Source organism: Trichocoleus sp. FACHB-6, assembly GCF_014695815.1.
GTDB lineage: Bacteria > Cyanobacteriota > Cyanobacteriia > Cyanobacteriales > FACHB-T130 > Funiculus > Funiculus sociatus.
The window spans coordinates 1-57,671 of sequence record NZ_JACJOY010000010.1 but is presented as its reverse complement, the minus strand read 5'-3'; the positions used below and the strand labels follow the sequence as shown (position 1 = coordinate 57,671).

The 57,671-nt window shown below is 44.8% G+C and carries 41 protein-coding genes (1 of these 41 running past the window's edge); 18 read left to right on the top strand and 23 right to left on the bottom strand.

Annotated features, from left to right (window positions below):
* The 4 genes from H6F66_RS01095 to H6F66_RS27460 form a co-directional block, all read right to left on the bottom strand.
* A protein-coding gene (locus H6F66_RS01095; protein ID WP_190417403.1) for a hypothetical protein crosses the window boundary here: on the bottom strand, window positions 1-203 show its start. The gene continues 406 nt to the left of window position 1, outside the view; 203 of the gene's 609 nt are visible here — the first part of the coding sequence; it begins with the start codon at window positions 201-203; the stop codon falls past the left edge of the window.
* Between the two features lie 84 nt (window positions 204-287).
* Window positions 288-1,760, bottom strand: coding sequence for a glycolate oxidase subunit GlcD (gene glcD / locus H6F66_RS01090; RefSeq protein WP_190417401.1), 1,473 nt, complete (start codon window positions 1,758-1,760; stop codon window positions 288-290).
* Between the two features lie 8 nt (window positions 1,761-1,768).
* On the bottom strand, window positions 1,769-4,804 hold the full coding sequence (locus H6F66_RS01085) for a tetratricopeptide repeat protein (protein WP_190417399.1): 3,036 nt from the start codon (window positions 4,802-4,804) through the stop codon (window positions 1,769-1,771).
* A 305-nt stretch (window positions 4,805-5,109) separates the two neighbouring features.
* Window positions 5,110-8,688, bottom strand: a complete 3,579-nt coding sequence (locus H6F66_RS27460; RefSeq protein ID WP_199295214.1) for a PAS domain S-box protein — start codon at window positions 8,686-8,688, stop codon at window positions 5,110-5,112.
* 706 nt (window positions 8,689-9,394) lie between these two features.
* Between H6F66_RS27460 and topA the strand changes: the two genes are divergently transcribed.
* Window positions 9,395-11,728, top strand: a complete 2,334-nt coding sequence (topA, locus tag H6F66_RS01065; protein ID WP_190417397.1) for a type I DNA topoisomerase — start codon at window positions 9,395-9,397, stop codon at window positions 11,726-11,728.
* Between the two features lie 136 nt (window positions 11,729-11,864).
* Here topA and trpD read toward each other — a convergent pair whose 3' ends face one another.
* From trpD to scyA, 16 genes are all read right to left on the bottom strand, one after another.
* Window positions 11,865-12,893, bottom strand: a complete 1,029-nt coding sequence (gene trpD, locus H6F66_RS01060) for an anthranilate phosphoribosyltransferase (protein ID WP_190417395.1) — start codon at window positions 12,891-12,893, stop codon at window positions 11,865-11,867.
* 29 nt (window positions 12,894-12,922) lie between these two features.
* Complete coding sequence (locus H6F66_RS01055) at window positions 12,923-13,075, bottom strand: hypothetical protein (RefSeq protein WP_206755763.1); 153 nt, start codon at window positions 13,073-13,075, stop codon at window positions 12,923-12,925.
* 7 nt (window positions 13,076-13,082) lie between these two features.
* Complete coding sequence (gene aroF, locus H6F66_RS01050; protein ID WP_190417391.1) at window positions 13,083-14,144, bottom strand: 3-deoxy-7-phosphoheptulonate synthase; 1,062 nt, start codon at window positions 14,142-14,144, stop codon at window positions 13,083-13,085.
* 98 nt (window positions 14,145-14,242) lie between these two features.
* On the bottom strand, window positions 14,243-15,469 hold the full coding sequence (gene trpB / locus H6F66_RS01045) for a tryptophan synthase subunit beta (RefSeq protein WP_190417499.1): 1,227 nt from the start codon (window positions 15,467-15,469) through the stop codon (window positions 14,243-14,245).
* Between the two features lie 261 nt (window positions 15,470-15,730).
* Window positions 15,731-16,990: a tyrosinase family protein gene (locus tag H6F66_RS01040; protein WP_190417389.1), complete on the bottom strand. Its 1,260-nt coding sequence runs from the start codon at window positions 16,988-16,990 to the stop codon at window positions 15,731-15,733.
* 90 nt (window positions 16,991-17,080) lie between these two features.
* Window positions 17,081-17,893 (bottom strand): tryptophan synthase subunit alpha, encoded by an 813-nt coding sequence (gene trpA, locus H6F66_RS01035; RefSeq protein WP_190417387.1) that lies wholly within the window; start codon window positions 17,891-17,893, stop codon window positions 17,081-17,083.
* A gap of 62 nt (window positions 17,894-17,955) precedes the next feature.
* Window positions 17,956-18,909, bottom strand: coding sequence for a zinc-dependent alcohol dehydrogenase family protein (locus tag H6F66_RS01030; RefSeq protein WP_190417385.1), 954 nt, complete (start codon window positions 18,907-18,909; stop codon window positions 17,956-17,958).
* Window positions 18,910-19,003: 94 nt separating this feature from the next.
* Entirely contained in the window at window positions 19,004-19,909 is a 906-nt protein-coding gene (trpC, locus tag H6F66_RS01025) for an indole-3-glycerol phosphate synthase TrpC (protein WP_190417383.1), read from the bottom strand.
* A 35-nt stretch (window positions 19,910-19,944) separates the two neighbouring features.
* Complete coding sequence (locus H6F66_RS01020) at window positions 19,945-22,206, bottom strand: anthranilate synthase (RefSeq protein ID WP_190417381.1); 2,262 nt, start codon at window positions 22,204-22,206, stop codon at window positions 19,945-19,947.
* Between the two features lie 220 nt (window positions 22,207-22,426).
* A complete protein-coding gene (locus H6F66_RS01015) occupies window positions 22,427-24,475 on the bottom strand; it encodes a hypothetical protein (protein ID WP_190417378.1) in 2,049 nt (682 codons plus the stop codon).
* A gap of 133 nt (window positions 24,476-24,608) precedes the next feature.
* A complete protein-coding gene (gene scyF / locus H6F66_RS01010; RefSeq protein WP_190417376.1) occupies window positions 24,609-25,769 on the bottom strand; it encodes a scytonemin biosynthesis PEP-CTERM protein ScyF in 1,161 nt (386 codons plus the stop codon).
* Window positions 25,770-25,872: 103 nt separating this feature from the next.
* A complete protein-coding gene (locus tag H6F66_RS01005; RefSeq protein ID WP_190417374.1) occupies window positions 25,873-27,252 on the bottom strand; it encodes a ScyD/ScyE family protein in 1,380 nt (459 codons plus the stop codon).
* A gap of 36 nt (window positions 27,253-27,288) precedes the next feature.
* A complete protein-coding gene (locus tag H6F66_RS01000; RefSeq protein WP_190417372.1) occupies window positions 27,289-28,560 on the bottom strand; it encodes a ScyD/ScyE family protein in 1,272 nt (423 codons plus the stop codon).
* Between the two features lie 207 nt (window positions 28,561-28,767).
* Window positions 28,768-29,718 carry a scytonemin biosynthesis cyclase/decarboxylase ScyC gene (gene scyC, locus H6F66_RS00995; protein WP_190417369.1) on the bottom strand — a complete coding sequence of 317 codons (951 nt, stop codon included), beginning with the start codon at window positions 29,716-29,718 and terminating at the stop codon, window positions 28,768-28,770.
* 11 nt (window positions 29,719-29,729) lie between these two features.
* Complete coding sequence (gene scyB / locus H6F66_RS00990; RefSeq protein WP_190417367.1) at window positions 29,730-30,791, bottom strand: tryptophan dehydrogenase ScyB; 1,062 nt, start codon at window positions 30,789-30,791, stop codon at window positions 29,730-29,732.
* A gap of 247 nt (window positions 30,792-31,038) precedes the next feature.
* Complete coding sequence (gene scyA / locus H6F66_RS00985; protein WP_347269315.1) at window positions 31,039-32,892, bottom strand: scytonemin biosynthesis protein ScyA; 1,854 nt, start codon at window positions 32,890-32,892, stop codon at window positions 31,039-31,041.
* 848 nt (window positions 32,893-33,740) lie between these two features.
* Between scyA and H6F66_RS00980 the strand changes: the two genes are divergently transcribed.
* The 9 genes from H6F66_RS00980 to H6F66_RS00940 all read left to right on the top strand — a co-directional run bounded on the left by H6F66_RS00980 (window position 33,741) and on the right by H6F66_RS00940 (window position 44,176).
* Entirely contained in the window at window positions 33,741-34,559 is an 819-nt protein-coding gene (locus H6F66_RS00980; RefSeq protein WP_190417363.1) for a response regulator, read from the top strand.
* A gap of 166 nt (window positions 34,560-34,725) precedes the next feature.
* Window positions 34,726-35,646 carry an EboA family metabolite traffic protein gene (locus tag H6F66_RS00975; RefSeq protein ID WP_190417361.1) on the top strand — a complete coding sequence of 307 codons (921 nt, stop codon included), beginning with the start codon at window positions 34,726-34,728 and terminating at the stop codon, window positions 35,644-35,646.
* A 324-nt stretch (window positions 35,647-35,970) separates the two neighbouring features.
* Complete coding sequence (locus H6F66_RS00970) at window positions 35,971-36,876, top strand: TatD family hydrolase (protein WP_190417497.1); 906 nt, start codon at window positions 35,971-35,973, stop codon at window positions 36,874-36,876.
* A 101-nt stretch (window positions 36,877-36,977) separates the two neighbouring features.
* On the top strand, window positions 36,978-37,892 hold the full coding sequence (gene eboC, locus H6F66_RS00965) for a UbiA-like protein EboC (protein ID WP_347269314.1): 915 nt from the start codon (window positions 36,978-36,980) through the stop codon (window positions 37,890-37,892).
* Between the two features lie 83 nt (window positions 37,893-37,975).
* Entirely contained in the window at window positions 37,976-39,016 is a 1,041-nt protein-coding gene (gene tyrA / locus H6F66_RS00960) for a bifunctional chorismate mutase/prephenate dehydrogenase (RefSeq protein WP_190417359.1), read from the top strand.
* A 196-nt stretch (window positions 39,017-39,212) separates the two neighbouring features.
* Window positions 39,213-39,866, top strand: a complete 654-nt coding sequence (locus tag H6F66_RS00955; protein WP_190417357.1) for a DsbA family oxidoreductase — start codon at window positions 39,213-39,215, stop codon at window positions 39,864-39,866.
* A 34-nt stretch (window positions 39,867-39,900) separates the two neighbouring features.
* The gene (locus H6F66_RS00950; protein ID WP_190417355.1) at window positions 39,901-41,127 is read left to right on the top strand and encodes a 3-dehydroquinate synthase; all 1,227 of its coding nucleotides are present in this window, start codon (window positions 39,901-39,903) and stop codon (window positions 41,125-41,127) included.
* A gap of 201 nt (window positions 41,128-41,328) precedes the next feature.
* The gene (gene eboE / locus H6F66_RS00945; protein ID WP_190417353.1) at window positions 41,329-42,549 is read left to right on the top strand and encodes a metabolite traffic protein EboE; all 1,221 of its coding nucleotides are present in this window, start codon (window positions 41,329-41,331) and stop codon (window positions 42,547-42,549) included.
* Window positions 42,550-42,784: 235 nt separating this feature from the next.
* Window positions 42,785-44,176: a nucleotide pyrophosphatase/phosphodiesterase family protein gene (locus H6F66_RS00940; RefSeq protein ID WP_190417351.1), complete on the top strand. Its 1,392-nt coding sequence runs from the start codon at window positions 42,785-42,787 to the stop codon at window positions 44,174-44,176.
* A gap of 49 nt (window positions 44,177-44,225) precedes the next feature.
* Here the strand turns inward: H6F66_RS00940 and miaA are convergent, their stop codons facing one another.
* Window positions 44,226-45,134, bottom strand: coding sequence for a tRNA (adenosine(37)-N6)-dimethylallyltransferase MiaA (miaA, locus tag H6F66_RS00935; RefSeq protein WP_190417349.1), 909 nt, complete (start codon window positions 45,132-45,134; stop codon window positions 44,226-44,228).
* A 173-nt stretch (window positions 45,135-45,307) separates the two neighbouring features.
* Between miaA and gyrB the strand changes: the two genes are divergently transcribed.
* The 3 genes from gyrB (at window position 45,308) to H6F66_RS28135 (ending at window position 50,710) form a co-directional block, all read left to right on the top strand.
* Window positions 45,308-47,251: a DNA topoisomerase (ATP-hydrolyzing) subunit B gene (gene gyrB / locus H6F66_RS00930; protein WP_190417347.1), complete on the top strand. Its 1,944-nt coding sequence runs from the start codon at window positions 45,308-45,310 to the stop codon at window positions 47,249-47,251.
* Window positions 47,252-47,565: 314 nt separating this feature from the next.
* Complete coding sequence (locus H6F66_RS00925; RefSeq protein ID WP_190417345.1) at window positions 47,566-48,516, top strand: type IV pilin-like G/H family protein; 951 nt, start codon at window positions 47,566-47,568, stop codon at window positions 48,514-48,516.
* 154 nt (window positions 48,517-48,670) lie between these two features.
* Window positions 48,671-50,710 carry an ABC transporter ATP-binding protein gene (locus H6F66_RS28135; protein WP_190417343.1) on the top strand — a complete coding sequence of 680 codons (2,040 nt, stop codon included), beginning with the start codon at window positions 48,671-48,673 and terminating at the stop codon, window positions 50,708-50,710.
* 213 nt (window positions 50,711-50,923) lie between these two features.
* Here H6F66_RS28135 and H6F66_RS00915 read toward each other — a convergent pair whose 3' ends face one another.
* Together H6F66_RS00915 and H6F66_RS00910 are read right to left on the bottom strand one after the other, a co-directional pair.
* Window positions 50,924-52,720: a serine/threonine-protein kinase gene (locus H6F66_RS00915; RefSeq protein ID WP_190417340.1), complete on the bottom strand. Its 1,797-nt coding sequence runs from the start codon at window positions 52,718-52,720 to the stop codon at window positions 50,924-50,926.
* A gap of 289 nt (window positions 52,721-53,009) precedes the next feature.
* Entirely contained in the window at window positions 53,010-54,311 is a 1,302-nt protein-coding gene (locus tag H6F66_RS00910) for a protein kinase (protein WP_190417338.1), read from the bottom strand.
* Between the two features lie 28 nt (window positions 54,312-54,339).
* Between H6F66_RS00910 and H6F66_RS00905 the strand changes: the two genes are divergently transcribed.
* The 5 genes from H6F66_RS00905 to H6F66_RS00885 all read left to right on the top strand — a co-directional run bounded on the left by H6F66_RS00905 (window position 54,340) and on the right by H6F66_RS00885 (window position 57,348).
* Complete coding sequence (locus H6F66_RS00905) at window positions 54,340-54,486, top strand: hypothetical protein (protein WP_190417336.1); 147 nt, start codon at window positions 54,340-54,342, stop codon at window positions 54,484-54,486.
* Between the two features lie 54 nt (window positions 54,487-54,540).
* Window positions 54,541-55,224: an S-layer homology domain-containing protein gene (locus tag H6F66_RS00900; protein ID WP_190417334.1), complete on the top strand. Its 684-nt coding sequence runs from the start codon at window positions 54,541-54,543 to the stop codon at window positions 55,222-55,224.
* A 144-nt stretch (window positions 55,225-55,368) separates the two neighbouring features.
* On the top strand, window positions 55,369-56,211 hold the full coding sequence (locus H6F66_RS00895) for an FAD-binding domain-containing protein (RefSeq protein ID WP_190417493.1): 843 nt from the start codon (window positions 55,369-55,371) through the stop codon (window positions 56,209-56,211).
* A gap of 21 nt (window positions 56,212-56,232) precedes the next feature.
* Window positions 56,233-56,649 (top strand): hypothetical protein, encoded by a 417-nt coding sequence (locus H6F66_RS00890; protein WP_190417332.1) that lies wholly within the window; start codon window positions 56,233-56,235, stop codon window positions 56,647-56,649.
* A gap of 15 nt (window positions 56,650-56,664) precedes the next feature.
* The gene (locus H6F66_RS00885) at window positions 56,665-57,348 is read left to right on the top strand and encodes a chromophore lyase CpcT/CpeT (RefSeq protein ID WP_199295212.1); all 684 of its coding nucleotides are present in this window, start codon (window positions 56,665-56,667) and stop codon (window positions 57,346-57,348) included.
* The last annotated feature ends 323 nt before the right edge of the window (window positions 57,349-57,671 follow it).

The window sequence follows — 57,671 nt, the reverse complement described above, 5'->3', positions numbered from 1 at the left end:
CAAACTGCAAATTCAATAGCTGCATAGTTTTGGGATAGCGATCGCAGATTGTTAATTGTTACTAAAACTTGTTCTATATGCTCCAGGGTATGATAATATCTACCAGCACTAGAGTAAGCCTGGAATAAGTCAAGCAACACTTTCTGGCCAACCTCTTGTTCAACCTGAAACGGTTGTAGTAAAGACTCCCATCTAGATTGCATAAAGCATCTAGATGGATCTAGATTGTAGCGCGATCGCATATTTCCCCAAATTCTTTAGCTAATCATTTGCTCTTTGCCAATGAATTAAAATAGCTCAACTGACTCAAACTGTTTTTGAGACTGAGCGTGTGCAGCTTCGCCACAAGTACGCGGGGTAGGGAATATTTTACCTGGATTTGCTAAACCTTTGGGATTAAAAACTTGACGCACAAATTGCATCGTTTCTAAATCTGTTTCGGTAAACATTTGCGGCATATAGCACTTTTTATCGGCACCGATGCCGTGTTCTCCAGAAAGGCTCCCCCCCACTTGTACGCAGAGTTTGAGAATTTCTCCGCCTAATTCTTCCACTTTTTCCAACGCTCCTGGCAGGGAATTATCGTAAAGAATCAGCGGATGAAGATTGCCGTCTCCAGCATGAAACACATTAGCGATACGATAGCCGTATTTTTGACTCAAGGCTTCAATTTCTTGCAGCACAAATCGCATCTGAGTGCGGGGAATTACACCATCTTGCACATAATAATCGGGACTGAGCTTGCCTGCTGCTGCGAAGGCTGCTTTACGTCCTTTCCATAGTTTAAAACGCATTTCTGGTTCATTAGCTGTGGTAATGTTACGCGCCCCATTTTTGGTACAAATTTCAGCAATGCGGTGTTTATTGGCTGCAACTTCAACTTCTAAACCGTCTATTTCTACTAACAATATCGCCGCTGCATCTCTAGGATAACAACCTGTTGCCACAACGTCTTCTACAGCGTTGATGCTGAGGTTATCCATGATTTCCATACCACCAGGAATAATGCCAGCGCTGATAATATCAGACACTGCTGCACCAGCGTCTTCAACACTGGTGAAATCTGCTAAGAGTACGCAAATTGATTCGGGTGTTTTTAGAATTCTCAGAGTAATTTCTGTGGCAATTCCTAGCGTTCCCTCAGAACCAACAAATAACCCGGTAATGTCATAACCAGGCATTTCCGGAATTTGTCCCCCTACATCTACAATGGAGCCATCGGGTAGCACTAGTTTTAAGCCCAAGACGTGGTTGGTGGTAACGCCGTACTTGAGGCAATGGACACCCCCGGAGTTTTCCGCCACGTTGCCGCCAATGGAGCAGACAATCTGGCTGGAGGGGTCAGGCGCGTAGTAAAATCCGGCACCGCTAACGGCTTGTGTCACCCAGTTGTTAATGACTCCAGGCTGCACGACAACTCGCTGATTGTCCAAATCAATGCTTAGTATTTTCCGCATAAGGGCGGTTACAATTAGCACGCAATCCTCTACGGGTAAGGCTCCACCGGAAAGTCCTGTTCCTGCGCCGCGTGCTACCCAAGGGAGAGAAAAGCGATCGCATATTTTCACCACCGCCGCCACTTCTTCTGTAGTTCGCGGTAGCACGACGAGGGCGGGTTTTTGTTTATAGCTGGCTAAACCATCGCACTCGTAGGTAATCAACTCTTCGCGGCGTTGAATAACACCGTTTTTGCCGACGGCTGCTTCAAATTGTTTAATGATTTGTTGCCAGCTTTTCTGTTGTTTATCTTGGGTTATCATGGGTGTCTCTACGTTTGCGAAAGTCCTTTTTGAACAACCTGTTTGTAAAAATCTTCAAGACCTGCTACACAAGTTTTGTCGTCATAAAGATAGTCATGGCGAGCCTTAATTTTTTCTGCAACGTCGCGCCGCCAAACTGGGTCTAAACCCAACTTTACAGCAATATCAATATATTCTGCTTCAGTTTGAGCAATTGTCTCTGTTACCCCTAACATTCTGAGAATGCCATAAGAATGACGACCTCGCATAAATTCTCCAGGACAGGTGACGACAGGTAAATTGCAAGTGATCGCATCTAATGTAGTATTACCTCCCGACCAGTCTAAAGTATCAAGATAAACATCTGAAGCTGAAAGCAGCATAAAATACTCATTTCGAGGTAAAACAGGTGAGAAAATGCAATAATCTTCACTATTTAAACCTACTGCTGCAAAAGCTCGTTGCAGTCGTTGCTGCGGAATACCTGCACGAAGAAACATAAACTGAGCTTGAGGAACCCGACGGGCAATTTCTGCAAAAATATAATCATGTTGCGGCAAATATTTATAAGGTGCTTGGCTAGATAAATAAACGACAGCATTATCCCGTAGGTAAAAATCTGCTCGTCTTTTTGTCAGTCCAGAAATATCTGATTTTGGATAAGATACTCCGATATTTGGTAAACGAATCAGAGTTTCTGAATAATGTTCTTGCCCATTATCCGGTTCCATTAAATCGCTGGATAAAAAGTAATCTATAGTAGGTAAGCCAGTAGTTACTGGATGTCCCCAAACTACACATTGAACAGGAGCAAGACGCAAACCAGCTAGTGGCATCGTTGGAGCATCCATCCCAATTTCTGGGAAAACAAGTATATGTATTTTATCTGCAATAATTTGTTCGCAGACGGCTTCGAGATTATGGGGAATATGGTGAAATACATCACTGTATTTCTGGAAAATTTTCGTAATAGCGTCTGGCTCATTCCCTGTGTAGTAACAGTAAACTTCAAAATTTTCCTTATCGCAGTGACGTAGATAGCCAGTTGACAAAAATGTTCCACTCCAACTATGCAAAAAACCTGAAACATAGCCAACACGAATTTTTTTGTTATCCTTCAGGGGTGGCATAGATAGCGGCTCTACCCACCGTGGATAGTTTGCTGCCATAATTTGATGGACTAAATTACCATACTGGCGTTGCAACTCCAGATCGTTGTGAGCCTGATAAGCTAAGTGAAAATTTGTGACGCTACCAATACCTGCAAGAACATTTTTTTTGTCTTCAGGAGTTTCTAGAGATGTCTGTTGAATTAAATTTTGTAAGCCTTGTGTAAATCGCTGACGATAAAAGCTGATTTCCTCTGGAGTATTATAAACAGTTGGTAATATTAAATTATTGAATATTTTAAAAACATATTCATTAGGCAGTAATCGCGATGCCATCTCAGCGCTTGATATGGCTTCTTTGATTCCGGCATTTTCTTGCAATATTTTTATGAGGTAAAAGTGAAGCTTGCCAGCCGTCGGGTGAATGAAGAGACCTTCTTGAAGCGTATTGATAGCTTCTTCTACTCGATTCAAATGTCTAAAACATTCGCTCAAATTAAAATAAAGTTCTGGCTCTCCCGCTTGAAGTTCTACAAGTCTTCGATATTGCTCAATCGCCTCCTCATATTTCCCTGACTCATAAAATTTATTTCCCAAGTTTAGAAGAAACTCAGCTGGATTAGCTTGAGCTGTCAATGCGATTTGCAAGTTGTTCAATATATCGGTATCATTTGGCTTGAGTGACAGAGCTGTTTGATAAGCCTCAATTGCTTGAGTCAGTAGGTTTTGTTGCATCAAGAGGTTTCCCAAGTTGAGGTAGCTACCGAAGTGGCTGGGGTTAGCTGCGATCGCTTGAACATAAACTGCTTGGGCCTGCTCAATTTCGCCCGCTTGAGTGAGAAGATTACCTAAATTGTTGTAAGCCTCAATCAGGTGTGGTTCCAGGGCGATCGCGTCTTTATAAGCCGAAATTGCCTGAGTATTTTGATTGATTTTTTCTAAGCATAAACCAAGAATATAGTAAGCTTGAGCTTTGGAACTATCAATGTCTAAAGATTTTAAAAGGAATCCAACCGCTTGCTGATAACGTTCAGTTTCGTAATAAATTATCCCTAAATTTAGCCACGCTTGGGCATCACTGTCACGCCATAGTAGAAATTCTCCATACTTTTTCTCCGCTGCTGCAAATTGTCGTTGGCTATGTAGTGTAATTGCGTCTCGATAAACTGCATCTAATGCTTCTTCGTTTTGCTCAAGGGTCTGTAAATTGTAAATGGCTTTGACAACGTGTCGTTGACGCATCTCCAGCAAAGTAGAAGATGGATAGTTATAGCTTTTATCTACATCCCAGCTAAGAATCTGAAGCCCATTCCAAAACGTAGGCGAAAATGTTGGATAATGAGCGCCTGTAGTCCGCAAATCTAGCAATAATTGGCATTCTGGATTAGCAGCCATAAAGTCCCAATTAGCTTGACGCACTGTTCCCCAGTTACTATCATCCACAATAATCAGGGCTTTTTCAGCTAGAAAAGGTTTAATTAGAAGTAATCCTAATAATTGCGATCTATAGTCGTGAGCGCCGTCATACAAATAAACGCCGATTTTCTCTTCTGGCTTGATTTCTCGAAGCTCTAATAAAAATTCTTCAAAGTCTTGATTGCAGAAATAAACTTGATCTTGAAGATTAAATTTAAATAAATTATCAATTAATTTTTCCAGATTTTCACCCGCTGGATCAAATTCAGCAAAATTGTCTACAGCGTATGCCATTTGCTCTGAATGATTAAGGAGTGCGCCAATTAAAGTCGAACCTTGATAGCTGCCAACCTCGCAGTATATTTCATTTGGTTCCATGCACTCTACAGCAAAATTCAGCAACTGCATCACGTTTGCTGTCGTCATCCCTTGAACTTGATCTAGTGCCTGTTGAAATCGTTCTGATTTGGGGCGAACAGAGTCTTCCCCCCAATTTTCATATAAGTTAGGCAGTTGGTCGATAAATCTCTGATAATCCATGTTCAAATTCCTCTTGCTTACTTAAAATTTATTTAAATAAATTAAAATAAACCATACATATTATACTTTTTTAGATACTAAATTATAAAAAAAAACACAATAAGAAAGTTATTGTATATTAAGACAGATTTTACAAAAATAAAGTGGGTTATGGTGGTTAGCATTCTTGTATAGTTACGATAGCTAATTATAAATATATTAGGCACAATTTTAATAAATTTTACCATAAAGTTCTATAGCAGCTGCGGCACCGCAGCTGCTGCTAGGAAGGGGAAAGAGAGCGATCGCTACCGCTACTCTTGCGGCTAATTGAGAATTTCGTGCAAGGCTTTTAATAACTCTTCTGCTGTGAAGGGTTTCGACAAAAATGTTTTGATGTTGCTACCTATACTTGCAGCAAGTTTATGGTTTGACACCAGTCCGCTGACAGCAATAATCTTGAGAAGCGGGTTAATTTTTTGCAAGGCGCGGATAGTTGTCGGGCCGTCCATAGATGGCATCATCATGTCAATCAACACAGCGCTAATTTCCAATCTGTGTTGTGCGTACAGCGCGATCGCTTCAATACCATCACTAGCAGTTAGCACCCGATAGCCGTAACTCTCTAGGGATGTTTTTGTGACTTCACAAATAGACTCTTCATCATCAACAACTAGAATCAATTCTCCGTTTCCTGTAGGTAGTTCCTGACGCTCTTCGTTTTCTTGATCTGTTTCAGTTGTCTCTATTGCTGGTAAATACACCTTAAATTGCGTTCCTTTTCCTACTTCGCTATACACATTAATAAAGCCGCCATGTCCTTTAATGATACCAACAACTGTTGAAAGACCCAGGCCAGTACCTTTGCCAAGTTCCTTGGTTGTAAAAAATGGTTCAAAGATTCTATCTAATATTTCACCAGGAATGCCCATACCACTATCCACGACAGTTATCACAATATAGGCACCAACTTGGGCATCTATATTCATCCGGGCATAGTTTTCATCAATGAATAGATTTTCAGCAGTAATACTCAAACTACCGCCATTTGGCATCGCATCGCGAGCATTAACACAGAGATTCATTAAAACTTGATGTAGTTGTGTGGCATCTCCAGAAACAGGCCACAGGTCTATCATCGATACATCAGTGGAGATTTCGATTGATTTAGGAAAAGTTTGCTTGGCAATTTTTTCTATTTCATAAATCAGGTGTCCTACTTGCAACATCATCCGCTCACCTTCAACTCCTCGCGCAAAAGACAGAACTTGCTTAATCAGCTCGGCACCGCGCTTAGCATTTGTTTCTAATAGGGTCAATATCCGCTGACTACGCTCATCGGGAAGCACCATTTCTAGGATTTGAATTGATGCCAGAATTGGCGTTAGTACGTTGTTCAAATCATGAGCAATACCGCCAGCAAGAGTGCCGATACTCTCCATTCGCTGAGCGCGAAGAAACTGGGTTTCAAGTTTTTTCTTTTGAGTAATGTCAGTGTCAACAGTGAGGATTGATTTGGTTTTGTCTTCTTCATCGCGGACAAGTGTCCAGCGGCTGGCGACAATAACTTCCTTACCGTTTTTGGTGACTTTATGCAATTCCCCTTGCCACTCACCTTTCTCTAGCGCAATATTTTGGGCTTCTAGGAGTTGATTTGAAGGATATTTATACAATAGGTACTCGGCATTTTTTCCGATGGCTTCTTCTGCCTTCCAGCCATACACTGCCTCAGCTCCTTTGTTCCAGAATAAGATTTTGTTGTTCAAATCTCTAACCAGAATCGCGTCTGTTGCTACATCGAGTAAAGCAGCTTGTTGGCGGATTTTCTGTTCTGACTGCTTGCGTTCAGTGATGTCTGTATGGGAGCCGGCCATTCGCGCAGGATTCCCCTCTTCATCCCAAAGAGCTTGTCCCCGATCTAGAACCCATTTGTAGGTTCCATCTTTGCACAGTAATCGATGTTCGCTGATATAAAACGGTGTTTTTTTCGCAAAGTGATCTTCGATTAATTGTGTCATCAAAGCAATATCATCTGGATGGACCCTTTTCCGCCATTCATCTATATGGTTAGCAATTTCACTTTCTTCATAACCCAGCATTTCCTTCCATCGTGCTGAGAGAAAAACTTCATTAGTTTTTACATTCCAGTCCCAAATGCCATCATTGTTGCCGCGCAAAGCTAATTGCCAACGTTCTTCACTTTCTTTGAGTGCTTTTTCAACCCGCTTCCGCTCGGTGATGTCATTAAAATAAACCGATAAACCCTCTTTAGAGGGATAGGCGTGGACTTCAAGCCAGGTATTTAATGGTTGGTAAAATTCCTCAAATTCAACAGCTACTTGTTCGGTTATTACTTTGTGATATTGATGGAAGAAAACTGAGCCAACAGATTCGGGAAATTTATCCCATATATTGCAACCGAGGACTTCGGCTGCTGCTTTATGTAAAATTTGTTCTGCTTGCCGATTAAAATAAGTAAATCGCCATTCTTTGTCTAAGGTATAGAAGGCATCAGTGATACTTTCAAGAATGTTTTTCGTGCGGTTGCGTTCTGCTTCAGCTTCGGCGCGTGCCTCTTGTTGTCTGTTTAAAAGTTGGATGCGTTCTTGTTCAGCAGCAATGCGATCAGTAATATCTGTCTGAATACCGACAAAGTAAAGTAAATCATCTTTATCTGAGAATACGGGAGAGATCTTTACTTCGTTCCAGAATGGCTTACCATCTTTGCAATAGTTAAGGATGGTAGTTTTAACTTCTCGGCGTTGAGCGATCGCGTTTCTAATCAGCGCGATCGCATCTTTATCTGTCCCCTCTCCTTGCAAAAACCGACAGTTATGCCCTAACGCCTCTTCTGGCTGATACCCAGTCATCCGCGTAAAAGCAGGATTAGTATAAATAATCGGGTTGTCCGCCTGGTTCGGATCTGTAATCACAATTCCATCTGAGACAAAAGCCACAGCACGCGCTAGTCGCAGATTTTCGTCAGCAGCTGCCTTAAGCGCTTCCTCAGTAACTTTGCGTTCGGTGATGTCGCGAGTAAAGCACCTTGTGTGGATAAATTTATCATTTTCCCACAACACGTTTGAATCAATTAGTACATACTTAATCGAGCCATCTTTGCACAGCAGACGCGCCTCATAGTCATGCAGCGTTTTTTTTGCTTTTAACCGTTGGAGGAGATCTTCTATTACCTCTTTGTCTGCATAGAAATTGGCGATATTCTGACCAACATACTCTTCCCAAGAGTAGCCAAGAAGATCCAATTCCGCCTGGTTTACCCAGAGAATTTCTCCATCTGCTCCCACCCAATGCAACCCGACAACTCCATTTTCTAAGAAGTCAAAAAGATCCTTTTCTCTAGTGCTTAGCTTCGCCTCAAGCGTCTTGGCGCGAGCGATATGGTGTTTTTCTTCAGCTAAATTACGCCTTAATTCTAGTTGGCTAACTACCTGACGGCTTAGCGCTTTAAGCGCCTCTACTTGTTGCGAACTCAACTGCCTTGGTACAGTATCAACGACACATAGTACCCCGATCGTCTGCCCCTCTGGTGTAATTAAAGGTGCGCCAGCGTAAAACCGGATATGGGGAGAGGAATTCACCACGGGGTGTGTGGCAAACTGTTCATCAGCCAAAGTATCAGGAATAATCAGAACGTCGCCCTTGTTGATACAAGCGGGAGATAAATCGATATCTCGCAGCACTTGGGAGATATCTAAACCCACTTTCGACTTGAACCACTGACGGTTCTCATCGAAAAGATTTATCAACGCTATTGGGGTTCCACAAATCTGCGCGGTTATTTGAGTAAGATCGTCAAAAGCTGCTTCCGGATCGGTGTCGAGAATCTGATATTGGCGAATCGCTTCCAGCCTCGCCGCTTCATTTTTTGGTAGTATATTGTTCATTTTATTATTCCTACTTTGACAAGAGCAAAGGGAGCAACCACCTTTAGAGCGATCGCTTGCTAAGTCATCGCTGATTTCTGTGACGCAGTGAAAAAGCATGAGAAATATTAAGCTATTAGCTACTCGATAAGTCTTATTAAAGTGTTCCCTTTTGTTTCAATGGACTAACGCTTCTGTTGAAGTCCTCATAGAAATTACACAATTCCTACAGATTCAACCACTAAGTAGAAGCGATCGCCTATGGGTACTCCCTAGTCGCTGGCGCTAAGAGTGATTTGCGTAGCTTGAAGATATAAATGGTGGTTTTGCTTCTTCCATTTTTGATTAAAATAGTTTATTTCTATATATTATTAATTTTATGCCATCCATCTTGAGGCGGATTATCGGATATATATACGAAATATTTTATTTTATAAAGATTATTATAGATTTATTTGAATGCCGTTTCGTTCATAAATAACAAATCGCAACATATCCTCCAACTCCCCACCTCTGGCGAATTCTCTCCTAACAAGGAAAGCGACTGATGATTGAATTAAAGGGAACGCGATCGCACAGCTCAAAACAAACCGCCGCAGACCCTACTTGCCAGGTGAAATCTGGGAAAATAAGCTGAATAATGCTTATTTAACAAACAATTATTTTTCTTAAATCTCTTTTTAAGCCGCATATAGCTTTCTTTAGCAGAAAAGAACTTGGAGCGACAATGAAGCTTGTTTTAATCGAATCGCCGGGTAAAAAAGAAAAATGGCAAAAATATCTTGGTAGTGGCTTTAAAGTCATGGCAAGTATAGGTCATGTCGTCGAACTAGCCAAAGATGGTGAAGATGCACTAGGGTTTGACATGACCGACAACCGGGTAATTTGCCGGTTCGTTCCTCGCAGCGATCGCGCTAAAAAAGTGTTAGGGGAACTAAAAAAAGCTTCTTCAGCAGCAACAGAAGTAATATTTGCAACAGACCCAGATAGAGAAGGCGAATGTATAGCTTACCACCTAGCGCGAGAATTAAAAGTCAAAAACCCCAAGCGGGTTAGAACCAGCGAAATAACCGAAACAGCCATCAAAAAAGCAATTAAATCCCCCAGTTCCCTTGACCAAAATCTGATCAATGCAGCCTTGGGAAGAGCAGTATTAGACAAACTGGTAGGATTTCGCGGCTCAAAGCTGATTTGGTCGCTCAACAATGGAGCCAAATCTGTAGGTCGAGTTCAAAGTGCTGCATTACACCTGGTTTGCGATCGCGAAAGAGCGATAAAAGCCTTCGTTCCAGAAGACTATTGGAGCGTATGGGTAGATTACGCCGAAGGATTTCGAGCTTTTTACGCCGGACAAGTTAATACTCAAGACACGCAAGAATCAGAGCGGTTAGATACAACAGATGATTCGGAATTACCAAGCAATGAAAAAGAAACGGGAGCGAGAGTGCGATCGCAATCTCAAGCCGATACTCTAGTGCAAGCAGCTAAAACTCATCCTCACAGCGTACTGAGTGTAATTAGTAAGCAAGCAGTTAAAAACCCACCCGCAGCATTTACAACTAGCTCGCTCCAGCAAGCAGCATCAACGCGGCTAAAGTTAAACCCGCAGAAAACAATGCAGCTGGCACAGAAATTATACGAAGGCGGGTTTATTACCTATATGCGTACAGATAGCACATCTTTGTCAACAGAATTTTGTGCTTCAGTGCGGAAGTATTTAGCCGAAAACGACCCAGAAAACCTTTCAGACAAGAGTGTAAAACATAAGAGTTCCAGTAGCTCTCAAGAGGCTCATGAAGCAATCCGACCAACAGAGATTACCCGCACGCCAGAAGTAATTAAAAATCAAGTGGGAGCCGAAGAAGCGGCATTATACGACTTAATTTGGCGGCGTGCCTTAGCTTCTTTGTGTCAAGCGGCTAAACTTTTAAAAACCCGCATACTTACTCAATCAGGAAATATCACCTGGGTTGCATCCGGACAAGTTTTGCAGAGTGAAGGATATCTGCGTTACTGGAAAGATATTGCAGGAGACGTGGTATTACCTACCCTCAAACAAGGTCAGTCATTAACCTTGAAAAAGGCTGGTGCTGATAAAAAAGAAACTCAACCGCCACCGAGATATTCAGAAGCAAAATTAATTTCATTAATGGAAAAGTTGGGAATTGGCAGACCTTCCACCTATGCTCCGACTGTAGCAACTCTGAAAGAGCGGGAATATGTAATTGTCCAAAAGGGAAATTTGGTACCTACACCTTTGGGGCTGGAAGTTGATGAGTTCATGGGACGGGCGTTACCGGATTTAATTAAGTCAGATTTTACCGCAAAAATGGAGCGAGAATTGGATGCGATCGCATCCGGCAAACTTGACTGGGAAAAGTACGTAATTAACTGGAACCAGGACTATTTTGCACCAGCAATATCTAAAGCAAAGCAGTTGGTAACACCTGCTGCAACGGGAGCTATTAAACAAATCTCAGGCAAGAATTCTTATCCAGCTCAAGTTGAAAATAATAATTACCCTGTTTCTCGTTCTTCCAGCAGCACAAAACGCGCTCCACAAAAATCTCGCTCTTTACCAAAAAGCGATTTTCCTCAAGTCACGGAAATCGTTTGTCCCAAGTGCAGTAGATTTTTGACCAAAGTTACTTCTAAATCTGAGAAAGTGAAAGCAGGTCACTTCCTAAAATGTGATGACCGTGCTGGTGGATGTGGTGCAGTGATGTTTATGAATGAACGCACTAAAAAGTACGAATTACCTTACTCAGAACGTTCGGCAAAAAGCTCTGATTCAGAAAAATTGACAAGTTATTCTTGCCCGGTTTGTAGTTCTTGTTTGGAAAACTTTGGTTATTCCGACAAGCAAACCGGAGAAGCTAAAACAATGCTGAGGTGTTCTAATGCTGATAATAGGAAAGGTAGCTGTAAAGAAGTCGCTTTTTGGTGGACTAAAGAGGGTAACTGGTGGTCAAAAGTGTATGGGGAAATTGGAGAAAAGACTGTAAAATCCCGAAAAACCGTAGCAAAAACCCGGTCGTCTTCGTCTGCAAAACGAACGTAGTGGGAATGCGATCGCGCAGAAATCGTTTCCTCTATCAGCTAGTAACTATAGCAATCCTATTTAAGTTTTGAGATGCCAGGGGTTCAGATACCCGACTTCTTTACAGAAGTCGGGTATCTCGTCTTCACTTGCCTGATTAACGCCCATCTTGCATAGGTATGCACTCGTTAAGCGTACTCTTCTGTTCGGTCATCAGAAACTTGCGGAAGTGTTTAAAAAATGCTTCTATAGTTCCATCTGCTAATGCACTCTGAACTGTAATAATAGCCTTTTCCACAGTGTAATTTGGCTCGACTAGAGACAATGCAAATGCTGCATTTAAAGTTACCAAATCGACAATATGTTTCCGCCCCTGCCCGCTGATTATAGCTAAGAATTCAGCGGCATTAGCTGTAGCATCGCCTCCGGCAATATCGGATACTTGCACAGTCGTCATCCCGAAATCTTCAGGTACGATTTCTCTTGTAGTAATGTTATCTTGTACCTCGATTATTTGGGAATTACCAGCTAAAGTAATCTCATCAAGTCCATCCGAACCAGTCACAACTAACGCTTTCACTCCGAGTTCAGATAAAGCTTCCGCAATAACGAGAGCTACTGATGGATTGCCACAGCCTACCATTTGGTGAACTGGTTTACTGGGATTGAGTAATGGCCCTAATAGATTAAAGACAGTAGGTTGTCCTACCTCAGATCGTGCAGCTGCGATCGCGCTAAAAGCAGGATGCCAATCACGAGCAAAAAGAAATGTTAACCCGGTGTTCTGGAGACTCTCAACGGCGCGTACTGTGAGCGCAGATAGGGAAATCCCTAATATTTCCAGTAGATCGAAAGATCCATTAGGCTTTACCGAACCGCGATTGCCGTGTTTAGCAACTCGAACGCCAAGGGCAGCAACGATAAACGCTGCCGTTGTCGAAACGTTGTAGCGTGGCTGACGAACGCCTCCAGTACCAACTATATCGAGATCGACGCGACCAAAGTCTGCCTTTCGTCTTTTCTCCCAGAGGGAATCGCGATACCCCAGTAGTTCTTGGGGTCGTGCGTCCAGAATCGGTCGGGACTGAAGGAAGCTGACGATCTGATCGTGTTCAGCGTATCCTGACAACAGAAAGTCCATAACCTCGCAAGCCTGAGAACGTGTCGGGGGTATCGATAGTTTCATATATGGTTAGTTTTTCTAGAGACTTGCCTTCAAAGAGTGTAGTAGCGTGTCCAGGCTAAAGTGGTAGCGATTGTCTTGCTCAAGGCGATCGCTACTATAGCAATCCGAGCCAGAGTTATGAGATACCAGCCCTTCAGATACCCGACTTCTCTTACGAAGTCGGGTATCTCGTCACGAATCATGTACAAATTAGACAAGAACTGGGACAGGTTGAGGCCAGCGGTTCATGGCTTTACCAATGATGGACAATTCCTGCATTAGGCAATCGAATCGCTCTGGAGTCAGGGATTGGGGGCCATCAGACAGAGCTTTAGCGGGATTGGGGTGAACCTCAATCATCAGAGAATCTGTGCCAGCTGCGATTGCTGCCATCGCCATAGAAGGCACATACTCCGCTTTGCCTGTACCGTGACTGGGGTCAATCATAATCGGTAGGTGCGTCAGACTTCGCAACACAGGTATCACTGACAAATCCAGGGTATTCCGAGAGTATTGTTGATCGAACGTGCGGATACCGCGTTCGCAGAGAATTACATTCGGGTTCCCAGCTGCTAACAGATACTCAGCTGCCATCAACCATTCTTCAATCGTGGCTGCCATTCCCCGCTTTAGCAAGATTGGTTTATTCTGCGCCCCCACTTTTTTGAGCAGCGAGAAATTCTGCATATTGCGAGCGCCTATTTGGATAATATCCGCTACTTCGGCTAATTTTTCCAAATCAGCAGCATCCATGAGTTCGGTGATGATACCTAAACCTGTCGCTTCCCGCGCTGCTGCTAGCAAACCTAGAGCGCTCTCACCATGACCTTGAAAAGCATAAGGTGAAGTGCGAGGCTTGTATGCACCTCCCCGCAAGAATTTTGCGCCAGCTGCCTTAACTCGTCGTGCCGTCTCGACGATCATTTCTTCATTTTCAACTGAGCAAGGCCCTGCCACAACTACCAGTGGATGGTTTTCTCCAAAATGAACAGGCCCGTTAGGAGTGGGTACAACTACCTCACTCGCCTCACCATGATGAAAGGCACGGCTAACTTGTTTAAAGGGTTTCTCAACTCGCAATACCTGTTCAATCCAAGGGCTAAGTTCTTGCAGCTGCAATGGATCTAATGTAGCGGTATTACCCACTAGACCTATTACAACCTTATGTTTACCGACGATTTTTTGTGATGTCAGCCCCCAAGAAGAGCTGAACTCTTGGCTAAGGCGAGCAATCTCCGCTTCTGGAGAGCCGCTTTTCATAATCACGATCATGTTTTAAGTCCCTGTTAATATCTTTGCGTACAAAATGTTCGGAAATTCGCAATTAGGCTTCACCCAAAAGCAGTAGGGTGAAGTCTAATCAGTAGGATTTAAGCAATGTGCAAAAACTTGGCAACTGTTTGCACATCCTTGTCACCACGCCCAGAGCAGTTAATGACAATGCGTTGATTGTCAGCTAGTTGCGGACAGAGAGTTTCTAAGTATGCGATCGCATGAGCAGTTTCCAGTGCTGGGATAATCCCCTCCAACTGCGACATTCGCTTAAATGCGTCTAAAGCTTGTTGATCCGTCACGCTGTAATATTCGGCGCGCCCAAGTTCCTTGAGATAACTATGCTCAGGGCCCACACCGGGATAGTCTAGTCCAGCACTAATAGAATGCGCCTCAATAACTTGACCATCATCATCTTGCAATAAGTAGCTCATCGCACCGTGCAGAACACCAATTCGCCCTTGCGTCAGAGTCGCTGCGTGCTTCTCAGTGTCTACACCTTCACCCGCAGCTTCAACGCCAATCATCCGCACTGTTGATTCATCCACAAACTCGTGGAACAGTCCGATTGCGTTAGAACCACCACCCACACAAGCAAGCAGAATATCCGGTAGCCCTCCCCATTTTTCCAGACACTGGGCGCGAGTTTCTAAGCCAATTACCGCGTGGAAATCGCGCACCATCATTGGGTAGGGATGGGGCCCGGCAACGGAACCGAGAATATAATGGGTAGTCTCCACATTTGTCACCCAGTCTCGAATCGCCTCCGAAGTGGCATCCTTGAGCGTTCCTGTTCCTGCTTCCACTGGACGAACTTCTGCCCCCATCAGTCGCATCCGGAACACGTTGAGAGCTTGTCGCTCCATATCGTGAACGCCCATGTAGATTACGCACTCCAGACCAAAACGCGCGCAAACTGTTGCGGTGGCGACACCATGCTGACCTGCGCCCGTCTCAGCAATAATTCGCTGCTTGCCCATGCGCTTTGCTAATAGCACCTGAGCCAGCGCATTGTTAATTTTGTGAGCGCCTGTATGGTTTAAATCTTCGCGTTTGAGGTAAATTTGCGGCCCTGTGCCATCAGGCCGAGCATAGCGGGCAGTTAAACGCTCCGCGAAGTACAGGGGGCTGGGTCGTCCCACGTAGTCTCGCATTAGGTTTTGCAGTTCCTCTTGAAAACTAGGATCGCTGCGATATTGCTCAAACGCTGTTTCTAGCTCACTGAGCGCAGGCATCAAAGTTTCCGGTACGTACTTACCGCCGAAGCGACCAAACCGACCGAGAATATCGGGTCGCTGGGTAATGGGTGAAGCTAGAGTATAAATGTCTTTTGTGCTTGTCACTGTTAATTTCCTCTATCTGTTGAGTATTTTGCTGATGATTAAGCAGGTAGGCGCAATTGAATTTCACTTGCTAAGGGTTGGTAATGGGTAATAAGAAAGACTTCCTCCCAATTAAAATGGCATTGACTTAACGAGAATTGAGTTTTAGCGTAGGTTGGGTTTCATGACTTCAATTGAACAAAAACAAAGGAGGCGTTGGGTAACGCTATCACTCAACCCAACTTACAAGCTTGTAATTAGCTATTAGCCATTACTAATAGTCAATGTTTTCTGTTTCTTTCTGTGCTTGGAAAGAGAACTTATACCCAAAACACCTAGACCTAATAAACCTAATGTAGAAGTCGGTTCCGGAACCGAAGCTGAAGTAGTGTCATAGGTGTAGCCCATTTTCCGGTAATCTAAAACGTCTGCGGGCGTGACAATATCATCAGAGTCAAAAACTGGTAATAGGGATAGTAAATCTCCTAGCCCTTTACTCGCTGGAGTGGACATACCTCCATCCCAAGGCCACATTGGATCGTTGAGATTGTGTCCATAAGGCTGACCTTCCGAAGGATAAAAATCGCTTCCTTCATGTCCATTATCCTGCCACTCAGCCCAGAGACGATCCACATTAGAATGATTTAGCCAAAATACTGGATCGTTTACAGAACTAGGAATGTTGCTCATCGTTCCTATAGGCTGGAACGTGGGTCGGTTCGTAGTTAAATCAATACGAACCCCACCGACTAAGCCATGAATATAGTTATGAGCAAAGCCTCCATTAATTACATTACCCTCTTTATCAAAAGAAATAAATCCTTCTAAAGCAGGACGAAAAACTTGGTAATCATCGAGGGCAAGAATTCGATCTATCTCTGCTTTAGGTATTGGGTAATCAGTAGCAGGAGGTACTTGCAGAAAGCGTAAGAGTGACGTACCCAACGATTGGTTTGTAGATGGATCGATATGTAAGTCTTTGTTGAGAACCCATCCACTAGCTTCTGAGAAATTACCGGATACAACCGTGCCTCCTTCAAAAGCTCCCGCGCCTGGGATATTGATAGTTACGCCTTGACCATTTGACCCCATAAAATCGGGTTGGAAGATAACGTCAATGGCTGTAGGATCTGTCCAATCCCAGTAGGGAACCGTTACGCTTGGGTCTACTGATTGTAAGGCTTGTTCAAATCTGCGTACATATTCGCGATGCCACGGCAGAAATCCTGAATTTTCATGAGCAGTATCAATATTATGATGATGCTGATGTTCTTCATGCCAATGGATTACGCTCATGGCTCCCAGATGTACGGCAACAAACTGGTCGTAAATACTCAGAGCGCTGCCTTCTGGAATTGTGGTTTTTAAAGTTTTGATAGCGTTAACGAAGTTGTTTTTTTCCTCAGAAGTAAGGTCAACCACGTTTTTTCTAACAACTAGGTCAGCTGCGATCGCTTCCATCCCGAACAAGCTGACAGCTATACCAAAGCTTAATACTTTAACAGATTTATGCAAAAATCCCATGTTTTTTTTCGCTTTCGGTTAACTTCCTCACCGCCAAAATCAGAACTTAAAAATGAAAGCGAAAAACGTTTCATTTTTAAGTTTTGATTCTTAATGCTTGATTAATTGGGGGGTAATCGCTTCTTTCAACTCTCGACAAAGTTCTTCAACAGCTTGCAGTCCTTGAGTTGGAGTACCAGATGCCAAACGTTTCACAAAGGCACTTCCCACAATTACGGCATCTGCACCCCAATCTTTTACCTGACGAGCTTGTTCTATTCCAGAGATGCCAAAACCAACGCCGATGGGTTTGTCAGTTATACCTCGCATCTCTAGTAACAAATCCTTAACACGTCCTTGGACTTGCGATCGCATCCCGGTAACGCCAGTGACACTCACCAGGTAAATAAATCCCTGAGACTGTTGCGCGATCGCTTCAATGCGTTCCTTGGAACTGGTGGGAGCCGTCAGCAAGATTACTTCAATGTCCAAAGCAGCAGCTTGCTGTAGCAGGTTTGAAGCCTCCTCCAATGGTAAATCGGGAACCACCAACCCTCTTACCCCTGCACTCGCAATGTCCTCTAGAAACTGCTGAATGCCTCGGTTCAAAATTGGATTGTAATAAGTAAATAGGATCAGAGGCGCTTTTAAGCCGGGACTGACAGCTTGAAGCATCTCTAAAACCTGTTCTAATTTGGTTCCCTGTTGCAAAGCGCGAGTCGCTGCGGCTTGAATCACAGGGCCATCTGCCAGCGGATCTGAGTAGGGAACGCCCAACTCAATCATGTCAGCACCATTGCGATCTAAGATTCGTAAAGCTTCTGCTGTTGTATCCAGGTCAGGATCTCCAGCGGTGATAAAGGGAATCAAAGCGCACTGGTTGCGATCGCGTAAAGACTCAAAACAATCAGAGATAGAATTCATTCTGATATTCCTTTAAAAATGGCTAATTGCTAATGGCTAATTGCTTTGGAGTAATTAGCAACTTATGCAACTTGTAAAACGATTTTGCCGCGCACGCCCGCGCCGCCCTGTTGAAGCCTTTCATGGGCTTGGTCAACTTGATTAAGCGCAAAGGTCATCCCGACAACAGGCTTAATTTGACTTCGTTCAATTAAGGTTCTTAGCGCTTCGAGTTTAGGGCGGGGACGCTCTAAATGGACAAAGTGAACAGTAATATTTTTCCCAATAGCAAAATTGAGGTCGCCTTGTACGCCAGTCACAGTAACAGCACGACCATCAACTTTGGTTGCTATCAGGCTTTGGGCTAAAACTTCGCCGCCAACCGTACTCAAGCAAACGTCAACCCCTTGTCCGCCTGTTTCGCGCTGAATGATCTCAACAAAGTTTTCGTTTCGGTAGTCAATTGCTCTGTCTGCACCGATGGACTTCACGAAATCAGCGTCGTAGCCGCCGCAAGTTGTATAAACGTATGCACCCGCCGCCTTAGCGATTTGGATAGCAAACGAGCCTACACCTCCTGCACCACCGTGAATTAGTACAGTTTCGCCGATTTTGACATTTGCCCGGTCGATGAGTGCAGCCCACGCTGTACCGCCTGCTACGGGTATGCTAGCTGCTTCTTGATGGGATAAATTTGCAGGCTTTTTGGCGACAATCGATTCATTCGCTACATGATACTCAGCGTTGGCACCGTCGCCATCCATAAGTCCGATGGCATAATATACCTCATCGCCTACTTGAAAATCCCTCACATTTTCCGCGATCGCTTCGACGACACCGGAAACGTCATAGCCGAGGATTGCGGGTAGTTTGATTCTTGGGCCAAATACCCCTTGACGCACCCCACAGTCAGCAGGGTTAACGGAGGTTGCATAAACTTTCACCAAAAGTTCGTTTTTACCTGGTGTTGGTTTATCTACCTCGCGGAGTTCAAAGACTTCTGAACCACCGAAGTCTTTTATAACCATTGCTTTCATGGGATCACCTCAATACATCTCGGTTAGTCGTGTTCATCTGGCAAAAATCCCCCCAACCCCTTTTTTTAGGGGGGCTATTGTTGAGTTAAACCCGTTAAAAAGCAGAGCTATTTATACCAGGGGTATGCTCCTCAACCCCTTTTTTAAGGGGGTCGCCGTAGGCGGGGAGATCAAGCCTTAGCAGACTGTGTACAGCTTGCTCTATATCGGGTTGCTTAACTAAAGACTCTCCTACCAGAACTGCACGGACACCAGCCTCAGCCACAAGGTCTAAATCAGCTCTTGTGTACAGACCAGATTCACTAACAACCGTTATCCCTAAACTGTGCAACTTTTCCCGCCGCTGTGCCATTATTTGCTGTGTAGTTCCTAGCGAGACCGTAAAATTCTCCAGATTACGGTTGTTAATCCCCACTAATCGCACGTTTGAGAGCTTTAGCACCCGGTCGAGTTCTGCTAAGGTATGCACCTCTACTAGCGCGTTCATACCTAGCTCACAGGCAATATTCAGAAAGTTTTGCAGCTCTCGATCCGATAAGATGGCTGCAATTAGCAGCACCGCATCCGCTCCAACCGTCCGCGCTAGATAAATTTGGTAGGGGTCAATGATAAACTCTTTGCAGAGTAGCGGTAGCGTGACGCGCTGACGAATAAGATGCAGATTTTCAAAGCTACCCTGGAAGAATTTGCGATCGGTTAGCACAGACAGACAGGTTGCTCCACCCCCCTGATAGCTTTGCGCGATCGCAACTGGATCAAAATCCGCTCGAATTACTCCTTTACTAGGTGACGCTTTCTTGACTTCTGCAATCAAACTAGGGCAATTTGAATGCTGTAAAGCCATCAGAAAATCCTTTGGACAAGGAGCATTATTTAGCTGCTCTTGAAGAGTTGCTAAAGGTAGCTGTTCTTTGCTTTGAGCAACTTCTTGCTCCTTGTACTTTACAATCTTTTGCAGAATATTGGCTTCGAGATTTGGCGGATGGCGATGGATTTGCATTGGGGTAACTTGAGTTAAGAACAAACGCGATCGCTTTAATGTCGGACAGTGGAAAAGTCGGAATTAACTTGCAAATTTCCATCCAGATTTTCCTGAACAGTCATTTCCACCATATTTGAGGAATCACTACCTTTTGCATAGGTACGGATCGCGTTGATAATAATCGCCAGACCAACTTCTCCACCAAGCGTCATGATAGATTCTGGGTGGAACTGGACTGCGGCGATCGGGAGTATCTTATGCTCAATTCCCATAATCACATCATCATGGGAAATAGCTGTAACTTTCAGTTCTTCAGGCAATGAATCTTGCAGAGCAAACAATGAGTGATATCTACCGACTTCAAAAGATTGCGGTAAGTTTTGGAAAAGTCCCGATTCTGAATCTGTGACAAAAACACGCGATGGCTTACCATGTTGTGGATAGTTGAGAACTCCCAGTTCACCGCCGAAAGCTTCAACAATTCCTTGCAACCCTAAACAAACTCCGAAGATGGGAATTTGTCGCTGTACGCAAGCTTTTACCATTTCTGGTACATGAAATTCACTGGGTCTGCCAGGGCCAGGAGATAAAACAACCAAGTCTGGATTACTATCAAGAATTTCTTCTGAGAACCCATGACGTAGCGTTGTGACTGTAGCACCAGTCTGGCGAATGTAGTTAGCAAGTGTATGCACAAACGAGTCTTCATAATCAATTAGTAAGACACGCTTGTTTTCTCCAAAACGAACTTTTCCCTCGCCAACTACCGAACTATTTGGCACTTCAACACTCGTTTGTTTAGCTTGGCGAATTGTTTGAAAAAGAGCTTCTGCCTTAGTGAGAGTTTCCCGTTCTTCCGCTTCTGGAACCGAGTCATAAAGAACAGTAGCACCAACTCGAACTTCTGCGATCGCATCTTTCAAACGCATAGTCCGCAGAATTAAACCAGTGTTCAAATTGCCATTAAAAGTTAAGCATCCAACGGCTCCACCATACCAACGTCGGGCGCTACGTTCGTGCTGTTCAATAAACTGCATTGCTGCCCGTTTTGGAGCGCCCGTCACCGTCACTGCCCAAGTATGACTTAAAAAGGCATCCAAAGCATCAAACTCAGGCCGTAATATTCCCTCAACATGATCTACTGTATGGATTAAGTGACTGTATAACTCAATTTGGCGACGACCAATTACTCTTACTGATCCAGGTTCGCAAATGCGAGATTTGTCATTACGATCGACATCAGTACACATTGTTAACTCAGATTCATCCTTGCGGGAATTGAGCAACTGACGAATACGATCCGCGTCATCAATAGCATCTTGTCCGCGCACGATCGTACCGCTGATCGGACACGTTTCAATACGCCTTCCTTCAACACGGACAAACATCTCTGGAGATGCACCAATCAGATATTCCCCACCTAAATTAAAGATAAACCCATAGGGGCTAGGATTTATTTGCTTTAATGTTTGGAACAGTTTAGCTGGGGAGGTTTCGCATACTTCAAAAAAGCTTTGGCTGGGAACAACCTCAAATAAATCGCCTCTTTTGAAGTAATCAAGTGCTTTGTTAACTTGGTTGGCGTATTCTCCCGGTGCATGATCAGATATTTGATTTCGGGTAAGACACTTGCCTTTGTAATCAATTACCTCACCTGTACGAGGTAAACCATTGGTATTACCATGCACAGTATCAAATTCATATTGGATACGATATGCGCTCTGAAGGTAGTAGTCAACTATCGTCAATTCATCAGGCAGATATAGCACCAAATCCCGCTGATCGGCTGGACGTTCTTGAAGCTGGGAAACTGACTCAAACTGATATACCAAGTCGTAGCCAAACGCACCATATAACCCCAGATGTTCATCTTCAATGCTGTAAAAAGAATGTAGAATATCACGAACAATAGTGAAAACAGAAGGTTGCTTGCTACGTTCTTCTTCTGGGAAAGATTCTTCTGTTGGTTTTATAGAACCAGTGATAAAATACTTTTCCAGAGTGATTTCCTGAAGTTGCGATCGCGACTTTAAACGCTCTGCCAAATAAGCCAAAAGCACGACCCCGCGCTCGTTAAGTGCAGTCAGAGTGAAAGAGCGATCGCGTGTAGCGAGTTCCAGGGGTGGATTAACAAAACCTATAGCCCATCTCTTGTATCTTCCTGGGTATTCGTAGCTGCTTGCAAGCAAACCTCCTCGCTGAGAATTAATGCGTCCCAAAATCTCTTCAATGGCAGTTTCCATTGAAATCTCGATTATGGAACGAGTTATGTTAACGCCGCCTCTGGTTATATAGCTGTGGGAATCAAAAAACATAATAAAGTCAATCCAAATTCTAGTTAAAAGTCGGTATTAACAGCCCTATTTGAGAAAGTTACCCAACTTAGACTCAAATTTTGCTTTTGCCAATATTTTCCCTATGTGGCAATCTCATACCAATTCGCTTTTTTGGCGGTTACACTTAAGCTTCTTCTCAACCCCCTTTAAAAGGGGGTTGAGGGAATCTTAAATGTGGCATTAAAACAGTTAATTAGTATCAGACGCTAAGCTTCTGTCTACTCCGCTTTTTGAGCCTTGAATACAGTAAAAATGAGACCCCCAGCACTACCAGCGGTGTTGAAAATCCAGGCTCAGGTACAGACTGAACATTACCGTCATTAGTACCAGTATCTTTGGCAAGGATGAGTCGGTTAAACGTCTGACTTTCCGATTCCCCTAAATTGCCTGTTAACCCAATAAAGTCTTCACCAATCCTGCCCATGAGGGAGTTAATCAAGTCGTCAACAGTAGTCTTTATCTCTGGCAATAATGTTTCCGGGCTGGTGATGTTGTCACCATCAACTAACCAGTTGCCATTACCAACGACTGTGTTATTACTGGTGAACAGCCAATTGCCATTCCCAATGACCGTGTTGTTACTTCCGAAGTCCCAGTTACCGTTACCGATAGTTGAGTTATTGCTTCCGAAGTGCCAATTACCATTACCCAAGGTTGCGTTATCGCTAACGTAGTCTAAATACCAATTGCCATTGCCAATGGTTGCATTGTCGCTGCTGAAGTCCCAATGCCAGTTACCATTACCGATGGTTGCGTTATCGCTTCCAAATTGCCAATTACCATTACCAATGGTTGCGTTGTCGCTACTGAAGTCCGAGTTACCATTGCCGATGGTTGCGTTATCGCTTCCGATGTCCGAGTTACCATTCCCAATGGGTGCGTTGCTACTATTGAACGATACGTCACCACCACCAGCAAACGGATTACTTCCACCGCCACTACCGCCAGCAAAAGGATTGCTTCCACCGCCAGTACCGCCAGCGAACGGATTACTTCCACCGCCACTACCGCCAGCAAAAGGATTGCTTCCGCCACCACTACCGCCAGCAAAGGGATTGCTTCCACCGCCGCTACCGCCAGCAAAAGGATTACTTCCACCGCCGCTACCACCAGCGAATGGATTGCTTCCGCCGCCACTACCGCCAGCAAAAGGATTACTTCCACCGCCACCAGCAAAAGGATTACTTCCACCGCCGCTACCACCAGCGAATGGATTGCTTCCGCCGCCACTACCGCCAGCAAAAGGATTACTTCCACCGCCACCAGCGAACGGGTTACTTCCACCGCCACTACTGCCGCCAGCGAACGGATTGCTTCCACCGCCAGTACCGCCACCAGCAAACGGGTTACTTCCACCGCCAGTACCGCCACCAGCAAAAGGATTGCTTCCGCCACCACTACTGCCGCCAGCGAACGGATTGCTTCCGCCGCCAGTACCGCCACCAGCAAACGGGTTACTTCCACCGCTAGTACCGCCGCCAGCAAACGGGTTGCTTCCACCGCCACCAGCAAACGGGTTACTTCCACCGCCACTACCGCCGTCAGCAAACGGGTTACTTCCACCGCCACTACTGCCGCCAGCGAACGGATTGCTTCCACCGCCAGTACCGCCACCAGCAAACGGGTTACTTCCACCGCCACCAGCAAAAGGATTGCTTCCGCCACCACTACCGCCGCCAGCGAACGGGTTGCTTCCGCCGCCACTACCGCCGCCAGCAAACGGGTTGCTTCCACCGCCAGTACCGCCGCCAGCAAACGGGTTACTTCCACCGCCACCAGCAAAAGGATTGCTTCCGCCACCACTACTGCCGCCAGCGAACGGATTGCTTCCACCGCCAGTACTGCCACCAGCAAACGGGTTGCTTCCGCCGCCAGTACCGCCGCCAGCAAACGGGTTGCTTCCACCGCCACCAGCGAATGGATTGCTTCCGCCGCCACCAGCAAATGGATTGCTTCCACCAGTAGATGAGTTGCTACGACTCAGGGGGTTGGCACCGCCACCGAAGATAGTGAAGAGATTGTCGCCAGCAAACGGGTTGCCACCATAGGGTAGGTCGTTAAAGGAAGAGTTACCACCTGTAGGAGAACCGCTTCCACCAAAGGGTGAGTTATCACCAAGAACTACAGACAGCCGATCAAAGGGTGATTGCCGAGGCAAGGTGCCACCGCTATTTGGGTTGCTGTTACCAGTAGATGATGGGTTGCCACCAGCAAACGGGTTGCTACCGCTGGATTCATTTGCGTCCATCAGTAATAGTCCTCTTATTTTAGGAAAAAATTGGTTAGAGACGGAGGAACATCAAAAAGACAAACCTGCACTTGCTTTATGACGCTTGTCTTCGGTTTTTCAATACTCCCCGCTTCTGTCTCGTGTTTAGTTGCTAAACAGCAGTGCGATCGCGATCGCTTGTCAAATCGATGACTGACTTTTGTTGTCGTTTTCTCAATGTCGCCGCCGCTCCAATCCCCAGGAACGCTAAACTCAATACGGAGGAAGGTTCAGGTACTGCGGTTCTGTCTATGTTTAACACCTGGACGCGACCTTGGAAGAAATCGCCCACATAGAGTTTGTCATCTTTGTAGCTTGTGCCAGCCGTCCAGTTAAATTTCCCTGGTGAGAGGTCGAGGGGATTGCCAAAGGGTGGCTCACCTAGTTGGGGAGGTGGTGCTGCGACAGCTGAACCAAATGCAGTGAGGAAGTTACCGTTTTTATCGAATACCTGAACGCGGCTGTTGATAGAATCAGCCACATAAATATTCTCAAACTCATCCACTTCTAGTCCAATTGGCTGATTAAACTCTCCAGGCCCGGTGCCTTGTTTGCCAAACGTCAAGATAGGATTACCTTCTGGATCGAGTACCTGAACGCGGTTGTTAAACTGGTCACTCACAAAGAAATTTCCACTAACTGGGGAAATTCTCAAACCTGCTGGCCCTTGGAACTGCCCAGGTTCGGTTCCAGAGCTGCCAATGGAACCGATTAGCTCGCCGTCCTTAGTGTATTTGTTGATCTTGTCGCCGCTAAAATCACCCACATACACATTGCCAGCTTTGTCGAATGTCACACCAGAGGGGCCAAAGAAAGCCCTACCCGGTATGAGTCCGGCAAATGAGCCAAAGGAGTTAATAAAATTACCTTGGGGATCGTAGACATTAACGCGGTTGTTGAAAACATCCCCTACATACAAATTCCCAGTATCCGGATCAATTTCTAAAGCTGATGGCTCGTCAAATTGTCCGGGGCCTTTGCCGCCCTCGCCAATTGCTCCTATATAGTTACCTTGAGGGTCGAATACTTCAACTTTGTTACCGATGTCCGGGTTAAAACTGCCGTCTGGGTTAAGACCGCGACCGTTACTTATGAGGGTATTCCCAGAGGCATCCACTGCTATGCCTTGGGGAACAAACAGCTGCCCAGGGCCGAAACCAGGACTGCCAATACTACGCTCGTAGGTTAAAGTTAGCGATTTGGCTTCAGTTGCTGCTGCAACTATGAATCCGGTACTGAGAATGGCAATTGAAAGATTTTTTACTAATCCCATAAGATTGAATTCCTGGTTGGGTGAGTTTATATGGTTGCGATCGCGCTACACTTTTTTCATTCAGGCGATCGCAACCATGCGTTAAGGTATCTACCAAAAGTTGTTAGATCGTCTCTGTCAAAGCTTTACTGTTTTTGTGTTTTTGTTTGTTGCCCTTTCTGGCAACAGCAGTTATTGTGCCAATGGCTAATAAACCCAGTACCGAAGCGGGTTCGGGAACTGGTGTGGTATCAACCCGAACGACTTGTCCTCGCCCGGGTCCAACACCGCGTGTTGTGACATAAATTTGGTTGTCAGGACCAATAGCAAGACCATCAGCCGATTCCAGCCCTTCACCCGCAGCGACGAGGGTTGTGCGAGTCCCATCAGGAGCTAGTTGAATTAAAGAACCAGGCAAGTTCTGGATGTTCGGACTTGTTAACTGTGACAGGTCGCTGAACTGTAAGACTAGCAAGTTGCCTTGCTTATCAAACGTTAGTTCTGTAATTGCGTTAAACCCTTCAGCATAAACTTCTGGTATACCATTCTCCCCAATTCGGAAGATCCGCGCTTGATCTTGTGGATAGGGAAAGCCTGAATATTCACCAACATATAAAGCACCATCGGGACCAATTGCCCCACCAGTGGGTACGGATTGAATTGTGATCCGAGGGTTTCCTGCCTCATCTGGAGGTAGAAAGTTTATTAGCCCTGGTGGAAGCTCTACTCCTGGTGGAAGTGGTGGAAGTTTTGGGTTAGTAATGATGTTCAGAGGAAGTGCAACTGCTTTTGCATCACTGCCATCAAGTTTGAGGCTATAGGCTACGTTCCCACCGCCATCAATGACATAAGCAGTATCGCCACTAATAGTCAAGTCGTAGGGATTGGTAACTACGTCTCCACCGTCAGGATTATTAATGATTTCATATTTGCCGAAGTCGAAAATCTCAGTTAGCTCTTGCGTGATCAAATCAGCTTTGAACAGTTTTGCCAAGTTAGAAGTATTTAAGACTTCATCGGGTGCGGCTGGAGGGAAAGTAGCGAGTTGCGTTGGTGGGATTGGAAAATTAGCGCCAAGGGCAATTGTTTCTGCATCACGATTTCCCGGATAACCAGCAAACCCAGTTAGAAGATAAGCATTACCAAAAGAATCAAATTGTAGATCCTGAGGACCAGCTCCTTGATTTCCAGAGGGTTGTTCTGCTAGAGACTGGAAGTTTTGAAATATCCGCGACTGCTGACCGTCTGGCGTAAGTTTGACAACTGAGCCACTATTTCCAGCGCAGATCGGCTGAAATATCGTACTAGGTGATGCCTGACACTTGCCATTTCCTCCGATACCAGGCTCGGCTACGTAGAGCGTACCGTCAGGACCAAAACTAACAGCGCGTGCGTTACTAACTCCATCCACAACCACAGTCAACGATGCAGCTTGGGCGGCTTTGGTTCCGGTAATAGCGGTAAGACCAATCAGAAATGTCAGAGTAAATTGCTTGAGTTTCATGTGTCGCAAAGTTGGATTTAAGTGAATGAAAGTTTGTTAGTTGACTTGACGATCTGCGATCGCACATTTACGCTTCCGCATCCGAGCAACACCTATGCCAAGGGTGAATAAGGCTATAGCAGAACTAGGATCTGGCACAGGTTTGGGATCAATTCTTAGGACTTGCCCTTGTCCAGGGCGACCGCCGCGATTTGTGACGTAGATTGCACCATCGGGGCCCAGAGTTAGGGAAGTAGGCGACTCTAGGCCATTACCGCCCAGGAGAGTTGTGCGATCGCCATCTGGGGTTATTTTGAAGAGACTTGCCTCTAAATTACCTTTCCAGGCTGACTGATTGGCGTACTGCAAGGCATACAAATTACCCGCAGCATCAAATTCCAAGTCTGTTAGTTGCGTAAAGCCATCAGCGTAGACAGTTGGTTGACCATCAGCACCAACACGATAGATTTTTGCTCCACCTTCTGGAAAAGGAAAACCAGTAAATTCGCTGACGTAATAAGCACCATCCAAACCTTTTGCCACAGCTGAGGGTACTGGTTGAACTGGAAACTGCAATGGTGGTGTATCAGGAAGACTACCAATAGGAGGTACCTGTCCGGGATCGAAAGGTACGGAGTCAGGACCTGGAAAGACTGGATTAGTCAATATCTGGGTGGGAAGGAGCGCGATCGCTCTCAAATCGTCCCCATTAATCCCTAGACCCAGCAAGTCGTTCGCACCTGCATCAACTACAACAAAGTTATTGCCATCTATGAGAAAATCCAAGGGATTGCTAACTAAATCGCCGCCATCGGGATTGTTAGCGAGTTCATAGTTAGCTAAATCTGCAATACTGCTCCACGAATTTGTATTGAAGTCGGGAGAGATGATTTTGCCAAGGTCAGTGTCACCGATTATGCGATCGCGTAAAGCTGGATTAGCAGCATACCCAAGCAGAACATAAGGCGAACCTTTGGCATCAAATTTTATATCGTGAGGGCCAGCTGCTCCCGTACCGTCTGGTAATGCTACCGAAGGAAGTCCGGTAAGTATCCGCTTGAAAGTCCCATTCTCAATTTTGGTTACTGCACCACTTGTTCCATAACATAAAGAATCGCCTTGGGCGCTCGGTGATGGAACGCAAACCCCGTTTCCCCCCGTTCCCGCCTCTGTAACATACAGCGCACCGTCAGGGCCAAAGCTAAGACCCTTTGCATTATCAAGACCGTCCGCAAGTATTGTAAAAGATACTGCTTCTGCGGCTTTTGCTCCCACAACAGCGACACTACAAAAAGTTAGAAATGCAATAGGAAATTGCTTTACTTTCATCTCAGGCGATATTGGCTCTAAGTAATTTTTGAGAATTAGAGGATGTCCCAGAAGTGTCAAAAGCTAGTTTGATCTCCCCAGCCCCCTTTTCAACGGTGGAGAATCAAGTCTTAGTCCCCCTTTTTAAGAAGTATGCCAGGAGGATCTCCACCATCTAAGAGTCTCGATTATGACTTTTCAGACATCCTCTTAGCTATTAGCAAACAGCTAATGGCTAACTGGTACATAACTCATCCCACGATCAAAGGACTTAACGTTGCCAGCTTTCGCTTCTGCGAATCGCTTAATGTTCATGCTCTCAGCCCCAAAATCCTCAATCTGGAGTTTGCCGTGGGCGAGAGTTTCACCTGTTTTCCAAAATGTAATCCGATGCAGGATGAACCCAGGAGCTTCCGGGTCTCCGAAAGCATAAGATGTTGGGATTATCAGCGCCACAGACCGCTGATAAAAGTCGTAGTCTGGATAGAAATTTTCCTGCTCAAGCAAGTAATATTTGCTCAAAGTATGCAGTCTTAGAGAAACTTTCACCTTCTGGTCATATTCATCCTTGAATTCACCAAATTCAGGACTTATTTCTCCATTTGGTCGTAGTAAATGCGCCCACTCATCTATGTTCCGTAAGTCTTTTAAGTATTCAACCCCGATTTCAATTGGCGCATCAACATAGATGGTGTCAGTATCGATAAAGTAGCGCCCTTTCGCTGCTGCGGTAAGGCCACCTTTGCGTTCCAAAACACCTTTGAGAGAACGACACTCGGAAGTGTGTACCGTGTGAATTCCCTGCATAATCATCTGAGTTTGTCGTTTTGGATCGACAAAACTGAGCCAGTGAAAATAGACTCCTTTTTCATCAGTTCCCGGCTCAATGTAGTCAGCGGGAAAAAGCAGCACAGGGTAAACTTGAAAATATTTCTGATACTCAAATCCGCAGTGCCATTCAATGCCGTAGAATAGCGGATTTTCTAGTTTTTTAACGTGATAGTAGAGATTTTTGTGATAGCCAGATGCTGTTCCCAGCCAGGTATCTTCATCAACTTGCTCTACCATCCGGCTGAAGAGAGTCCACTCGTCCAGATTTTTTAAACTACACAGGTAGTCAAAGGCTATCTCCGGCGAAGTTGCAATATAAGCAGACGTTGCAAACGTATTTCTTTCCACAGTTCACTCCTTCAATTTGTTTGCTGCATAAGCTTGATATGCTTAGCTTTCAGAATTCGCTTTTCAGCCAAAACTTTAGAAGCTTCATAAGTTGTATAACCTTCTTTCTCAGCACTTTCAAAAATCTCTAATAAAGTGCTGTAGATGTTATTTAATTGGCTTAAAGCTTTTTCCTCCTCATATCCAATCATTTCGTTGTAAACGTTGATTAATCCTCCAGCGTTGATTACGTAATCTGGGCAATAGAGGATTCCCTTTGATTCAAGGAGTTTACTGTGTATATGCTCATTTTCAAGCTGGTTATTTGCAGCACCAGCCACAATTAGAGCTTTAAGCTGAGGAATTGTAGAACTATTAAGAATTCCTCCTAATGCACAAGGAGCAAAAACATCAACATCAAGAGAGTAAATTTCGTTGGGTTCAACAACGGTTGCCCCATATAAACGTTTTATCTCTTCTGTCTTCTCTTTACTTACATCGGTGACAAAGAGTTTCACGTCATGTTCATGTAAGCGCTGACAGAGATTCTTGCCTACATTTCCCAGTCCTTGTACTGCAACTTTTAAACCAGCAAGTTCATTTCTTTGCAACCGGAACTCTGTAGCAGCTTTGATTCCTAAAAGAACTCCTATAGATGTTATGGGTGCTGGGCCTCCCGATTTTTCGGAAGTACCGACAACATGATTTGTTTCTTTACTAATTTGACGAACATCTTCAGGGGAAAGATTTACATCTTGCCCGGTAATAAAACGTCCGTTTAGGCTTTCTACAAAACGTCCGTAGGCTCTGAAAAGTTCATCGGTTTTATTTTCCGGATTAGCAATAATTACTGCTTTTCCGCCGCCGACTGGAATGTTTGCACAGGCTGCTTTGTAGGTCATTCCGCGACTAAGACGAAGTGCGTCTCGCAAGGCATCTTCTTCGGTTACATAAGGCCACAGACGTGTTGCACCCATCGCGGAACCTAGCCCGGTGTCATGGATGGCGATAATTGCTTTAAGATTTGATTCTTTGTCATGGCAGAAGAGAACTTGCTCATGACCCATTTCTTTCGTAGTTTCAAACAGTTTCACACAGCTCTCCTGATACGCCTAATTAGGGATTGGGGACTGGGGATTGGGGAGTGGGAGAGAAGGTAGGTTGGGTCTCGCCGCGAAGAAACCTCTCTCTTGAAAAGCTTTGAGCGGAGGAAGGCTCTGATCAAACTTTTCGCTCCCCAACCTCACCCCTACGCGGGGAGGGGCTTGAAGATTCCCTTAGTAAGTTGTTGGGTTTCCACACGGTAAACCCAACCTAAAAATTACTTTTTCCCTAGTTTGGTTAAACTAATGGGAATGAAAGGTGCTTAACCGGGGTTGATACGGCTCCTTGTGCAGCAAGACTCTGATTACGCCCTTTGGATGGTGCAGGTCGATTGGCATCGATAGCGACATCGACAACGAAGGGGACGGTGGATGCGATCGCTTTCTCTAATGCCGCTTGCAGATCAGACTCTTTTTCGACGCGAATCCCTTCAGCTCCCATCCCGCAAGCAATCTGAACGAAATTCGCTGGGGGAATTGCCGCATCTGCACCTTTGAGTCCCAGCAATGTCATCCCTTGATGGCACATATTGTAGCGGGCATCGTTAAGTACAATCCAAACGGCGGGAATTTGGTATTTCACAGCTGTGCTGATTTCGTTGTTCATCAGCATGGCTCCATCTCCGACAATGGCAACAGCTTTGCCATTTCGTGCTTGGGCTGCACCGACAACACCCGCGACAGTATGACCCATCGATCCAACTCCGGTGCTGACTCGGTAACGATTTGATTGGGAAAATCGCAGCAGGTGAGTTGCCCAAGTAAATGAGTTTCCGCACTCTGCCATTACTATTGCATCACTGCCTTCGACGATGGTGCGTTGAATTGCATCCATGAGTATTTCCGGGCGCACTGGGCTGTCTGCGCCGGGAGCGATCGCTTCCCGTTCAGGATTAGGCAGGGACACCGCCTCTGACCCGCTAGGGCGTTCTGGCAATTGCTTCAGCAAGGCTTCTACAAACACGCCTACGTCAGATTGAACGGGCAACGTTTTCACAAATGGATAGGCAACCCCCGGCACTTCCGGGTCAATATCAACATGAATGAATCCCCCAGAGGGAACCAGCGAATTACTCCAGAAAGAAGTAGGTTCGCCGAGTCGCGTTCCCAGTACCAGGGTATGCAAAGGCGGTTGCTCTTGCATATATGTCAGTACGGAAGCATGACCGCCCAAGCCTGTGACACCGACAAACTGAGGATGATCTTCTGGGAAGATGCCCTTACCACGCGGCGAACACATCACAGCCGCCCCGGTTTTTTCGGCAAGTTGGCGAATTGCATCCCCTGCACCCCGCGCCCCGAAGCCAACCCAGATGGCAAACGATCCTTGTGATAGCATCTGTACGCATTTTGCGATCGCTTCGGAACTCGGCGCGAACAGAGAATGAGACAGGTCTAACCGAGGCAAAGATGTATTCACCAAACTTGTCTGCACTCCGGTGGGAATACTCAAATGGGCGACAAAGCCGCCCGGCTGTGACAGTCCCAAAGCAAGTCTGCGAAAAATCTGTGGAAGTTCTTCAGGAGACTCAATAGTTGTTGCATAGTTGAACAACTCGCCTGAACTAAATATCCCGGATTTCGGCAATGTGTATCCGCTGGTTTCTTGGATAGCCCAGCGCCCGCGTTGCGGTGCTGTGGTGCAAGCTGACAGGAGAATCACCTTTGCACCCTCACCACGCGCTGCAAACAGCCCGGTCAGCGCGTTGGTGATTCCTGGCCCGGCTGTGGTGAATACGACAGCTGGACGACCTGTGGCAAAGTACGCTTCAACGGCTGCAAAGGCGGCTCCGCTTTCATGACGAAAGTTAAGCACCTGCATTAGGCTATTAGACAGGGAACCCCAAAGCGATGCCATTGCACCCCCGGCGACACCAAAAGCGTAGCTTACTCCTAATTCTTCCAGCATTGAAGCGATCGCTTCGGTGACACTAAGGGATGCTTCCGAGTGGTTGCTAAGAACAGGCTTGGTATTTGAGTCATCGATGCTTTGATAATTGCGCGTCGGATCGGCTGGCGCGGAATCTACATAGGTGTAGGTATCTGTTGCGAATGCTTTGTAGGACTCAATGCTCATTGGAAAAGTTGGTATATAGTTTTCGGTCGTTTGGTTTCGATTACTTCTAGGAAGTTGAAGCAAGTCCCTGTATGCTTCTTAAAAACTTGAACATCACCCAGCAGCAGCGAGAATATGTAATCTCTAGGAGTGCCTTCTCTTTATGCCTCGACTGCCCGATTAAAATTCTTAAATTAAAGTTAAGCGCTTTAATAGGCTTAAACTACGTTCTTTCTGTTGCGTCAGATTCACTAACCTAATTTTTTCATGAGAACGCAACAAGTTTTCTTTGTTCGTTTTGTGTTTTTTAGTGCTTGCTCACTCTGTTAATTATTAAATTTGAGTTAACAGCACTTTCGTGTTCGGTCTTCCCTGTAAAGAAGCTTACAAAACTTTAAGGGGGGGCTGCAATGAACAATCTATTGATGTATTTGTCAATTCTTTCGATTTTGTTCTTTATATATACGTAAGTATTGCCGCATATCTCGCTGTGATTGGCTCACAGCAAGGCTTAAAGCCCTATGAATTTAATCAGTTTATATTCTATTGACTTGCCTTGTATAGACAAACACACGATGTTTCTTATCTCTACCTTTAGGAGTATTTACAAATATTAATATTAAAAAGAGAATTTTCGTAGAGGAGAGATTAACCCAATCTAAAATCTACCTAGTCTCCACCAAGTAACTGTATCCTGTTTCATTCACCAAAAAAAATGTGTAAAAATAAGGGCTTAACCTGATTAGGAAAAGTCCATAATTTGCTTGGTAAACTAGAAGTGCTTCATTGGTTTTACAAATTTGCACTTTTTGAATATTCAAGCTCTCTTCTTACTTGATGAAACTGGATGTGTTCGCATACGTAAGTGTTGAGTAATAGGGAAAATGGTGAAAAAAATTTTAGTAATTGAGGATAATGCCCCAACGCGAAATTTCTTTGTAGAATGCCTTAAAGCTGGAGGTTTCTACACTATTGATGCTGAAGACGGTAAATTGGGAATTCAAAAGGCACAAAAACAGCTACCCGACCTGATAATTTGCGACATTGTAATGCCGGAAACAAATGGTTACGATGTCCTAGCTACGCTGCGCTCTAACCCCCTGACAGCGATTATTCCTTTCATTTTTGTCAGTTGCAAGGGGGAACGGCCTGACCTCCGCAAAGGCATGGAACTGGGAGCGGATGACTATCTCACTAAACCTTGTATGGGAGAGGAATTGCTGAGCGCGATCGCTACCCGTTTGAAAAAACAAGCTACCTTACTACAGTGGAGTTCATCTGAGAACCAGCGATCAGATTCACCCTCTACTAAAGCTGCAAGCGCGTCTTCTCCGCAGTCAATATTTCCTGAATGTCCCCAAATGATTGAGATATTCAATTTTATTGAGAGTAATTATCATCAACCGATTACGCTCTGTGATGTGGCTCAGGCATTTGGTTACTCTCCGGCTTACCTGACTAGCTTAGTGCGGCAACATACCGGAGAGAGTATATACCGCTGGATTGTCAAGCGTCGGATGGCACAGGCGCTTTTCTTACTCCAAGAAACCGACCAGGCAGTAAATCAAATTGCTGAAGCAGTCGGCTATAAAGACGCAGGCCATTTCAGCCGCCAATTTCGCCAATTTTACGATACAACTCCTCAAGGCTGGAGAAGCACTCATCGCATAAAGCTAGAGACACAACAATATCAAAAGAATTGACCAATGTATCAAAAGATTATTCATTGCAACTTTGCCTTAAATTCTTAAAAGTTAAGAGTAAGGAGTTAGGAGGCGAAGAGTTATAAACTCATAATTCATGACTTTTGTAATCTAGTATTCAATTCGCACACCCCAGGCGAACCTTGAACCAAAGCCAACCCTTTTAATGAGTATTATGTATTCTTTAATTGACCTTGATCTAAAGGGCGTAAACGGCTTACTCCGTTGCTGGCTAGCACAAAATGTCGCCAAAGAAAGTCTCACCTGGCTAGATGAGAAGATAAAGCAGATTGCCGAAGGTAATCAGGAGCGAGTATTCTTTACCTCCTTCAGTGCTGTACCTCGCTATACGGGCAAAAAAAACCTGGAGCTAACACCAGAAGACTTACAAGCAGCTCTTTCAATACAAAGAGGTTGGTTTCCCGGTAATTGGAGCGTAGATCAAGCGGCTCGCACCTTACTGATACTGGCGCTGCCGCAGGATAATGTGGAGAAATATCTGCGATCGCTTGAGCATATCTTCACCACCGCCGACGTGGGAGAGTTAGTCGCTCTCTATCAAAGCTTGCCAATATTACCCTACCCAGAACGGCTTTGCGCCAGAGCTGCCGAGGGAGTACGGAGTAATATGACTTCGGTGTTTAATGCGATCGCATTGCAAAACCCTTATCCCGCCGACTATTTCGACAACAACGCTTGGAACCAAATGGTACTAAAAGCTGTTTTTGTCGGTAGTCCCTTGCATCTCATCGTCGGACTCGACCGTCGTGCTAACCCAAATTTAGCACGAATGTTGGCAGACTATGCTCACGAACGTTGGGCGGCTAAACGTCCAGTAACGCCGGAACTCTGGCGACCAGTCGGGCGGTTTGCGGACACCCGGATAGTAGCGGATTTGGAAAAGGTGCTGAACACTCCTGATGCAGTCCAGCAAGAAGCAGCTGCTTTGGCTTGTTCTCAATGTCCCTTACCCCAAGCTCAAGAACTACTCGCTCGTCACCCAAACTTACAATCATCTATTGAGCAGGGTCGTCTGACTTGGAGCAGTTTTAGCCAAAATAGACTTCTGGCATTCATTCAGCCCTGAACTAAAATACTCTTCCAGAAGCCGCAAAGCGTCTAAGGGGCTTCATAGCTAAAGTCATCGTCACTATTTCTTGGTAAATGTTTCAACCTGTTTTAACGGGTTTAAGTTTTCAGCCGGAAGTTTATTTCCAGGGATACGAATGCAATAAGACACAATCTGAAAAAGTTTTGAGTTAAATCTTTTCTAATAATTCAAAACTCATGTGATGTGTCACTTTCCAAGTCAGAACCCCCTTAACAAGGGGAGAAAAGTTGCGCATAACTCAAAACTCATAACTCTGCGAAATCCATTATTCACGAAGTAACCATGTCTAACAACAGCAGGATGTTCATCGATCCTCACATTCATATGTCCTCCCGCACAAGTTACGATTACCTCGTGATGCGAGAGTATGGCATTGTTGCCGTCATTGAACCTTCCTTCTGGTTGGGACAGCCCCGGACTAACGCCGGGAGTTTTAAGGACTATTACAGCAGCATCGTCGGGTGGGAGCGATTCCGAGCCAGCCAGTTTGGGATCAAACACTACTGCACAATTGGCTTGAACCCGAAAGAAGCTAACAACGAGGCGTTAGCAGAAGAAGTTATGGAACTGTTACCACTTTATGCCTGTAAAGAGGGCGTGGTTGCTATTGGTGAAATTGGCTATGACGATATGACACCAGCTGAGGACAAATATTTTCGTCTACAGCTAGAGTTAGCAAAAGAATTGGATATGGTGGTGTTGATTCACACTCCCCACCGCAACAAGAAAGCAGGTACTAGCCGTAGCATGGATCGCTGTATTGAGCATGGATTAGATCCAGCGCAGGTAATTATAGACCACAACAACGAGGAAACTGTTGAAGAGGTACTAAATAGAGGTTTCTGGGCTGCTTTCACGATTTATCCGCAGACCAAGATGGGGAATGCAAGGATGGTGGAGATCGTGCGCCAGTATGGATGCGATCGCGTAATCGTAGACAGTAGTGCAGATTGGGGAGTCAGCGATCCCCTAGCTGTACCTAAGACAGCCCAGCTAATGCTAGAACGGGGAATCTCAGAAGAGTATGTGCGGGCTGTCTGTTACGAAAATGCCCTAAAAGCTTATAGCCAAAGCGGTCAGATGAAAGAAGCAGACTGGCTAGAACCCTTACCTATTGACCAACGCGAACTTTTCAACGGAAATTCCGTACTGCGCGGACAGTCACCAGTCGTAGAGTCTAACCGCGACTTTGCACTCATTGAGTAATTGGCTCATGGCTAATGGTCAATTCACAATTAGCTATTAGCAAAAAATAGCCTTCTACCTCATAACTCCCGAAAAAAATCTTATAATCACGGAGAATTACAGTGAATGCTGCAAGTTTGAGTTCCCACCGTTTGTGGGCTTATCTACAGCTAATGCGACCTGCAAACATTGTTACTGCTTGGGCAGACATTCTAGTTGGTTTTGCAGCTTCAGGAGCGATCGCATTCCTAAATCAAACGCTAACAGGATCGGCAACACTTGCATGGTTACTTCTAGCTACCACGGGTTTATACGGTGGCGGTGTAGTATTTAATGATGTATTCGACGCTGAACTGGATGCCAAAGAGCGACCAGAAAGACCAATTCCTAGCGATCGCGCATCCCGTCAAGGTGCGATCGCGCTTGGAAGTCTGCTTTTAGTTGTCGGCATAGTTGCAGCCTTGCAAGTATCCTGGTTGAGTGGCGCGATCGCTGCTACCATCGCCTTTGCCGCTCTACTATATGATGCTTTCGGCAAACACCACTCAATTCTTGGCCCCGTCAACATGGGCATTTGTCGCGGCGGCAATTTATTGCTAGGCGTGAGTGCTGTACCAGCAATGTTAGGAGAACGCTGGTTTTTAGCTTTAATTCCTATTACCTACATTGCTGCTGTCACCGCTATTAGCCAAGGTGAAGTACATGGTGGAAAAGCGAGTACGGGAATAACAGCTTTGCTATTTGTTGGCGCAGTCATTGTTAGCATATTAGCGCTGGGGCTTTTGCCAGATTATCAAATTCTTGCCGCATTGCCGTTTATTCTTTTATTCGCTGGGCGTGTGTTACCTGCTTTTGTAAAAGCCGCCCGCGAACCAACTCCAGACCTAATTCGAGTCGCAGTGAAGGCGGGCGTATTGTCGTTAATAGTCTTGGATGCGACAGTTGCAGCTGGTTTCGCAACTTTACCTTATGGTTTGTTGGTTTTGAGCCTGCTACCAATTTCAATGATACTGGCGCAAATATTTGCTGTGACTTGAAGCCTAGCCTCCGCGTTCATGGCTAATGGTAATGACAATTAGCCGCAATTAGTAATGAAAACAATACTTACGAGCGGTTTTATATGATACCAGATAAGCTCAAGCAAACTGACCAATTTCTAATCAAGCTATTACGCGATCGCATATCGATTTTGAGTGAATCAGAAGTTCCAATTGAAGAACAACTATCCTATATTGCTCCCTTTCTTGCCCAGATTGGTGTTCCGGAATCTGTTTGGGAAAATGTAGTAACAAGTTGTCTCGCCGGTACCAGTAACTTTTCATCTATAGATAATGTCAGTCCCCGACAAATTACCATTATTGGCGGGCTTGGCAGAATGGGAAAATTGTTTACACAACAACTCTCAGCAGCGGGCCACAACGTTAGCATTCTTGAACACAATGATTGGGATAATGCAGATAAACTGCTAAGCCAAGCAGACCTAGTTTTAATCAGCGTGCCTATTGACAGGACGATAGATGTAATTAAGCGTACAGCTAAATATCTTTCTCCAACTACAGCACTGGCAGATATTACCAGTATCAAGACTCAGCCAGTACAAGCAATGCTCGATTTCCATGCTGGGCCTGTAATCGGATTACATCCCATGTTTGGGCCAACTGTCAAATCTTTCCTATCCCAAAAAGTTGTAGTTTGTCCAGGGCGAAATCAGGATTCATTTCAATGGTTTCTAGACTTCATAGAAAGTCAGGGTAGCAAGCTGATTGTATGCACTCCCCAAGAACACGACCGCATGATGGTAATTATTCAAGCGACGCGGCATTTCTCCAGGTTTAGCCTCGGTGTTTTTCTAGCAGCAGAAAGAATAGACATAGACCGCAGCTTGTCGATGTCAACCCCAAGTTATCGCTTAGAAATTGACATAGTAAAACGTTTGTTTGCCCAAAGTCCGCCCTTATGTGTGGACATCATGCTGGCAACAGAAGATAGATGTCAAACTATTGAAAGATTGGCGAACACCTACAGCCAATTAGCAAAACTGGTGGCCCAGAAAGACCGCTCCGCCTTAATCCAAGAATTTGAAACAGTTCAAAACTTTTTCGCCGAAGAAATCATCCAACCCACAGAAAAAGAATACACACTTAATGCTCTGGTTAACTGAGGAAAATAGAACCACAACAATCAAAATTCATTTATATAACAATTCTCAGTAATTTATGAACTTCTCCCTTTCCTCCTCTTTTGCTCCTGGGTAGTTCGTTTAAAAAGTAACTTTCAAAACTCAGGATTGGTATATAACTCCCCCTTTCTCCTCCTCTGAGGTTCATTAATCTTCAAAAATAAAACCAGATTGCCATATGCTCATTGAAATTTTTCACGATACCGCCTGCCCTTGGTGCTATATTGGCACAAAACATCTCTTCGATGCCCTTGAAAAATGGCAATACGAAGCGATAAAGATTCAGTGGCATCCCTTCTTGTTAGATGACACAATTCCCCCTCAAGGAGTTGAGTTTCGCGCCTTTATGAAAGCGAGGAAAGGCATGGAACCCGAAGAATTGAAACGCCTATTTGACTACACTAAGCAAAGAGGTGAGGCATCTGGCGTAAAACTAGATTTCAACAAAATATCTTTGGCTGTTAACACAACGCTTTCCCATCAGATGATCGCACTTTCCCCAACAAAAAGTAAAAATGCTGTAGTTGAAGCAATTTACAAAGCTTACTTTGAAGAAGGGTTAAACATCGGAGACATCGAAACCCTTGTTTCCTTGGGCAAAGCTGCTGGCATAGATGCTACACAATTACGCAACCTTTTAAGCAGTGATGCTGCCTTAGATGAGGTTATGGCTGATGCGACATCTGCGCGACGTAGCGGTATCAACAGCGTGCCTTTCTTCATCTTCAATAACAAAATCAACGTCAATGGTTCTCAGTCGGTAGAGGTGTTTCTTCAAACTTTGGAACGCGCTGCACTTCCGGAAACTTTGAAAGTGAATTCTTTGTGGTAAGTACGATTGTTCGCGGTAATTTAAAAACAAAAATATGACAATTGGCATCAAGCAAAAGACTGATTTGAATCTGGAACCGATTCATCAATGTGTCCCCGTTACCTTTCGCTATAACGTTCACTTTACCAAAGGTTTGTTTGAATTGGACAATCCTTTACTTGCACAAGCGATCGCATCCGAAGGAGACGCGGAACCAAAGAAAGTAATAGCAGTAGTAGATGGAGGATTATTGCGGTTTCATCGGGGGCTGTTAGGTAAATTAGCAGCGTATAGCGAGCATTATGGAGACATCCTAACGCTCATGCTTGAGCCGATGATAGTCCTTGGGGGAGAAGCAGCTAAAAACGAACCAATGTTGCTAGAGCAAATTCACAAACTTATTGATTCAGCTGGCTTATGTCGCCATTCGTACATCTTGGCGATTGGGGGAGGAGCCATGCTAGATATGGTAGGATATGCCGCAGGAACTGCTCACAGAGGCATTCGATTAATCCGAATTCCTACAACAGTATTGGCACAAAATGATTCCGGAGTCGGAGTAAAAAACGGAATTAATGCCTTTGGAAAAAAGAACTTTCTCGGTACTTTTGCACCTCCTCATGCTGTCTTGAATGACTTTGATTTTCTGACTACTTTGAACGAGCGAGACTGGCGTTCCGGTGTTGCTGAGGCGGTCAAAGTTGCATTGATTAAAGATAGGAAATTCTTTGAGTTTATCCAGACGCACGCACAAGCGATCGCTTGTCGCGATATGCACATCATGCAACAGCTAATCTATCGCTGCGCCCAGTTACACTTACAACATATTGCCACCAGCGGCGATCCCTTTGAAATGGGTTCATCGCGTCCCCTAGATTTCGGCCACTGGGCGGCTCACAGGCTAGAGCATTTGACAAATTACAGCCTGCGTCATGGCGAAGCAGTAGCGATTGGAATTGCACTAGATAGCACCTATTCTTATCTAGCTGGACTGCTTCCCGCGTCGCACTGGCAGCAGATAATAAATACACTCAAGGTATTGGGTTTTACGCTTTATGTGCCGGAACTAGCTCCAACACAGCCAGGAAATTCCCGATGCTTATTCCGGGGACTAACCGAGTTTCGGGAACATTTGGGCGGTGAATTAACCCTAATGCTGCTGCAAGGAATTGGGCAGGGAATTGAGGTTCACGAAGTGGATATCTCTTTATATATGCAAGCCGTTTCTATCCTGAAACAGCTTGATAAAGCTAAGCAGACAGTAACTTGTAGGTTGGGTTGAGTACCGTTCACCCAACTTACCTTATCAAGTTAGGTGTAATTCGATAGTAGCGAGGAATGGCACTGATTTAGGAGCCTCGAAATAAATTTCGGGTTCAAAGCTTACTTAAGCTCTGAACCCGTTCCAGCGGGTTTTAGCTTTTAGTCTAAACTAAAGTTTAGGGCTTAAGTTCAGTGCCATTCGATACTAGGGAACGTAAGCATGAAAATTGGGAACAGCAGCTTTCACTTAACTTATTGCACAAACATTCATCCAGGCGAAAACTGGAGCGAAGTCTTCGCCAACCTGAAAAAATACGTTCCAAATCTCCAAGCAAGATTGGCACCAGGGAAACCATTCGGTATTGGGTTACGGTTATCAGATATAGCAGCACGGGAAATGCTGGAAGAAGATACTTTAGCTCAATTTCAAATATGGCTGAATCAACAAAATTTATACGTGTTTACCTTAAATGGATTTCCTTACGGGGGATTTCACCGGCAAGTTGTAAAAGACCAAGTTTATGCACCAGATTGGTCAAAGAAGGAACGGTTAGATTATACAATCCGCTTGGCGAAAATTCTGGCAGCCTTATTACCAGAAGAAATTGACGGCGGAATTTCTACATTGCCGTTATCTTATAAACCGTGGTGGGTAGAAGACAAAGTAAGCTGCGATGCAGTCTTCAAAAACAGCAGTTTAAACTTAGCTTTAGCTGCTGCCGAAATGGTACGCATCCGGGAAGAAACAGGGAAACTGCTGCATTTGGATTTGGAACCGGAACCGGATGGATTAATTGAAAATGCTGCCGAAGTAATTGATTTCTTCCAAAATTGGTTATTACCAATCGGAGGAGCGTGGTTAGCAAAACACTTGGATATTTCGCAGGAATTAGCCGAGGCGAAGTTGTTTGAACACCTGCGCGTTTGCTATGACACCTGTCATTTCGCGGTGGAATATGAAGATCCAATATCAGTTTTTAAAAGTTTCAAAGCGGCGGGAATTCAAATTGGCAAGATTCAGCTAAGCGCCGCAATTCAGGTGGCGTTGCCTTCTACTGTTCAGGAACAGAACTTGGTAATTGAACGGTTGCGTCCTTTTGCAGAATCTACCTATCTGCACCAAGTTATAGAGCGGAGTGGTGATGGAACTTTGCATCACTATCCTGACTTAGCAACTGCTTTACCGCACCTCAAGCAATCATCGGCCGAGGAGTGGCGAACTCACTTTCACGTCCCAATTTTTATCCGCGATTATCAAATATTACAGTCTACTCAAGACGATATTGTGACTGTTCTGGATCTGCTGCAAGAAAATACCTGTAAGCACTTGGAGATTGAAACTTACACCTGGGATGTGTTGCCATCCGAGATGAAGATGGATTTATTAACATCTATCCAGAGAGAGTATGAATGGGTGTTGGCAACAGTTGGTAATTGCTAATTTCTATTAGCTTTTGAGCAATAATATCAAAACTGTTTGTAAGAAGCTCGCCTCCAGCCCCTCTCAGTAAACGGGGAGCAAGAAAAGTTTAGTTTTGTTAATTTTAAATGTCCCCAGAGGGAAGCAATAAAAGTTTGTATTTTCTTGGTCTCTGGTTACTGATGAAGGGTCGGGTATAAAGCTCTTTCTCAACGTGATCGCTCAAATTTTAGATAACTAATAATCAACAAAACTAATGCAGAAAACAGTTGTTCTCAATGTCGTAGGATTAACGCCCAGTTTATTAGGAAAACATACACCGTTTTTATCAGAATGGGCGGCACAAGGACAAGTAGTTCCCGTTAAACCAGCATTGCCTGCTGTAACTTGTTCGGTTCAGGCGACTTACTTAACTGGAAAATGGCCTAATGAGCATGGAATTGTTGGTAATGGTTGGTACTTTCGAGATGAATGTGAAGTAAAATTCTGGCGACAGTCTAACAAATTAATTCAGGCTCCGAAAGTGTGGGAAACGGCGCGCTCGTTTGACCCGACCTTCACCTGTGCTAACCTCTTCTGGTGGTACAATATGTACTCTTCAGCAGATATTTCGGTGACACCACGACCGATGTATCCCGCTGACGGCAGGAAAATTCCGGATATTTATACTCAACCTGCCGAGTTGCGATCGCATCTTCAAGATCGTCTCGGTACTTTTCCTTTATTCGAGTTTTGGGGCCCAAAAACGTCTATCCGTTCCAGTCAGTGGATCGCTGAGTCAGCTAAGGTTGTAGAACAGATGTATGCTCCAACATTAACTTTAATTTATATTCCGCACTTAGATTACAACTTGCAGCGGCTGGGTACTGATGAGCAAGCGATCGCAACTGATTTAAAAGAGGTAGACGACGTATGCAAGGACTTAATCCAGTTTTACGAATCTCGCGGATCGCAAGTAATAGTTCTTTCTGAATATGGAATAACACCCGTAAATAAAGCCGTCTCATTAAACCGAATATTGCGGGAAAACGGCTATCTTGCAGTGAGGGAAGAGTTGGGATTAGAGTTACTGGATGCAGGAGCCAGTATTGCTTTCGCCGTCGCAGATCACCAAGTGGCTCACATCTATATAAACGACAAAGATAAAGTTTCACAAGTGCGGAATTTAATCGAGAAAGTGCCAGGGGTGGAATTAGTTTTGGGCGAAAAAGAGAAGGCAAATTACCATCTAAATCATCCTCGTTCTGGTGAATTAGTAGCTATTGCTGCTCCTGATTCTTGGTTCACATACTATTACTGGTTGGACGACACCAAAGCACCAGATTTTGCCCGCAATGTAGATATTCACCGCAAGCCTGGCTACGACCCAGCAGAGTTATTTATCGACCCTTCTATTAAGTTTCCTCAGTTGAAGATAGCTGGAATATTGCTTAAGAAGAAGCTGGGCTTTCGCACTTTGTTAGATGTCATTTCCTTAGATGCTTCGTTAGTGAAAGGTTCTCATGGGCGACTTCCTAATTCTCCTGACGATGCGCCATTAATTATTACTAATAATACCAATCTGCTGCCAGCCACTCTAGAGGCGACAGACATCCACGATATCATCTTATCCCACTTACAAAAGGGTATAGTCCAAAATGGTCGGTAGAGGAAAGGGTATAAATTTGCAGGCATTTCTACCAATAAAAATTTAATCTTTATTGGGGATTAAAACCATGCAAATTTTTGAGAAAATCTTGCACTCGCTGCCATACTTGCTCTAATAAATCGGGAGATTCTGCATCAAACCATTCAATCTGAGGATATGCCTTAAACCAAGTGCGCTGTCGCTTGGCAAATTGGGAAGTGTGCAAAACTGTTAATTGTTTCGCTTCATTCAAAGAAATTTCCCCAGCCAAATATTGCTTTATTTCTCGATATCCCAATGTATTCAGCAGAGGCAAATCAAAACTGTATTTTTGACACAAGGCTTTTACTTCCGCTTCCCAACCAGCCGCTAACATTTGTTCTGTGCGCTGTTCAATGCGGCGAGTGAGATCAGAGCGATCGCAATCTAACCCAATTTGCAAAATGGGATAATCGGGTGGGTTCTCTCCTTGCTGCTCGGAGATGGCACGACCAGTCACATAATATACTTCTAAGGCACGTAACGTCCGCACAGGATCGTTGGGATGAATTTTCTTTGCCGCAGCTGGATCGACTTGTTGCACAAAGGCGTAAAGTTGAGTTTGACTGAGAGAGGAAAGTTGCGATCGCAATTCCTTATGCGGTGGCACCCTGGGAATCTTTAACCCCTTAACCACAGAATTGATGTAAAGTCCAGTACCTCCAACCATTACCAAAGGAGCAGGTATACAAGCAATCAAAGCTTGCGCCTGCTGCTGGTAATCTGCCACAGTTAAGGTTTCTGTGGGATCGCAGATATCAATTAAGTAGTGCGGCACCAACTTTTTATCCGTCTCACTTGGCTTAGCTGTCCCAATATCAAATTCGCGGTACACTTGACGCGAATCAGCACTGAGAATCGCCGAACCCAGCCGCTGCGCCAAAGCCAAACCTAGCCCAGACTTACCCGTTGCCGTCGCACCACAGATTACGATGAGCATCTAACTCCTCGCCTCCTAACTTTACCCGGTTATTCATGGGTATATCCCCTAGACAAATCGCTCTTTATATTGACCTACAGCCGCTTTGAAAGCTTTTATGTTACAATTTTGGAGTGTTTTTCCCTTTTTGGAGTCCCGGTAGGGTTCCAAGCCATTATTGGAGAATCCTTTTCATGACGAGCAGTTACAGTGCCGATCAGATTCAAGTTCTGGAAGGTTTAGAACCAGTCCGGAAACGACCGGGGATGTACATCGGTTCCACTGGACCCCGTGGACTTCACCATCTAGTTTACGAGGTAGTGGACAACTCGGTTGATGAGGCTCTGGCTGGCTACTGCACTCATATTGAGATAGACATCAACGCCGATGGTTCTGTCACAGTTACAGACGACGGGCGAGGCATTCCCACAGATACTCATCCTACCACTGGCAAATCAGCCTTAGAAACGGTGATGACAGTGCTGCACGCCGGAGGTAAGTTTGGTGGTGGCGGCTACAAGGTTTCTGGTGGTTTGCATGGTGTCGGTATTTCAGTAGTGAATGCCTTGTCCGAGTGGGTAGACGTGACCGTTTGGCGGGAGAAGCGGGAGCATACCATGCGCTTTGAGCGCGGTATTCCTGTCACAGAACTGAAAGCCAAGCCAATTAAAGAAGCCAAAACAGGCACCTCAATTAGTTTCAAGCCAGATTCGCAGATTTTTGTGACTACTGGCATTGAGTTTGATTACACCACCTTAGCGAGCCGTCTGCGGGAGCTTGCTTACTTAAATGCGGGTGTCAAAATCACCTTTACTGACAACCGCCTGGAATTGGTTAAGGGTGGAGAGCCCAGAGTAGAAACCTACTGCTACGAGGGAGGTATTAAAGAGTATATCGCCTATATGAATAGCGATAAGCAGGCTCTCCACGAAGAAATTATCTATGTATCCGGCGAACGCAACAATGTGCAGGTAGAGGTGGCGTTGCAGTGGTGCGTTGATGCTTATACAGACACGCTGCTGGGGTTTGCAAATAATATTCGCACAGTTGACGGCGGTACTCACCTGGAAGGGTTGAAGGCGGTGTTGACGCGGACGCTGAATGCGATCGCTCGCAAGCGCAACAAAATCAAAGAAAATGAACCGAACCTCGGCGGAGAGAATGTCCGCGAAGGTTTAACGGGCGTGATCTCCGTCAAAGTTCCCGATCCGGAATTTGAAGGACAAACTAAAACCAAACTCGGTAACACCGAAGTCCGGGGAATCGTTGATTCTTTGGTAGGCGAAGTTCTCACAGAATATTTAGAGTTTCGTCCAAACGTTGGCGATGCGATTCTGGAAAAAGCGATTCAAGCTTTCAAAGCCGCAGAAGCAGCACGTCACGCACGGGAATTAGTGCGCCGCAAATCGGTTTTGGAATCTTCTCCTTTACCGGGTAAATTAGCCGATTGCAGTACGCGAGATCCCTCAGAATCTGAAATTTATATCGTAGAAGGGGACTCAGCCGGAGGAAGTGCCAAACAAGGACGCGACAGACGCAACCAAGCTATCCTCCCATTGCGCGGTAAAATTCTCAACATCGAGAAAACCGACGATGCCAAAATCTACAAAAACACCGAAATCCAGGCGCTGATTACTGCACTGGGGTTGGGTGTCAAGGGTGAGGAGTTCGATGCTTCTCAGCTGCGCTATCACTGCATCGTGATTATGACTGACGCTGACGTAGATGGGGCGCACATTCGGACGCTGTTATTGACGTTCTTCTATCGTTATCAACGGGCGCTGATTGAGCAGGGTTACATCTATATCGCTTGTCCTCCACTATATAAGGTAGAACGGGGACGCAATCATTACTATTGCTATAGCGATCGCGAACTCAACAACCTGGTACAAAACGATTTCCCCGCCAATGCTAATTACACCATCCAGCGATTCAAAGGCTTGGGTGAAATGATGCCGCAACAGTTGTGGGATACTACCATGAACCCGGAAACTCGCACCCTCAAACGGGTAGAAATTGAAGACGCTGCTGAAGCCGATCGCATCTTTACCGTCTTAATGGGCGATCGCGTCGCACCCCGCCGCGAATTCATCGAAACCTACGGTTCTCGCCTTAACCTCGCCGATCTAGATATCTAGATTACCTGAGTTGTAGAGCGCCATCAAATCCTCACCGCCTGTAGCCATCAGGCGGTGAATTTTTCTCTTGTTGCATTAAGATTTACACAGTTGTCGGTTGAACCCGTGCGACACAAGCGTTACCTAACAAATCCTTAAGAAGGTTGGATTTGGTTCCAATCAACCAACCTACACTCGTTTATCCTGTACTAAAACAATATCAAAAAAATAAAATATACTATTTTATGTGCTACTTATAAATATTGACCTCCCAAAAGTAACGAAAAAAACCTTAAAATATTCCCAAAAAATTATTAAGGAATTGCCAAAACATAATGATTTACTTTAACGTTCCAGTTAAGAGCTTGTTTGTTGCATCCAGCGTGCTGATAGCAATTGGCAGCACTCTAGCTATATCGGTAAGTACCCAAGCAACAATTCCCACCATCATTGCTCAAACTAAACCCGCACCACAAACAGACGCTGCTAAACAGCAGCTTTTGGGGCAATGGCAAACTAAAGATCCAGAATCGGGAGATTTGGTTACATTTATTTTTGCACCAGAAGGAAAATTATTTATTTTATTTCCCGCACCCGAAGGCGCACCCGAAAGCCCTCCTGTTGCTTTAGGGATTAAGTATCAAATTAATTCCACCGCGAAACCAGGACAAATTGACCTGGTTTTTACCGAAGAAGAAAGCATTAAAAGCATCTTTGAGTTTACCGATAAAAATCAGTTGCGCGTAGAGTTAGAAGGTCGCAAAGCTGGACAATCTAGACCTACTGCTTTTAGTTCTGAGGCAACAGTTTTCGAGAAGGTTTCTCAGACAACAACATTGCCCGCCAACACTCAAGTAATTGACCTAGAAACTGAAAAGAAAAATGCAGCTGATAATCAACTTCCCAGACCGCAAAGCGAAGCCAAGCTGTATATCGGGATGATGAATAAAGCGCAGCAGGTTTATTATCGAGAACAAGGTAAATTTGCAACAGAATTTGAAGAGACAGGACTGGGAACTGAGCCAGGAAGCGCGTATTATACTTATCGGCTGGCATCACCAGGTAATGAGAAAGAAAGCGTGATGATAACCGCCCAAGCCAAGGATTCTAAACTTCCTAGCTACACAGGGGTTGTGTTCGTCACAAAAAGTAACGGTAAAGCCACTACAATTGCAACTATTTGCGAGACAATTAAACCCTCAACTTCGCCTCCGGCTATGCCCACTGCTCCCAGCAGTGGTTCATCAGAAATAAAATGCCCTGATGGTTCACGTCCCATACAGTAAATGCTTTTGAGGAACTTTCTTCAGGTCGCGCCAGACAGGCTTATAGGCGCATTAGCGATCGCGATCGCATCTTTGATTACAGAAACATTGAGAACTATTTCCCCAAGATGGAATGAATTGTTAAGATGCAGTTAATTTTCAAACCTTGAGTACCATGAGTGACACCGTTCTAGACGTTCGCAACCTGCAAGTTCAATTTGCAACTGACGAAAAGCAAATTTTGGCAGTTGATGGTATTTCCTTCAAACTGGAGTCCGGGCAAACACTGGGAATTGTAGGAGAGTCGGGGTCAGGAAAATCGGTGACTTCCCTTGCAGTTATGGGTCTGGTGCCAAGTCCAGGGAAAATAAAAGGCGGCGAAATTTGGTTTAAATCACAAACGAGTAGCAAAGAAAAAGTTAATCTGCTAAATCTGACACCAGAAGAACTGCGTTCGTATCGGGGTGGTCAGATTTCCATGATTTTTCAGGAACCGATGAGTTCCTTAAACCCAGTTTTTACCTGTGGGTATCAGCTAGTCGAGGCAATCCGTCAGCATCAAGATATTTCAGAAAAAGAGGCAAAAAGACAAGCGATCGCGCACCTGCAAGAAGTTAAGTTACTCCCCAGCGATGAGGAGTTAAGAAAACGCTATTTAGAAGAAAATGAAACGTTAAACGAAGCGGAAGTTAATCGCCACATCAATCAGCAAAAACTGGCAATATTGGATCGCTATCCCCACGAACTCTCCGGCGGTCAATTGCAGCGGATCATGATAGCAATGGCGATTTCCTGTAACCCAGCAATACTAATTGCTGACGAACCGACAACAGCCCTGGATGTCACAGTACAGGCAACAATTCTGGACTTGCTGCGAGAATTGCGCGATGCCCGTGGAATGTCGATGATGTTTATCGCCCACGACTTGGGAGTAATTGCGGAAATTGCCGACACTGTAGCCGTGATGTATCAGGGAAAAATTGTTGAGTACGGAACAGTTGAGCAGATTTTTTCCAATCCCCAACATCCTTATACCAAAGGTTTGTTAGCTTGTCGCCCCAGCCTGAATCGCCGCGTGAAATATCTACCCACCGTCTCTGACTTCATGGAAGTTGTGACTACCCCCAGCGGCGAAATCGAGATTCGGGAAAAAACGGTTAATAGGGAAATAGTTGATAACAACGAACCATTAATAACAACTGCTCAAGGTTCTCCTTTAATCGTTAATAGGAATGACCCATCAACAATAGTAGGTCAAAGTTCATCTTTCATAGTGCGTGATGAACCATTAACAACGAACCCCCAACAATCAATCAGAATGGGTCATGCTTCCTCGTTCATAGTTAATAACGATGCACCACCAACGGAAACCCCACTTTTACAAGTCCGCGACTTGCAAGTAGGTTTTCCAATAAAAGGGATGTTTGGTCAAACCCAACGCTATATGATGGCGGTGAATAATGTCTCTTTTGATGTTTTTCCCGGTGAAACGCTGGGATTGGTAGGAGAATCGGGTTGTGGCAAAAGTACCTTAGCACGTACCTTACTACGCTTGATTGAGCCAATGAGCGGTCAGGTGATATTTGAAAATCAAGACATCACCAAACTCTCTGGAAAGTATCTGCGGCTATTGCGGCGGGAAATGCAAATTATCTTCCAGAACCCATATAGCTCCCTCGATCCACGCATGAAAATCGGAGAAGCTGTGATAGAGCCGCTACGCATTCATGGCTATGCGAAGACAAAAAAAGAATGCCGCGATCGCGCAACCTATCTGTTAGAGCGCGTAGGTTTAAATCCTATCTTGATGAACCGCTACCCTCACGAGTTTTCTGGCGGACAACGCCAGCGGGTGTGCATTGCTCGGGCTTTGGCACTAAATCCCAAGTTCATAATTTGCGACGAATCTGTATCAGCGCTAGATGTATCCGTACAAGCGCAAGTGCTGAATTTGCTTAAAGAATTACAGAGCGAATTTGGGCTAACTTATATTTTCATTTCTCACGACTTGAGCGTGGTGAAATTTATGAGCGATCGCATTATGGTAATGAACAAAGGCAAAATCGAAGAAATTGGTTCATCTGAAAGCCTCTACCTCGAACCGAAACAGGAATACACCCGCCAGTTAATTGCCGCCATTCCCACAGGCAGCTTAGAACAAATTCAGCAGCGTCAGCAACAGCGAACCAAACTATCAGCCGTCAGCGAGAAATAACCCCTCTCCAACCCTCCCCGTTAACAGGGCTACCGTGTATACACAAATGGTTTTAGTTAGCAATTAGAGCTTTCGATCCCCCCTAACCCCCCTTAAACAAGGGGGGGAAATCAGAGTTAAAGTCCCCTTAAAAAGGGGAATCTACAACCCCAAACTCTAGACCCAAAACTTCTGTATACACGGTAGCCGCAAACGGGGGTGGCGTTTTTTCTCCTACGACTTAATCAAATGCTGCTCAAACTTGCGATAGTTAGAAATTAACCTGGCACGCTCAAAAGGCGGGTAAAAAAGCATTGTTCCCAAAGGTAAACCAACTGCCAAAACAGCCAACATCACAAAAGGATTTAACAAGCCTATTTGCAACCCAATTCCTAAACTCATACCTAACGCAGTTGCTAACAGCGAAACTCCCACAGCCAGACTGGTACTGAATCCTCTTTTTAAGCAAATTGCTGCCAAACTTGCAGCTCCCAAACCAGTTATAAACATACCCAAATCTACCGCGCCAAACCCAGCAACAGTCTCAGAAGCCCCTCTAAACTGTTCGCCAAAACCAGTGACAAACAAAGCCACAATTCCAGTCACAAACAAAGCCACAACTGTATCAAGAGCCGCAAACTTAATTTTATTCTTGGCAAGAAGTTTAGATGCAACAGCAGCCGCCGCCGTCGCCGCAACCGCAGCCGCAACCCCAAACACAGCGACAAACAAAGTAACAAACGCCGCCATTACCACACCCATAGAACCACTATCAGCGACAACTCCACTCCAAGCTTCCGCCTCCACCCAAGCCCCTGCTAAAGCAAGTGCAACCAGCGAGGCTATAAAAATATAAGGGAGTTTTTTTGTAGCAATAGGAATCGGTGCGGTCTGAACTTTAACAGTTACAGCGTGAGTTTCTGGCAAAGAATTAGTGTGTAATAAAACCTGTCGCTCATAAGTTTTATTCGCCATCAATCTGCTGGTATTAACCTTGATTTTGCAATTAGATTGATTGCTCTCAAACTTGTCTAAATCAAAAGAAATCCAACTGTGTTCCTCTGGGGTATGCGGTGGGTCGCTTTCGTGTGGTGCAACTTCCCAATTACCCTCAAGTACCGTATCGGGAATCGAGTTAGTTATCGCGATACTTTGAGTTACCCTTTCACCTAATTTTTTTGCCTTGAATTCCAAACCCGATTGACTCAGCTTAACTTCTGGTACACGCATCACGTAAATAGGGTTCAGCGCTTCCAAGGCAGCAGCAGCATTAGAATAGCGGTCTTTTGGTTTAATTTCCACCATCTTTTGCAGCCACTCAATCCACCGCAAGCTAAGTTTAGGAACAAGATGCTTAAAATTGATGCGATAATCTTCATCAATTAACTCACCAATTGCTGTAGATTTTATTCCAGTCAGCAAGCAAATCAGCGTTGCTCCCAAACTGTATAAATCTGAAGCTTCGGTAAGATGGCGATGAAATAATTGCTCTGGCGGCATGAAACCTAAAGTTCCTTTTGCCACGCTACTCATCGTCACTTCACCATCACCAATCCTAGCTAAACCAAAATCCACCAGAAACACATTAATTTTCTCATCGACTAAGATATTTTCTGGTTTAATATCCCGATGGATAACAGTGGGAATGCGATTTTGCAGGTAAACCAGAATTTCTAATAGAGAAACAGCAATCTTTTTAATTTCATCTGGGTCAAAACTGCGTGGTACGGCTAATGATGGTGCCTTTTTATACTCTTGCACCATGCAGAAGCCATTTGGCGTTTGGAAAGAATCGAGGTAACGGGGAATGCTGGGGTGTTTTAGCCCTTGTAGCACTTGAATTTCACGCTGATAATTGTCGTATTCTGACCAACTGGCATCTGTTTGGGCGAATTGAAAATGCTTAATAACTACGGGTTGACGGGTTTTCAGATTTGCAGCCAGATAAGTTACTCGACCTCCGGCGCGGTTTTGTCCCAATTGTCGGACTACCTGATAACCGTGGCTAGACAAGTTTGGGAAGTTACTCATGTGTGTGAGAACGAACGCTCATTTCAACTATTTTATGCAACCGCTACGGGTTGCATCATTCAGCAAACAAGGGACAAATGATCAAAGTTGCCCCTTCTGATCCTAGTTCACAAGTCCCGCAATCGGAATTCCAATTTTTGATGTGATTCACACAAGCAAAGTAGGTAAACTATACCTAGTTGAGAAGTGGCTCATTAGAGGCTTGTAATTATTACACAGCGATCGCGTTTGAAACCCAGTATCTCCAAAGAAGTTAACAATTCTGGCCGTTTGGCAGAACCTATCGACATTATTCAGCTAAAACAGTAATATTCTCCTTCACCACTTTTTGCCCATCTAGGGAGAACACAAAAGTCAAATCACCCGGCTTGTCAACATTTTTATCAAAATCATAAAAACACCCCGTACTCAAACTATTTTCTTCAGCCGTGAGAGTCGATTGAACTCCATAAACCATGCGTCCCGTACTACTAAAAACTTGACATAAACAATCGTATTCTTTATCAATTAATTTAAAGTTGACATAAAAATAAACACGCTTATTATTTTTTGAGATTGAAATATCCTGATTTAATAGTTTATATTTATCATCGAAAGCATGGCTAAACTTTGCCAAATAATCAACTGCTAAAGTCGATTGAACTGTCTTGCTTTCTGGTGCGTTTAATTTAAAGCTTGGTGCCATCATCAAAGCAAAAAACCCCAAACCAACTAAGCTAAGGCTGGAAAGTGCAACAGCCTTAATTTCTAAGTTTCGTCGCCTAGAGCTGCGATTAACATCAATTGGCTTTAATGCTGCTTTGGCTGCGGCTGCATTAGGATAGCGTTCTTTAAAATTGGGTGCCACCATTTTTTGCAACCAGTCAAGAAATTGCTGATTTATCTGAGGCAACAAATGTTTAAAATTAATCTGGTAAGACGCATCGATCAAGTTGCCAATTTTCGCTGATGGAGTGTTAGTAAGTAAACAAATCAATGTTGCACCTAAACTGTACAGATCGGATGCTTCTGTCAGCTGACGATTAAACATTTGTTCTGGTGGCATAAATCCCAAACTGCCTTTAACAACACTACTGACAGCAACTTCGCCGCCACCGATACGAGCAAAGCCAAAATCCACTAGGTAAACCTTAATTTCCTCGTCCATTCCTACTAAGATATTTTCAGGTTTAATATCCCGGTGGATAACGGGAGGCGTTTGATTTTGCAGATAAATTAAAATATCTAATAGTAAGAGGGCAATTTGCTTTATTTCGTCAATTTTCCAGCAACGAGGTGAGGCTAAAGAAGGTGCGGGTTTGTATTCCTGCACCATGCAGAAACCACTGGGAGTTTGGAAGGAATCGAGATACTGCGGGAGGCCAGAAAAGGAGAGGCTTTGCAACACTTGAATTTCTTGCTGATAAGCCTCAAAATCTGCCCAATTTGCCCCTGATTGGGCAAACTGAAATTGTTTAATTACAACCTGTACCTCCTCTTGGTAAGGCGGGGTACTTCTTGCCAGATAGGTGACGCGACCACCAGCACGATTGTGGCCTAGTTCGCTTTCAATTTTGTAACCGTGGGGAGAAAAATCTGGGAACTTGTTCATAATGGTATGAGGGCGATTTTATATAACTATGTTGCTCGAAAAAACTGAAAAAGGGAAGCGATCGCTTTCGACCAACTCCGCCGGAACAAAGCCAAAGCCTTCATCTTCTCTTTACATAGGGGGAAACTTAAAACTGCGCCCCTACTCTACTTTGATTAACCCGACTGGGGGATGAGTATCCGGATATATTTTTTGTACAGTAATAGTAACTTTAAAAAGGATTTTCATCATGCGTCGCGTCTTCAGCACTCTTTCCTTATTAGCACTTCTGCAATATTTTCCCGCAGCTGTGAATGCTCAACAAACACAACCATCAGAACTACCATCTGATCCAGTTGAGCGAGTTATTGCTGCCAAATTGATGAGCAACTATCCAGATGGTAATTTTTATGCTGAACAAATTATCAGCCGTGCCGAACTTGCTTCAATTTTAGTTAAAACCTTTAACCTTGATAAACGCGAAGGTGCCGATAAACCAGGAGTTGTTAAAGTTCAAGATGTCCCGCCTTCACACTGGGCATATAAAGATATCCAGACAGTTTTAAAAACTGGCATTATGAAAGGCTATCGGAAAAATAGGTTTTTCCCAAATCAAAAAATTAATCGTGCCGAAGCCTTTTCTATACTTGCCCAAGCTCACGGTGTATTTCAGTTTAATGACGAAACTGTGCAAACAATTATTGCCCAATATCCAGATGCAGGAACTATACCTGATTGGGCTAAAAAATCAATGGCAACTGCACTTTATGAGCGGTTTATAAACACTGATGAACAAGGCAATATTTACCCTTTAAATCCTATGAGTCGTGGTGATATGGCTTATGCTTTGAGTCAATTTTTAGAACGACAACAGATAACAGCCCCTTTGTTGCCTGAAGATTCGCCTTTCCCTGGTAGTTCGCGAGACCGATAGTTCTTGTACTTTTGTTTCTTCCAAAAAACCCATTTTCTTTCTTGAAAAGAGGTTTTTGCTTTCCGCCAGCAGCAGGTCGCCTGTTAAACTTTATTAAGTCTGTGCGATCGCTCTTTTATGAACGCCACCCCAAACCATCGAGATATGCGGCGAGAATTTGCCAGCCGCGACGAATTGCTCGCCTACCTGGGCGAACAATTCCCCGCCGCCGCCGAACGCGATCGCCATATCAGCACCATTCCCGGAGGACGTAAGTCCGCCGAAGCCGCACTGAGGAAAGTAGACCCCCCCAGTTACGCCAAAACCCGCAACTTCTTCACCGGGACAGTCACCCGCCTTTCACCTTATCTCCGCTACGGCGTCTTGAGCTTGGCAGAAGTGCGGGATGCCATCCTGGGCAAAGTCCAGAACCAAGACGATGCCGAAAAACTCATCAACGAACTCGGCTGGCGCGACTATTGGCAGCGACTCTATGCCAAACTGGGAAACGACATCTGGAAAGACCAGGAGCCATACAAGACAGGCTACACAGCCCAAGATTATGCCGAAAAGTTACCAGAAGATGTTGACAAAGGTAGCACAGGTATGGTCTGTATTGACAGCTTTAGCCGCGATTTGCACTCCTCCGGCTACCTGCACAACCACGGCAGAATGTGGTTAGCAGCATACCTTGTCCACTGGCGGCGCATCCGTTGGCAAACCGGGGCAAAATGGTTTTTGCAACACTTGCTAGATGGCGATCCTGCCAGCAACAATTTATCATGGCAATGGGTTGGCAGCACCTTCAGCCACAAGGCTTATTTCTTCAACCGGGAGAATTTAGAACGCTACACAGAGGGCGTTTATTGTCGTCAATGTCCGCTTTACGGTCATTGCGATTTTGAGGGCAGTTATGAAGAATTAGAGAAGCGACTGTTTCCCAAAGCTGAAGGTAGCGATCGCAGTGGCGGTAGCCGAAGTTTTCAGCGCGGAAAGAAGCGTCGTTAGCACGTTTTGAGTTTTGAATTAATGAAACAGCCGATAATTTGGGTGCATGGAGACTGTTTAAGCCCCGCTAATCCTGCATTGCAAGCATACCCCGAAAGCCCTGCAATATGGGTTTGGGATGATGCTTTGATCGAAGAGTGGCAGCTGAGTCTCAAGCGGATTACTTTTATTTATGAATGTTTGCTAGAACTGCCAGTAACGATTCGACGGGGTGATGTCACTGCTGAAGTTATCGCTTTTGCCAAGGAACACAATGCTGATGGGGTTGTTACAGCAGAAAGTCCTAGCCCGCGATTTGACCACATTTGCGACAAAATTGAGGAATCGCTGGTTATCGAAGTGTTACCTGTTGAGCCATTTGTGAAATACGACGGATATATTGACCTTAAACGCTTTTCTCGCTACTGGCGCGTTGCCGAACGTTATGTTTTTGATTAGCACTGGGAGACTATTGTGAAGAATACAAGTATTAGAAATTTGATAGCGATCGCTCTTTTTTCCTCAACTAGCACTGCGGCTTATTCGCGTCCAGCGCCGAATATACAAACACCGGTGCCAATGCAGCAACAAGTTGGGGAAGTGGTGTCGCATTTAGTGGGAGTAATGGACACTTCCGCACAAGCGCAAGCTAACCCCAAAGCCCCAAATGTGAGAATGACTACCTGCAAAGTCAGCGTAGAAAATACTAAGAAAAATCCCAAGGTAGTTTTTCTCTACCAAGAACAAGCGATGTCTCAGAATCTTGCCAAACCCTATCGGCAGAGATTTCTAAAAATTGCCCCCAGCGCCGATAACCAAAGCGTAGAATCGCAATCATTTAAACCACCAACACCAGAAGCTTTAATTGGTCTATGTAGCAACCCAGAAGCAAAACGTGTTGTCAAATTAAACGATATTGGTGCTGCTAAATGCAGCGTATTTTTAAAACCTGACGGTGAAAATTACATCGGTGAGACACCAGAAGCGGGCTGTCCCAGCGACTACAAAGGCGCAGTGAAAGTAACAAATCGAATTCTGTTGCATTCTACTGGAATGGACACATTAGATCGGGCTTTTGATGCCGCAGGAAATCAAGTTTGGGGGTCAAAAGGTGAACCTTATCAGTTTCGGTGGGTTCAGCCAAGCGCGAGTCGCTGAAGCAGTGCTAAGTAGATGGGTAAAAAACTAACCCCAATCCCCTTCTTTACCTTAGCGCAGGAGGGGGGTAATTTTCCTCGCCTTCGCCTTGTAAGGGAGAGGTTCTATAGCAGTTCTCGATCATGTGCAATACATCTGTAGAGGCATGGCAATGCCATGCCAGAAACCAAGCAGATGTAGCTCAAATTTGAAAAACCCGATAGATTCCACCCAGAAATGTTGAATGCTGATACAAAACTTTACATAGTTAGTTGCACTAAGTCTAAAAAGCCTAAATTAGTCAACAGAACATCATCTCCTCAAACCAATGGACATAACTGATT

Bases quoted from the DNA above. Each gene is read 5' to 3' on its own strand.
- H6F66_RS00890 (WP_190417332.1), top strand. From the start codon at position 56,233: ATGAAACAGCCGATAATTTGGGTGCATGGAGACTGTTTAAGCCCCGCT.
- H6F66_RS00910 (WP_190417338.1), bottom strand. From the start codon at position 54,311: ATGAACAAGTTCCCAGATTTTTCTCCCCACGGTTACAAAATTGAAAGC.
- H6F66_RS01040 (WP_190417389.1), bottom strand. From the start codon at position 16,990: ATGGGATTTTTGCATAAATCTGTTAAAGTATTAAGCTTTGGTATAGCT.
- H6F66_RS00915 (WP_190417340.1), bottom strand. From the start codon at position 52,720: ATGAGTAACTTCCCAAACTTGTCTAGCCACGGTTATCAGGTAGTCCGA.
- H6F66_RS00940 (WP_190417351.1), top strand. From the start codon at position 42,785: ATGCAGAAAACAGTTGTTCTCAATGTCGTAGGATTAACGCCCAGTTTA.
- H6F66_RS28135 (WP_190417343.1), top strand. From the start codon at position 48,671: ATGAGTGACACCGTTCTAGACGTTCGCAACCTGCAAGTTCAATTTGCA.
- H6F66_RS00975 (WP_190417361.1), top strand. From the start codon at position 34,726: ATGAGTATTATGTATTCTTTAATTGACCTTGATCTAAAGGGCGTAAAC.
- H6F66_RS01000 (WP_190417372.1), bottom strand. From the start codon at position 28,560: ATGAAAGTAAAGCAATTTCCTATTGCATTTCTAACTTTTTGTAGTGTC.
- glcD (WP_190417401.1), bottom strand. From the start codon at position 1,760: ATGATAACCCAAGATAAACAACAGAAAAGCTGGCAACAAATCATTAAA.
- H6F66_RS01015 (WP_190417378.1), bottom strand. From the start codon at position 24,475: ATGGACGCAAATGAATCCAGCGGTAGCAACCCGTTTGCTGGTGGCAAC.
- topA (WP_190417397.1), top strand. From the start codon at position 9,395: ATGAAGCTTGTTTTAATCGAATCGCCGGGTAAAAAAGAAAAATGGCAA.
- H6F66_RS00905 (WP_190417336.1), top strand. From the start codon at position 54,340: ATGTTGCTCGAAAAAACTGAAAAAGGGAAGCGATCGCTTTCGACCAAC.
- H6F66_RS00955 (WP_190417357.1), top strand. From the start codon at position 39,213: ATGCTCATTGAAATTTTTCACGATACCGCCTGCCCTTGGTGCTATATT.
- H6F66_RS00900 (WP_190417334.1), top strand. From the start codon at position 54,541: ATGCGTCGCGTCTTCAGCACTCTTTCCTTATTAGCACTTCTGCAATAT.
- H6F66_RS00950 (WP_190417355.1), top strand. From the start codon at position 39,901: ATGACAATTGGCATCAAGCAAAAGACTGATTTGAATCTGGAACCGATT.
- trpD (WP_190417395.1), bottom strand. From the start codon at position 12,893: ATGAAACTATCGATACCCCCGACACGTTCTCAGGCTTGCGAGGTTATG.
- H6F66_RS00970 (WP_190417497.1), top strand. From the start codon at position 35,971: ATGTTCATCGATCCTCACATTCATATGTCCTCCCGCACAAGTTACGAT.
- trpC (WP_190417383.1), bottom strand. From the start codon at position 19,909: ATGCAAATCCATCGCCATCCGCCAAATCTCGAAGCCAATATTCTGCAA.
- H6F66_RS00980 (WP_190417363.1), top strand. From the start codon at position 33,741: ATGGTGAAAAAAATTTTAGTAATTGAGGATAATGCCCCAACGCGAAAT.
- H6F66_RS01055 (WP_206755763.1), bottom strand. From the start codon at position 13,075: ATGATTCGTGACGAGATACCCGACTTCGTAAGAGAAGTCGGGTATCTG.
- H6F66_RS01085 (WP_190417399.1), bottom strand. From the start codon at position 4,804: ATGGATTATCAGAGATTTATCGACCAACTGCCTAACTTATATGAAAAT.
- miaA (WP_190417349.1), bottom strand. From the start codon at position 45,134: ATGCTCATCGTAATCTGTGGTGCGACGGCAACGGGTAAGTCTGGGCTA.
- trpA (WP_190417387.1), bottom strand. From the start codon at position 17,893: ATGAATTCTATCTCTGATTGTTTTGAGTCTTTACGCGATCGCAACCAG.
- H6F66_RS27460 (WP_199295214.1), bottom strand. From the start codon at position 8,688: ATGAACAATATACTACCAAAAAATGAAGCGGCGAGGCTGGAAGCGATT.
- gyrB (WP_190417347.1), top strand. From the start codon at position 45,308: ATGACGAGCAGTTACAGTGCCGATCAGATTCAAGTTCTGGAAGGTTTA.
- H6F66_RS01030 (WP_190417385.1), bottom strand. From the start codon at position 18,909: ATGAAAGCAATGGTTATAAAAGACTTCGGTGGTTCAGAAGTCTTTGAA.
- H6F66_RS01020 (WP_190417381.1), bottom strand. From the start codon at position 22,206: ATGTTTTTTGATTCCCACAGCTATATAACCAGAGGCGGCGTTAACATA.
- H6F66_RS00925 (WP_190417345.1), top strand. From the start codon at position 47,566: ATGATTTACTTTAACGTTCCAGTTAAGAGCTTGTTTGTTGCATCCAGC.
- H6F66_RS00895 (WP_190417493.1), top strand. From the start codon at position 55,369: ATGCGGCGAGAATTTGCCAGCCGCGACGAATTGCTCGCCTACCTGGGC.
- aroF (WP_190417391.1), bottom strand. From the start codon at position 14,144: ATGATCGTGATTATGAAAAGCGGCTCTCCAGAAGCGGAGATTGCTCGC.
- scyF (WP_190417376.1), bottom strand. From the start codon at position 25,769: ATGGGATTAGTAAAAAATCTTTCAATTGCCATTCTCAGTACCGGATTC.
- H6F66_RS01005 (WP_190417374.1), bottom strand. From the start codon at position 27,252: ATGAAACTCAAGCAATTTACTCTGACATTTCTGATTGGTCTTACCGCT.
- eboE (WP_190417353.1), top strand. From the start codon at position 41,329: ATGAAAATTGGGAACAGCAGCTTTCACTTAACTTATTGCACAAACATT.
- tyrA (WP_190417359.1), top strand. From the start codon at position 37,976: ATGATACCAGATAAGCTCAAGCAAACTGACCAATTTCTAATCAAGCTA.